This window comes from Microbacterium sp. H6 (assembly GCF_003314775.1).
Lineage (GTDB): Bacteria > Actinomycetota > Actinomycetes > Actinomycetales > Microbacteriaceae > Microbacterium > Microbacterium oxydans.
The window spans coordinates 17,554-62,178 of the sequence record NZ_QOAY01000306.1; the positions used below are offsets into that span (position 1 = coordinate 17,554).

A 44,625-nucleotide genomic window follows, 5' to 3' on the forward strand; every position below is an offset into this window, starting at 1 on the left:
GGCTCGCTGCAGCCTGGGCCGACGCGGGATGGCGCGTGCAGGCGTGCGAGCCGGAGGCGTCCATGCGCGCGGTGTCGCGCCGCGACCGTCCGCAGATCGTCACGATCGATGCGGGGCTGCCGGATCTCCCGTTCGCCGACGGCGCGGTCGATGTGGTCGTCGCGAACTTCGTCTTGAACCATGTCGGCTCCCCACGCAGGTCGGCGGCCGAGCTGCGGCGCGTGAGTCGTGGCCCCGTGGTCGCGACGATCTGGACGCTGTCGCCCTCATGGTTCTGGGCGGAGGTCGCTGAACGCGCGGGAGTGGCGCCGTTCGCCGGTGCGAAGCTCCCTGCCGACGAGGAATTCGAGCGGAGCGCCGCCGGCTTCGCGCAGATGCTGCGGGACGCGGGCCTGGAGCGCGTGACCGCCGCCGAGCACGGCTGGACCTGGCACGCGGACCCGAATGCACTCTGGCGTTCGGTCGAAGGGGGCGTGGCCGGTGCCGGTGCTCTCTACGCCCGGCTCGGACACGATGATCGTCGGCGATTCCGTGCAGCGTTCGAGCTCATCGTGGACGAGCGCAGCGTCCAAGGCCTCCTGCCCCTGGAGCATCGTGCGGCGGTCGCCGTGAGCATGTCGCCCTGAGCATGTCGCCCTGGGTTCCGGCGGATGCGTTGCGCACTGCGCTACGGTCAGAGCCATGTCCTCTCTCGCCGGACGGATCGCCGCAGGTGCCGTGCTCGCCGCCACCGTCGGTGTTCTCGCCGGGTGCGCGCCGAGCATCGGGACCCTGATGAGGGACAGCCTCGCCGACTCCGTGGAAGATGCGCAGGACGTGCTGTGGGAGGACCGCGACCAGATGATCGAGGATCCGGAAGCGACCGTCGCCGGACTCGACTTCATCGTTGATGCGCGAGGCGGGGCGGACACCGGCAGCCACCTCTACACCCTGCTGGCCGTCGAGGAGGCCGGGGACGGCGTGGCCCTGACGCTCGCGGTGGAAGGCGGGGCGGAGACCGGCGGAGGGCTCTGGTACCAGCAGTCGACCGCCGTCACGTGCGTCGACTTCGTCTTCCCTGAGGCTGCCGCCGAGATCCGCACGGAGGGCGCTGCCTGCGGTGACGCCGTTGATGCGGCCAGCTACGACGAGGTCGTCCCGTTCTCAGACCTTCAGGTGCGGGAGACGGTGACGGCGGCGGATCACCCGCCTCCGATCTGCCAGTGTCACAGCGGTGGCGATTGCGACTGCCCAGGAGGCTGAGCCCTCGCGCCCGCCGACGGGCGAACGCGCGGTCCCCGTAGAATCGAAGGGCTATGGCTACCCCTCACCCCCTCACCACGACCGTCAGTGGTGCCGACGTCCGCGTCCGCTTCTGCCCCTCGCCGACCGGTCTGCCGCATGTCGGCATGGTCCGCACGGCTCTCTACAACTGGGCGTACGCCCGTCACAACGGCGGGAAGATGGTGTTCCGCATCGAGGACACCGATGCCGCCCGTGACAGCGAGGAGAGCTTCCGCCAGCTGGTGGACGCGCTCACCTGGCTCAAGATCGATTGGGATGAGGGTGTCGAGGTCGGTGGACCCCACGCTCCGTACCGGCAGTCGGAGCGCCACGACATCTACCGCGAGGTGATCGACAAGCTCATCGCCACGGGAGCCCTCTACGAGAGCTACTCCACTGCCGACGAGATCGACGCGCGCAACGAGGCCGCCGGGCGCGCCAAGCAGCTCGGTTACGACAACTTCGACCGCGACCTCACCGACGAGCAGAAGGCGGCGTTCCGTGCGGAGGGTCGTCAGCCGGCGCTGCGCCTTCGGGTGCCGGACGAAGACGTCACGTATGTGGACCTCATCCGCGGCGAGGTGACCTTCCCCGCAGGATCGTTCCCCGACTTCGTGGTCGTGCGCCCGAACGGTGTGCCGCTGTACACGTTCGTGAATCCGGTCGACGACGCGCTCATGGGCATCACGCACGTGCTGCGTGGTGAAGACCTGATGCCGTCCACCGCCCGGCAGCTCTCGCTGTATGCGGCTCTCATCGATGCGGGTGTGACGACGTTCGTCCCGCGGTTCGCGCATATGCCGTTGGTGCTGGGGGAGACCGGCAACAAGAAGCTCTCCAAGCGCGACCCGCAGGCGGATCTGTTCCTGCACCGCGACCGCGGCTTCATCCCCGAGGGACTGCTGAACTACCTCGCCCTGCTCGGCTGGTCGATCGGACATGACCGCGACGTGTTCTCGCTCGACGAGTTCACCGCCGCGTTCGACATCGTCGACGTGAACCCGAACCCGGCGCGCTTCGACCAGAAGAAGGCCGAGTCGATCAACGGCGACCACATCCGGATGCTCGGCGAGAAGGACTTCGCCGAGCGGACGATCCCGTACCTCGCCGCAGCCGGACTCTTCGACGAGCCGACGCACGAACAGCTGGTGACGGCATTCCGCGTCGCGCCTCTCGTGCAGGAGCGGGTGCAGCTGCTCGGCGAGGTGCCCGGCATGGTGGGCTTCCTGTTCACCGATGAGGTCTCGTACGCGGAGGACGCCCTCAAGGGCCTTCCGGCAAATGCTGCCGAGGTGCTCGACGCGTGCGTCGTGGCTCTCGAGCCCCTCGACGACTTCACCCCGGAGAAGATCCAGGAGGCCCTCGCCGCGGAGCTCGTCGAGAGGCTCGAGCTCAAGCCGCGCATCGCCTACGGTCCGCCCCGTGTCGCCATCACCGGCCGCCGGGTCTCGCCGCCGCTGTTCGAATCGATGGAGCTGCTGGGCAAGGAGGAGTCGCTGCGTCGGCTCCGCTCGCTCTCGGTGTTCCTGGCCGGCTGAGTCGCGACGCGCCCGGGCGGCGGTCCTCGGTCCACCGGTTTTGGTGTTCCGCCGCCGCTCGGGTAGGCTGGACTCTCGGTGCGAGGCCCTGGTTTCGCCCTTGGGGTATGGTGTAATTGGCAACACGACGGTTTCTGGTTCCGTTATTCTTGGTTCGAGTCCAGGTACCCCAGCAAGATGAAAACCCCCGCTCAGGCGGGGGTTTCTTCGTTTCCGAGACCATCGCGTCGCGTCGAGGTACGACGAGGGCGCCGACTATTCTGGAAGGTGTGACAGGCACTCGAGTGGAAGCGGCATTCTCCCGCGCCGTCACCGCCTTCAGTACTCCGACTCTCGACCTGCTGCACGGCCGTTTCGCCCCCTTCGTCGTGGCGTCGCTGTCTCTTCTGTTCACGGCGGACCGGGTCTCCATCCCGATCGCCGACGCCCAGGCCGAGCTCGCGGAGATCCTCGATGAACTCAGGGATGCGGGCGACGATGACGACGATCGCCGGGTCCCTTCGGGGACCGGCCGCGATGTCGCGAGGAACTGGGTCCGCCTGGGCTGGTTGGTGCAGCAGATCGACGAGGACGTCGAGGTGTATCGACTCTCCGCGCACGCTGTCGAGGCTCTGGAAATCGCGGGGCGCACGGGCGGCGGGCGCACGCGCGTATCCAACTCCCGAGTGCGCACGCTCCTCGAGGCCGTGGAGCATCTGGCCGACAGCGCCGAGGCAGACCCCGTTCGTCGACTCGCCCGCCTCCGGGAGGAGCGCGCCGCACTCGATGCCGAGATCGATCGGATCGAGGAGTCGGGCAGAGCCGATCCACTCGATGATGAAGAGCTCTTCGAGGAAGCGGAGAACGTGCTGCATCTGGCGCGCGAGCTTCCCGCCGACTTCACCCGGGTCGCCGAATCCCTCAAACTCATGCAGCGCGACGTCGTCGCCCATCTGCGCCGTGATGAGCGGCCGACGGGTGAGGTGCTGCGCGAGTACCTGCAGCGTGCGCAGGATGTCATGAACTCGACGCCGGAAGGACGCGCCTTCGCCGGCGCTCTCAAGCTGATCGGCGATCCGGAGCGCATCGATGCCCTCACCGACCAACTGCACGGTCTGCTCCGACAGCCGTTCGCCCGGATGCTCGACAGCACGCAGCGGGCCGAGCTCGACGCGATCGGACGCCGCGTGGAGCTCGGGGTCGAGGAGGTGCTGGCTGCGCAACGTCGAGCCTCGCACGTCATCACCGGCCAGGTGAAGACACACGATCCGCTGCGGGACCGTCAGATCGACGACCTGCTGCGTGACGTCATCGCCGCGCTGCACGTGTGGGACGGGACGGGGGCGAGTTACGCACCGGTGCGCAGTCTTCCGCTCGCCGACCTGGGGCACCTCAGGCAGACCGTGAGCAGCATCCGTCCACCCGCGGTCCCCGCCCCTCTGGCCGACGCCGGGGACGTCGAGTTCGCCGACGTCGACTCCCGCGCGTGGGGTGGTCCGAGGTATGCGGAGCTCGAGCAGTACGTCGCGGGGCTCGGACCCGAGTTCGATCTCGCCGCCGCATTCGCCGAGAGCGACGACGACACCCGGCGCCCTGTCGACCTCGTCGGACTGCTCGAGATCGCCCACCGCAACGGCATGACCGAGAGCGAGACGGTGTCGGTGGTCGAAGCTCTGCGCCCCGACGGCTCGACGCGACGCTTCGCGTTCGGTGCCGTCACGGCGCGCAACACGAAGGAAGACGCACATGCCTGAAGAGAGCCCCGCGCCGGAAGCAGCGGTCGATGACCCGTTCATCGCTCCCGTCCCCATGGAAGAAGACATCGAGGAGCATTTCGCCGGCGACCGCGGCACCCTCGATCCGGAGATCCGCCGTCTGCTCGCCCACGTCCTTCAGCGGCGCTTCATCGCCGCGGAGCGCAACCGCAAGGAGTGGACGCTGCTGCTCGATCATCAGCACGTGATCGAGTCGCGTCTGAACGACCTGTACCTCCGACTTGTCGTCGACCACGGTCGCGGTTTCGCCTACAAGCAGCAGCTGCGCTCCGATGAGATCGACATGCCTGTGTTGCTGAAGGACTCCCCGTACACACGTGCGGAGACGCTCGTGCTCGTGCATCTGCGCACCGTCTACCAGCGGGAGTCCGCGGCCGGAGAGTCGTCGGTGCGCATCGACATCGAGGATCTCGAGCAGACCGTGCTGAGCTACTTCACCGATGTCGATGGCGGAACGGCACGGCAGCAGAAGGCGATCAGGAACGCGATGGACAGACTGGATCGCGAGGGGATCGTGCAGGAGGAGACCAGCGGGCGCTATCGGATCACGGCGCTCGTCGAGGTCGTCCTCAGCGCCGAGACCCTGAAGGAACTCCGCGACTGGCTGCGGTCGCAGGAAGCGGTGCAACGATGACGATGGTCGACACGCTCTTCGGGCTCATCCCCGCCGGCTCGCGGGGACAGCAGTGGATCGCGGACGAGCTGCAGCTGATCAACTGGGGTGGATACGACGGGGGCCCGCACCGGGTGCGCTTCTCGCCGAACGCCACGCTGCTGTGCGGCGGCTCCGGCTCCGGCAAGTCGACGCTGATGGACGCGTACATCGCGCTGATGATGCCTCACACGACGCCGTTCAACGGTGCGTCGAACGGCGGAGTGACCGGCCGACCGCGCGGCGAGGAGCAGCGGAACATCCTCTCGTACGGGCGAGGGAAGATCGACGAATCCCGCACGGAGGACGGCACCAAGCTGCGAGTCCTCCGCGGCGACGGCGAAGACACGTGGAGTGCCATCGCGACGACCTGGCTCGACCACGACGGGTCGCGGTTCACCGCTGTGCGGGCCTGGTACATCCCGGCGGATGCCCGCGTGCTGGAGGACACGACCCGGGTTCGGGCGACCGTGAACGGGGCGTTCGACCTGGCACAGCTGGAGAAGGCCGCGACGCAGCGGCTCTCCGATGCGTCGGTGCGGGCAGCGGGACTGGAGACGCTGGCGACGGACCGGGAGTTCTCTGCCCGGCTGCAGGCGGTGCTCGGGATCGGGGCGGCCGGGTCCGGGGCGAAGGCGATCAGCCTGCTGGCCAGGATCCAAGCGGGGCAGCAGATCACCACGGTCGACGATCTGTACAAGAAGCTCGTGCTGGAAGAGCCGGAGACGATGGCCACAGCGGATGCCGTCGTGGCGCACTTCGATGAGTTGGAGAGCACGCGCACCCGGATGCTGACGGCGAAGCAGCAGGTCAGCGCACTCGAACCCATCCGCGGAATCAAGGAGCGCATCGCGGCTTCAGCCGAACGGGTGCGGATCATCGACGAAGTCGGAGTCTTCACCGATCCGTCGTCCCTCGCCGCGCTCTGGAACGCTCAGCGCCGCCTGGATCTGCTGCGCGAGGTCGAGGTCGAGCTGGGGGACCGCTCCCGCGCCCTCAGCCTCGCTGTGCGGGAGAAGCGCGCCCTCGTCGACGCCGCCGATGCCGAGCGGGAGGGTCTGCTCGATGTCCTGCGGCAGTCCGGCGGTGACCGCCTCGAGACAGCGCAACGGGAGCTCCGCGTCGCCGAACGTCGCCTGGACGACGTGCGGCGGGAACGCGCGAAGTTCGACGCCATCGTGCGGGATCTCGGTGCGGAAGTGGAGAACGCCGCCCAGTTCGAGGCCCTCGTGGCCGACAGTCGGGGGTCATCGCCGAGATCGGGGATCCGGGACGCGCGCGCGGCCTTCGCCGACGCCGAGACCGCCCGCAGGACGACCGAGCTCGAGATCTCACGACTGCGTCAGGAGCGCGAGCGCACCGGTCTGGTGCGCGGCAGCATTCCCTCCCACCTCGACGAGTCCCGCGCCATGCTCGCGGAGGCGGCTGGTCTCGACCCTTCGGAGCTTCCCTTCGTGGGAGAGCTCATCGAGGTGCGGACGGAGTTCGAGCCGTGGCGCGAGGCCTTCAACCTCGCCCTCGGCGGCTTCGCCAGGACGCTCCTCGTCGACGCGGAGAAGCTGTCGTCCTTCCGGGCGGCGATCAACTCCACGCGCACCCCGGAGCGCCTGAACTACGAGGGCGTCCCCACCGGACTCCTCGAGGTGCGCAACGCCGATCCGCAGACCCTCCCCGGGAGGCTCGACTACCTGCCGACCCCCTTCACCGGGTGGCTCCAGCAGCGGCTGCAGGACCGGTTCGGATACGTGTGCGTCGACTCATCGTCCCCGTTGGACGCCCATCAGAAGGCGCTCACCATCAACGGCCAGGTGTCGCAGGGCAGCAGGGGAGCCCACGGCGGTCAGGGACGCGCCAACGTGCTCGGCTTCACCAACGACCGTCGGCTTCGCGAGATCGATGACCAGCTGCGGCTGCTGACCGATCGTCACGACGGCTACGCATCGGCGGCGCAGGACGCCGAAGCCGCCCTCGACCGCATCGAGGCACGATCGACCGCATTCGCGAAGATCGAGGACCTCACGTGGGAGCAGATCGATGTCGATGCGGTCGAGGCCGAACGGGAACGTTGGCTCGCCGTCGAAGCGGAGGTCACGACAGCCAGCCCCGAGATCGCGCAGCTCAAGCGTCAGGCGGAGGATCTGCGGTCCCGCGCGAGCACGCTCCGGGACGAGGAGGCGCGCCTCAGCAACGAACTCGCCCAGACCCAGGAGCACTGGGGACAGGTCACCGACGACGTCGACGCCTGTCAGAGAGTGATCGATTCCGCGGCAGCCACGGACCTCTCGCTCGGCGAGACACATGCGTCGTTCCTGGACGGCCGGTTCCTGCACGCCGAGAGCGGGGCGAGCGTAACCGCGTCGGAGCGGCTCACACACCTGGACACCGCGCTCAGGACCGCCGCTCAGCGCCTGCACGAGGACCGTCGTGAGGCCGCGGAGGCCCACGAGCAGCAGCGCGAGAGCATGCGGCGACTGATGACGGGGTTCCTCGAGCGCTGGGACAACCTCACGATCCTGCCGGACCCCGACGAGTCCGTCGGTGAGTTCGAGAGCATTCTGGAGGCGTTGCAGACCAACGGGCTCCACGAGCTGGAGACCGAGTGGCGTGACAGTCTGCTCAAGCTCTCGGGAAACGACCTGACGAGCCTCGACTCGACTCTCAGCCGGTCGCTCCGCGAGATCAAGGATCGCATCGACCCGATCAACCGCATCATGGAGGAGCTGCCGTTCTACGACGACGACCATCGTCTGCAGATCACCCCGCGCGAGAATCAGAGCGAGGCACGCAAGCGGTTCCGCCGCGAGCTCCGCGAGGTGCGGGGACTGATCGACGCTGCCGAGACCGACGCCGAGCGCGAGGCCGTGTACCGCAAGATGAGCCGTCTGATCGGACGGATGCGCCGTACGGCCCCCGACTTCGCCGAGCTCATCGACGTGCGCAACCACGTGCGCGTGAGTGCCGAGCGGGTCACAGCGACGACGCGGGAGCATGTCGCGCTCTACGACCACATCGGCGAGAAGTCCGGAGGGGAGTCGCAGGAGCTCGTCGCGTTCATCGTGGGAGCAGCGCTGCGTTACCAGCTCGGAGATGCGGGCGCTGCCCGGCCGCGCTACGCCCCCGTCTTCATGGACGAAGCGCTCATCAAGGCGGATGCCCACTTCACGAAGCGCGCGATCGGCGCATGGCGTGGACTCGGCTTCCAGCTCGTGATCGGCGCGCCGAACGACAAGTACAGTGCGATCGAGCCGCACGTCGACGTCGAGTACGACATCCTCAAGGACACCCGCGGGCGCTCCTGGGCGAAGGCGAAGGTGGGTCTGCCGGACGCGGCGATCTGAGCGCGGCGGTGCGGGGCAGGAGGGTCCGCCTGCCTACTCGCACTCGCCGAGGAAGCCGAGGTAGCACACGGCTTCGTGGGTGACAGCCGCCTCGTAGTCGTTGTTGGACACCTGCCGCGTCGCGATCTCCGGGGTGCGCGTGAGGTGCCCGAAGTCGCCGAGCGAGGCCACGACCGATCCCTCCGAGTCCTCGGCGCGCATACGGTCGATCTCGGCACGATGCTGTCCGCAGAGGGTAGCCGCGGCGGGGACCAGCTCGACCCCGGCGCAGGCTCCGGCGTACTGGGCCTCCATCGCGTTGATGCAGTCGGTCCAGTCCTGATCGACGGCGCACGGGCTCACACCGTCGTCGGCCACGAGGTAGAGGCCGGTCTCGTACTCCTCGCTGTGGAAGGTCTCGGGCTTCTCCGGCGAATCCACCTTCGTCCAGTGCCGGGCGGTGGTGAGGGCGACGACCACGACGATGAGGGCGATGAGCAGGAGTGCGCCGATCACCGACAGCGTCACCCAGAGCCCGACCCGGCTCTTCTTCTCCGGCCCGACGCCTGGCGTGACATGCGGTCCCGCGGCAGGCGGAGTGCCGCCATAGGCCGGGGGAGCGGCAGCGAAGGCGGCGGCGTGCACCAAGTCGTGGGTGCCGAGCGGCGCGGCCTGCGCTGTCACGGCCAGCCAGTACTCGTACCAGCTCAGGGTCGCCTGCGCGTCGGCGGCCACCTGCTGCGCCTCCGCATCCGTGAGGGGGAGGCCAAGGCCCGGCCGGGCACCGGGGTCCTGCAGCGAGGTGCGGAATTCGTCGAGAGACAGCGCCATGCTGGCGATGATGGCAGAAACCACGCTCGGCGGACAATCCGCTCGTGGATCGCGATGTCCCCGGCATCCGGAAGAATGTCGAGGTGATCGGTATGAGGAGCTTCTGGAATGCCCTGCCAACGGAGGGGCGCTGGCTGCTGTCGACGGTCGCGATCCAGACACTCGGACGCGGCATGACGCTCCCGTTCACGATCATCTACTTCCACGAGGTCCGTGGGTTCGACCTCGGGGTCTCCGGCGCTCTCATGAGCCTCATCGCGATCACCGGACTCGTGGTGACGGGCCCGGGAGGAACACTGATCGATCGGTTCGGTGCACGCCGGGTGCTGATCGTCGGGCTGCTGTCGATGATCGTGGGGTGCGCGCTTCTGGCATTCGCCACGCACCCTGTCGTCGCCGCGATCGCCGTCATGCTGATCGGCGTGAACTTCGGTGTGTCGTGGCCGGGCTTCAACGCGCTGATCGCGTCGGTGGTGGAGGGCGAGGTGCGCCAGCAGTACTTCGGCGTCAACTTCGCTCTCGTCAACCTCGGCATCGGGGTCGGCGGAGTGATCGGAGGCTTCTTCGTCGACGTCAGCGACCCCGCGACGTTCACCACGATCTTCCTCGTCGACGCCGCGAGCAGCCTCGTTCCCCTCGCCCTGCTCCTGGGCCCGCTCCGACGTGTGCGCACTCAGCATGAGGCCGAAGAAGACGCACCGCCTGCCGGTGGATATCGCGAGATCCTGCGTCGCCCCGCCGTGCTCTGGCTGACGCTGCTCACGTTCCTCTCGGTGTTCATCGGCTACGGGCAGATGGAGGCGGGCTTCCCTGCCTTCGCCCGACAGGTGTCGGAGGTCTCGACGCAGGTGGTCGGCATCTCGTTCGCCGTCAACACCGCGGTGATCGTGCTGCTGCAGTTCGCCGTCCTCAGACTCATCTCCGGCAAGCGTCGTACGCGGGTGATGCAGGTGATGGCACTCAGCTGGGCGCTGTCATGGGTGCTCCTTGGGGCGACCGGATTCCTGCCTGGCACCCTCGCCGCGGCGATCGGCGTGATCGCCTACATGGGTGTCTTCGCCTTCGGCGAGACGATGCTCCAGCCGACGGTTCCCGCGATCTACAACGATCTGGCTACCGATCGCACGCGCGGTCGGTACAACGCCATCAACTCGGCCGCGTTCCAGGGAGGGGCGATCCTCGGGCCGCTCGTCGCGGGTGTGATGCTCGGAGGAGGACTCGATGCCGGATTCATCGGCGTCATGATCGCGGGCAGTCTCGCCGTCGGAGTGCTGGCGATCGTCCTCGAGCGGGTCGTCTCCCCGACCGCCAACGGCGTCGCCGGCATCCATCGAACGGACGAGGCGGACCGGCTCCCGACCCAATAGGCTCCGAGCATGGCTCTGGAGTCCCTCTTCCTCCGACTGGATCGGATCGCCGGTGGGCGGCAGGCCGGCATCGCCATCAGCGAGACCGACCGCACGCATCCCAAGACGGTGCGTGCGTTCACCTGGATCATCTGGCTCCTCATCGTCGAGCTCGTCATCGGCGTCGGGGCCGTCGTCGTCGCGCTGGTGCTCGCGGTCGACGGCGAGTCGGTCTCGTTCGCCGTCTGGATGCGCACGCTCGTGGTGCTCGCGATGACGGCGACGCTGTTCTACTTCGCCTGGCGTGCACAGCGTGGCTGGCGGTGGGCGTATCAGCGCCTTCGTCCGTTCGCGCAGATCTTCCCCGTCATCACGCTCGTCATGGCGGCGATCCCCGGGCTCTACCCGCTCTGGATGGTGTCGGAGCAGATCGTCTTCAGCCTGATCATGATCGGCATCGCCGACTTCCTCACCAGCGACCACATGCGCAGCGCCTTCGCGGCGCCGCGCGCGGAAGCCGGGACCGAATAGCACGGGGGCAGGGTACAGCGCCACTCCCTTCCACGGATCCGTGCCACGGGGCATCCTCGAGCGCAGGCAGTCGAGGAAGGGCTCACGATGGCGAAACTCATCCGGGTTGTCCCCGGGCAGGATCCGGGGTTCCGGCGCGTGCGATCGGGATCGGGGTTCCGGTACGTCGATCCGGCAGGGAACACGGCGCCCGAGGCCGATCGCGAGCGGATCAACGACCTCGTCATCCCACCCGCATGGCGGGATGTGTGGATCGCCGCGGACCCGCTCGCTCACATTCAGGCGGTGGGCGTGGACGGCGCCGACCGCAAGCAGTACCTGTACCACCCCCTGTGGCGGGTGAGCCGAGATCGCAAGAAGTTCGTGCGCGCCCTCGATCTGGCCGCCGCGCTGCCGCGCGCGAGAGCGCAGGTGACCCGGGCGTTGGCCCAGCAGGGGCAGACGAAGGAGCGCGCCCTCGCCATCGCCTTCCGCCTTCTCGACGACGCAGCCCTCCGTATCGGGTCGGAGCGTTACCTGGTGCGACACGGCAGCCGCGGTCTCACGACACTGCGACGAAGAGATGTGCGTGTGGCGGGGAGTGATGTCGCATTGTCGTTCCCCGCCAAGAGCGGCCGCACGGCGTCGATCGAGATCACGGATGAATCCCTGGCCGATGCCCTGACCGACTTCGCCGCGGGCAAGTCGGGCGCTTTCCTGCTCGCGTACCGCCGAGGCCGGCGTCGCGTGCGTCTCACGCCCGCAGAGGTCAACGCCTATCTCCGGGAGGTCACGGGGGAGTCCTTCACGGCGAAGGACTTCCGCACGCTGCACGGCACGATCATCGCCGCGGACGCCCTCGCCCGGATCGGCGAGCTCGACAGCCGGAACCACCGGAGTCAGGCAGAGCGCCTTGCCGTGCAGGCGGCGGCGACGGCGCTCGGCAACACGACCGCGGTGGCACGAGCGAGCTACATCGATCCTCGGGTCTTCAGCCAATACGGACGCGGACGGACGCTCGACCTCTCCGTGACGCCTGAGAGCGCCATCAGGAGACTCCTCGGTGGTCCGGAGATCTCGAGGAAGGTCACCCGGCGATCCGGAGCCAGACGACGGCGATGAGCATCGGCACGAGGGGCGTGGCCACGGCTGCGATCACGGGCCACCACCGGGTACGCGTGTCGACGTGGCGTGCGCGACCGGCGAGCGTGTCGCCGTCACGCCGGTAGGTCCCCGGATCGAGAGGCGTCGCGGCCTCGTCGCGGTACAGCAGGGTTCGTCGCCCGACGCGATCGTGAAGCGCCGCGATCACGGTGAGGAAGCGCCGCAGTTCCTCCCCATCGGTCAGATCGACGGCGGGGAAGTAGACATACAACGTGCTGTCCACGATCTCCAGGTCGAGGTCGGCGCTCTCGTCGACGAGGATCGCCATGAGGTCGGGGGTGAGCACATAGAGCGCGTCCGTCTCGTATCCCGGCGGCACTGATACGTCGAACACGTCGCTGAAGTCCCCCTCGAGCCGGATGCGGGTTCGGCCGGTCGGACGCCGAGGGAGCACGCTGAGCGCCCCGCCACCGCGCCGCGACCGGAGCATGATCCTCGGAGCCTCGGACGGCAGCGGGATGCGGACAGCGCGCACGGTGTGCATCGTCGCGCCCTCTCCATCGCCGACCACGAAGGTGCGTTCGACGCTGTCGAAGGGGACGGCGCTGTGTCGGGCGTCCAGGTGGTCCTGCGCGGTGCGGTCGCCGCGATCGACCTGCTCGTCGATGGAGCCGCCCCACGGGTGGTCGCCGATGTCAGCGCGATACCGCCAGCCCAAAGCCGCGGCGATCTCGGCGAGGGCGGTGCGCCGTCGACGATGCCGACTGATGGACATCGTCGACCACGCGACGAGTGCGGCGCCGAGCAGCATCGTCGCGACCTGGGCGTACACGAGCGTCGTCCCGGACAGCGCGAATCCGACCGGCAGGAGATAGAAAGCCAGGGCTCCGGCGATGACGAGCGTTGCGACCGACGACGCGACCAGTGTCAGGCTGCCCCATCCGCGAGCCGTCGCGAGTGGGGCGGCCCGACCGGCCGAGAAGGGTGCCACGTCAGGGCTTGTACACGATGGCGATGTTCAGCTGTCCGCCCTCGCGCGCCCAGGCGAGCCACCGGGGCTCGCCCGGACCGGTGAGCCGCTGGATCGGCACGACGTGGATGCCCTGATCGAGGCGGCTGAGCTCGCGGAACTCGGGCTTCTTGGAGATCCAGATGGTGCCGCCGCCGTCCCACGGCTCCAGGCAGGTGTACACGTATCCGTGTGCACGCAGATTGACGCGGTCGACGAGCGCCTCGGCCTGCTGCTTCAGCTCGTCGAGGACCTCGGTCGGGATGGCCCCTTCGAGCGTGAAGGCGGCGACGTCGTAGACGTTCCCCTCGCCGAAGTCCCTTGTGGCGAGCAGCGCCAGCTCGGTGACGCCCTTGTCGGCGGTGCGGGTCCACAGGGCATGCGAGTTCTTGGCGCGCTTGTTCATCAGGAACCCGCCGAAATTCAGCTTCTGGTACGAGAAGTCGTCGAGCTTGGCCGCGATCTCTGCACGTGTCGTCATGGGGATTCTCTCCTCTTCCGGGAGGTCGGGTGGCCTCTCCGTCGAGAGAGCCTAGGTGTGCGCTGGGCGGGCCCGTCGGAGTCCGAACGAGCCCGAACGCACGGCGCCGACCCCGCCGACCGCGTGTCCTAGGCTCGACTCATGCCCGTGCCCCGCACCCTCGACGAGCTCTGCCTGGGCCTCGGGCGGATGCGTGTGGACGCGGGCTCGCCGTCGTATGCCGAGATCGCCCGTCGGATCGGCGGGGTGCGTCACGGTGCCGAACCGCCGAAGGTGACCGTCTACGACTGCTTCCGTCCGGGACGGCGACGCGTGGACCATCGTCTGGTGGGCGATATCGTCCGCGTGCTCGGGGGCGATGACGAGGAGGCTGCGCGGTGGCGGGAGACCGCGCGGCTTCTCAACGGTGCGCGATCGGGGGTGCACGTCGAGGTGGCACTCGGAATCCGGGATCCCGCGGGCGCGGAGATCGGACGCGAAGAGCTGCTGACCGCTCTTCCCGATGCCGACGTGCTGGTTCTCACCGGTCTGCCGGGGGCGGGGAAGACCACTCTCGCCTCGGCGCTGGCCGGCCGTTCGCCGGTGCTCACCGTGCACTTGCGCGAATCCGACACCGAACGCCCTCCGGCGGATCCGATCGACGTCCTGCGGCGGATGCTGGGGGCTCTCGGAGTCCGCTCCCTTCCCTACGAGCTGCCGCGTCTTCGTGAGCAGCTGCGGATCAGCGCGCGCGAGTTGACGGTCGTCATCGAGGACGCGGGTGACCCGGTGCGGTTGGCTGCGCTGCTGGTTCCCGGTGTGCGGTTCATCGTGACGGCGCGCGTCGACCTCGGGGGCCTCGAGGAGCGTCTGTCCCCGACGGCTCTGCGCGTGGAGAGGGTCGTCGTCCCGCCGATGTCGCACGCAGAAGCCGAGCGCCTGCTCGATCACCTCCTCTCCCTCGACGGGGCTTCCTCGACCGTGATCAGAGGGAGCAATGAGCGTGCGGCGGCGTTGCGGCGCATCGTCACCGTGGCGGGTGGCCTGCCGCTCGATCTGGTGATGCTCGCCGGGATCATCCGTGAACACGAGGGGTGGTCGTTCGCGGACCTGGCATCGCGGTTCGAGCATGAGCCACGCGACGTGCGCATCCGACCTGTTCTGGAGGCGGCGACACGATCCCTGCCGACGGGCGAAGCCGATCTCCTCGCGAACGCCGCGCTGCTCGACCGAGAGGTGGAGGAAGGTGTGCTCATCGCAGCCGGAGGCCCCGCCGCCGCACGCGATCTGCACCGTCTGCATGCCCGGCACCTCGTGGAGCTGCGCCAGGGACGGGTGCGGATGCACGACACGGTGTTCTCCTTCGCCGCAGAGCGGTCGCGCTCCCTCCGCCCGTCATCCGTCCGCAGGGACTTCGTCCGCGACTCCGCGTCCGCCGTGCTGGTCCGGATGGAAGAGGATCCCGACTTCGCCGCGCGTGAGGTGGGGACCGTGCTCGCGGTGGCGTCGGCGGCTCGCGAGCACGGTCTCGATTCCGAAGTGGAACGGCTGGCGATCACATCGCACCCGGTGCTGTCCCGCTGGTCGCTCTGGAGCGAATCGCTGCAGCTGCACGATCTGGCAGCCCGCGGAGACGGCCTCGACCTGGTGCCCGACATCGCTCTCGGCGTGGCGCACTGCGCGGAGAAGCTCGGGCGGCTGGACGAAGCGCTCATCATCCTGCACCGCGTGCGTCGTATCGCTTCGGGCGCGGCTCTCGCCCGCACCTGGAACCAGATCGGCAACGTGCAGCGCTGGATGAGTCACCTCGAGCAGGCGCTGGTCTCCTATGAACGGGCGATCGCACACGCGCGCGACGCGGGGGACAGGGTCGTCGAAGGGCGGGCAACCGGCAACCATGCGGACACCCTTCGCATCCTCGCCCGCTACCGGGAGGCGCTGCAGGGCTACACCGCTGCGCTGAGCATGGCGAAGGCGGAGAGGGACGAGCTGAACGTGGCTGTCGTGCGCGGCAATCGCCCGCTGCTGTTCCTCGCGATCGGACACCTCGATGCTGCGGACGAGGAACTGCAGGAGCTGATAGACGAATCGAACGGTGAACCGCTGCCGTTCGTCCGCCGGACGCGTGCGCTCATCGCGGAAGCACGGGGTGACGACCTGCGGGCCCGTGGACTGTGCGCCGACGCGATGGGCGCCCTGCAGTCCGCAGGAGAGTTCGCGACATCGGCCGATCTCGAACTCCTCGGCGCCCGGATCGACGGGCGGAACGGCCAGTCCGATCGCGCGCGGACGACGGCGCAGCGGATCCTCCGGGAGGCGGAGCGCGCGGGGTCGCCCTTGATCGCCACCGAGGCTGCGAATTCGCTCGCCGAGATCCTGGTCCTCGCTGCGGCGAGCGACTCCGCGTCCCCGCATCTCCTCGCCGAGGCCGAGCGGCACGCAGAAGAGGCGCGGAGCGTCGCGGAGGCGACCGGAGACCGCGCCGAAGTCGCACGCAGCGACGCGATCCTGTCGCGCATCGCGTTCGCACGTCACGACGACGACGCAGCAGCGGCCCGGTCGCACGCGTCCGCACAGGTGTACTCGGCGATCGGACACCGGCTCCGACCGACGTGAGCGTGAGGACGATCCGTCGGGCATCCGGGTGACAGGATGGATGCATGGACACAGCCAACCTCACCCGCGAGGAGACGGCCGCGCGATCCGCCGCCGTCACCGTGCATCGCATCCGCGTCGAGCTCGACCTGACCGGTGCGCCGGAGCGCGCCCGTACCGGGTTCCCGACGGTGACGACCCTCGAGTTCGATGCGACGGGGGAGAGCACTTGGCTCGACTTCATCGGCGAAGAGGTCCGGAGTGTCTCGGTGAACGGCGTCGATCAGGAGGTCGTCTACGACGGCGCGCGCATCTCGCTCTCCGGTCTCGCGGCCGCCAACGTCGTGCGGGTCGAGGCGGTCGCGGCGTACAGCCGATCCGGTGAGGGACTGCACCGTTTCCATGACCCTGTGGACGACGAGACCTATCTCTACACGCAGTACGAGCCGGCGGACGCGCGCAGGGTGATGGCATGCTTCGAGCAGCCGGACATGAAGGCCGAGTACACGTTCGTCGTGGACGCCCCCACCGGGTGGCAGGTGCTCTCGAATCAGTCGCCTGCGCACACCGACCTGGGTGTCGGCGTGCAGCGTGTGGAGTTCGCCCCGACTCTGCCGATCTCGAGCTACATCACAGCGGTCGCTGCCGGTCCGTACTCGCGCGTCGACGGCGAGTGGCGGCGCGATGAGCAGCACATCGCCCTCGGCGTGCTCGTCCGGCGTTCGCTCGCCTCGCACCTCGACGCGGACGAGATCCTCGAGGTCACCAGGCAAGGGCTGGACTTCTTCACGGAGGCGTTCGCCTACCCATACCCGTGGGGTAAGTACGACCAGATCTTCGTGCCGGAGTACAACCTGGGCGCGATGGAGAATCCGGGTCTCGTGACCTTCACGGAGGCGTATCTCTCCCGCGGGGCGGCCACGGATGCACAGCGCGCTGCGCGGGCGAACACGATCCTGCACGAGATGGCGCACATGTGGTTCGGAGACCTGGTCACCATGACCTGGTGGGACGACCTCTGGCTGAAGGAGTCGTTCGCCGACTACATGGGCGCGCACGCGTCGGCGGTGGCGACGCGCTACCAGGACGCCTGGGTGACGTTCGCCGCGCGACGGAAGGCCTGGGCCTATCAGCAGGATCAGCTGCCCACGACCCACCCGATCGTCGCGGACATCACCGATCTCGAGGCGGCGAAGCTGAACTTCGACGGGATCACCTACGCCAAGGGTGCGGCTGTTCTGAAGCAGCTCGTGGCATTCGTCGGCGATGACGCGTTCTTCGAGGGCGCCCGCCGGTACTTCGCCGCCAACGCGTTCGGCAACACGACGCTGAACGACTTCCTGGTGCAGCTGAGCGCGGTCTCGGGCCGCGACATGAGCGACTGGTCGGCGGCATGGCTGCAGACCTCCGGAGTGTCGACGCTGTCGACGGAGACGGACGAGGAGGGACGCTCCGTCCTGGTGCAGACGGACCCGAGGCCCCACCGGCTCCGCATCGGCATGTACGAACGTCTCGACGGTCGTGTGCTCCGTCGCGAGCAGCAGGAGCTCGACGTGATCGGTGAGCGCACCGGGATCGAGCTGCCCGACGCCGATCTGGTGCTGCTCAACGACGACGACCTCACTTATGTGAAGGCGCGTCTGGACGCACGCTCCCTCCGCACGGTCGAGGAGTCCCTGTCCGCGATCGATGATCCGCTGGCACGTGCCCTCGTGTGGTCCTCGCTGTGGAACGCGACCCGCGACGGCGAGCTCGACGCGCTGCGCTACCTCCGAATCGTGCGCAGCCATGCGGCGGAGGAGTCCAACATCGGGCTGTTGACGGGCGTGCTGCCGAACGCGATCTACACGATCCGTCACTTCGTGCCGGACGCGAGTCGCGACGAGGAGCAGCGCCGCTGGACCGACACGGTGTGGAGCGCACTGGAGGCCGCCGATGCCGGCAGCGACGCGCAGCTCTCCTGGGCCCGAGCGTTCGCGACCGCGTCCGCTTTCGACGATCGTCGTCACGAAGAGGTGCGCGCGCTGCTGGAGGGGAATGTCCCGGAGGGGCTCGTGATCGACCCCGACCTGCGCTGGCAGCTCCTCACCGCGCTCGTGACCGTGGGGCAGGCTGATGACGAAGACGTGACGGCGGAGCAGGAGCGGGACGACACCGGCGACGGACGCACGGCTGCACGGCGCGCCCGTGCCTCACGGCCCGACGCGGATGTGCGGCGCGACGCATGGGACTCCGCGTGGAACGACCTCTCGCTCAGCAATGATCATCTCGATGCGGTGATCGGCGGCTTCCGTGCGGGGGGACGCCGTGATCTCATCTCCGAGTTCGACGACGAGTATTTCGTGCGGATCGGCCGAGCCTGGTCAGAGCGCAGCATCGAGATCGCGCGGCGCCTGGTCATCGGGCTCTTCCCCGCGTCGGAGTCGGTGGAGCCGGTGGATGCGTGGCTGGCCGCGAATCCGGCAGCGCCTGCCGCCCTCCGGCGGCTCGTGATGGAGCAGCGGGACCATCTCGCGCGCGATCTCCGTGTGCGTGCAGCTTCGGTCAGCTGATCAGTTCGGCGGCCGTCTGCTGACCGAGCGCGCGCAGATCCGCGCGATCATCGCTCGAGTGGCAGAGGATCGCGGCCATGGCCGCAGCCCAGGCTCGTGCCCTGACCCAGGTCGCGTCGTCGTACCTTCCGCCGGTGGCTCGGCGGAAGACATGTCGACCTTCGGCGTCGAAGGCGAGCCACCCTGCTGCGAGGTCGTAGGCGGGGTCGCCGGAGGTCACGTCGCCGAAGTCGATCACGGCGGACAGCCTGTCGCCGTCGATCAGGATGTTTCCGGGATGCAGGTCGCCGTGGATCCAGACCGGCTCCGTGGCGGGCTCGGCCTCGAGTCCCGCTGACCAGAGTTCTCCGAGAGGCGTGGCGATCGCTGCGGTCAGTTCGGCGAGTCGATCTCTGATGCTCTGGTCGCGTGCCACCAGCGGGACGCCGCGCACAGGGTTCACGGGTGCGTCGGCGGGCGCTTCGCGGTGGAGCAGGAGGAGGGCTGTCGCGAGTTGGGAGGCCCACGAGGTGTTGTCGCGGCGGGGGAGCCCGAGCGCCTGCCTCCCCGGCAGCCAGGGCACGATCGACCAGGGCCAGGGGAACTCCGGCGTCGGGGCGCCTGCGAACACCGGTAGAGGCGTGTGGATGTTCACGGCTGCGAGATGCATCGCGAAGAGGGGGAGTGCGTGCTGCTCGTGACGGATGAGCGGCGCTGCCCTGAGCCGGCGGGGCATGCGCACGGCGAGGTCCGATCCGAGACGCCAGGTGACGTTGTCCCAGCCCTCCGCGAAGCGCGTCAGCGGGAGGTCGCCGAGCTCGGGAGCCACCGTCCGAACGAGCCGTCTCACGCCGTGCTCGTCCAGGGTGAGCTCCGCGGCGGGGGAGCCGACCATGTTTCAGAGGTCGAGGGAGTCGCCGGGTTCCAGCACGAAGAACTCGCCGCCGCCCTGTTCGGTCGCCCACTGGAGCCGCTGACGATGCATGTTCTTGCCGATCACGGAAAGCGTCATGTCGTGGGTTCCGAACGCCCGGCGCGGCGCGACAGCCAGCACATAGTCCATGGCCTCGCCGATCTTCAGCCAGGGTGCGCCGAGGGGAGCGGCGAGGGTGCCGACGGAGACGCCCTCAGGGACCGCGTACGAGTCGCCGGGGTAGTAGAGCTCGTCGTTGATCAGCACGCCGACGTTCTCGACCGTCGGAAGCGAGGAGTGGATGACCTCGTGGGTGCCGCCGAAGAACCGCAGTGTGAAGCTGCCGACCTCCACCGAGTCCCCGGGGTTGACGACCGTGATGTCGTAGCCCTCGGCGGCGCGGGCGACACCGGCCGGCGCGAAGATCGGCGTCCCCGGTGCGTCGCGCAGGAGGCGGTCGAAGTGCTCGGATGTCCAGTGGTCCGGGTGCTCGTGGGTGATCATGATGGCCACCAGATCGGTGAGGTCGTTCAGCGGAGCGGTGAACGACCCGGGATCGACCAGGAGGGTCTCATCGTTCGCATCGATACGGAGGGCGGCATGTTCGAACTTGGTGACGCGCATGGGAAGAGTCAACTCCTTCGGAACGCGCACGGCAAACGGATCCGGTGCGCCACGCCCGGGATTCGTGACGGGGAGGCGTCGATTTGGCGCAGTGAGAATCGCCGTGGCATACTTGAACGGTTGTCGCGGAACGGAAACACTCCGCCAGACGGCCCCATCGTATAGCGGCCTAGTACGCTGCCCTCTCACGGCGGTAACGCGGGTTCGAATCCCGCTGGGGTCACACAACAGAGAAAGCCTCCGGTTCGCCGGAGGCTTTCTCATTTCCCAGGGTGGTCGTCGCTCATACAGCAGGCCTCAACGACAGCGACCGGAATAAACGGTTGCTCAGGGGCAGGATCATCAGCGCCATCATGGCTCCTCCGAAGAGTGCGAACGGCACCCAGAGCGCCGTCGACGACGCGAGAGCACCGAATCCGGCCATCGCCAGCGGCATCAGACAGTCGTCGCCGAGGCGCGTGAGCGAACTCATCCGGCCGAGGTAGGCGGTGTCGACGGTGGCCGAGAACGTCGCGCTCAACAGCACCGATGCGTAACCAGCCGTCGCGCCGATGACGAAGGCCGCCACAGCGACGCTCCACGCCGGCCCTATTCCGAGCGCGATGATCCCGGCGCCCTGAAGCACCAGCGCCCGGAACCCGCCGCGGGCCTCGTGGCTCGGACGCCACTTCGCGACGGAGATCGCGCCGAGCGCTGCACCGAGCCCGAGCAGCGCTTCGAAGAGTCCGACGGCCTGCGCGCCCCACCCCTCCGCATGGGCGCGGAGGGCGAGTCCGATTCCGATCGCTGGGCCGACCGCCAGATTGAGCCCGGAGAGGGCGATCACGAGCGTGCGGGTCGTGGGATTATCGGCGAGGTGCGCGAACCCGCGTGCGATCCCGCGCAGTGCCGACTCCTTCTCCGCTCTGGCGAGGCGGAAGCGCGGGCGGAGCCAGATCGCGATGAAGGCGACGACCAGTGTGAAGGTCAGGGCGTTCACGGACGCGCTTCCCGCAAGGCCGGCATGGGCCACGATGAATCCGCCTATCGCCGCCCCTCCCATGGTCCCCAGCCGCGAGGCCGTCTGAGCTGCTGCGCCGTAGGAGGGAAGGTCGGCGGCTCGCACGAGCTGACGGGCGATCGTCCCGGCGGACGGCTCGTAGAACGCGTCGCACACCCCGAACGCGATCGCCGCGAACAGCAGAACCGAGACGGTGGGCGGGGTGGCGAGCACCCACAGCGCCACGGCGACGAGCACGCCCACGCGCAGCACGTTGAACACGAGCATGATGCGGCGCGGGTCCGCGCGGTCGGCGATCACCCCTCCGAACAGCAGGATCACGGCACGCGGCACGGTACCGGCAGCGACGATCAGACCGGCGACAGCGGGGGAGGCCACCTGGACGGCCGTCCAGGCGAGCGCGATGGTCCACAGCGCATCGCCGGCATCCGACAGCGCCTTCACTCCGATCCAGGCGTGCACGAGACGATCGCGACGGAAAGGGGGAGGGGCGACGATCTCCTCCGGGTCGCTGACGGCGGACATCAGGGCTCCGTCGGGAACGCGTGCGCGAACACGAAGACTGGAGCACGGCGTCGGCCGTCGTCGAGATCGATGCCGTCCTGCCACTCCCTGATCGTCTCGAGGAGCCGCGCGGAGAGATCCCGTAGCTCGTCGGGTGAGGCCCACGCCGTGGTCTCCGTGTTGGATCCGTCGTACTCGGCGTATGCGGGGTCATGACGATGGCGATGCCAGCGCTGGAGCCGGTCGATCTGCATACGGATACCCTGACGCTGCGCCTCACGGGCGAGGAGGGCATCGGCGGGCGAGTCCGCGTAATCGTCTGTCGACCAGGTGAGACCCCGACGTGCCACTCTCCACCAGCTCGTGCGCTTGTCTCCGTCGGGATCAGGGGCGCGTTCGACGACGCCGGAGCGCTCCAGCATGCGAAGGTGATGGCTGATGCTGCCGACCTGACTGTCCAGCGCGCGGGCGATCGCCGTGACCTGTGCCGTTCCGTACAGGAGCAGATAGTCGTAGATGCGGCGGCGCAGCGGATGGTGCACAGCGGTGATAACGGAGATGTCTTCCACGGAAGACGACGCTAGGCTCACGGCGTCAAACGCACAAGGGTTCTTGTATACCGCGGAAAATCAAGGAACAGGCCGGTTCCTCACGTCAGGAGAACCGGCCCATTCCACGTCGGGCGATCAGTTGCCTTCGGCGGCCTCGGGCTGGGACGGGACCTGCTGGTCGCGACGACGCCGGCGCCGCCGGGCGCGGCGGATGAGCCAGACGAGCAGCACGACGGCGCCCGCGATCGCGAGCCAGGGGAGGAGGAAGCCGACCGCGATCACCAGAGCATTCAGCGACACGACGAGTCCGTTCCATCCCGCCATCAGACCGTCCCCGAAACCCGCAGGGTCGGCAGTCGTCGGTGCGGTCGCCTTCGTCAGCTGCACCTGCAGCGACGACATGGCGACCTGGTCGTCGAGCGCGGCGAGTTGCTGTTCGTACGATTCGAGCTGCGCCTGACGGTCGGTGAGCGCCACCTCGGCCTCGATCAGCTCGGAGACGCTGCCCGACTGCGCCATCAGGTGCGTGAGCCGCTCGACGGACGCCTTGGTGGAGTCGACCCTGGCCTGCAGGTCGATCGTGACGGAGGTCACATCCTGCTTCGAGGTGGAAGAGGAGAGTACTTCGCCGGTGTCGTCGAGTGCGGCGATCGCCTTCGGGAGGTCGGCGGATGGCACTCGGATGCTGATCCAGCCGTATGCCGAGTCTGCGGGATCTGGAACGGGCTCGGACGAGCCGTCGACGGCGACCGACTTCCCGATCTCGGTGCTCTCGACGTAGCCGCCGTGCTCCTCGGCAAGAGCGGCGATCTCAGCTGCTGCTTCGGAGATGTCCTTCACCTGAACGGTCGCCTGCGCCGTGGCGATGATCTCGCGACCGCTGTCGTTCGCCGCAACGCCGGGAAGCGCACCCGCGCTCGCGTCCGGGCTCAGAGCGCCGTCCGGTGCCGACTCGGCGGTCAGACCCGTGATCCGCTCGGGACCCGACGGTGCAGCATCCGTGGCGGAGTCTTCGGACATGCTGACGCCGTCGGCGGTGACGGAGCTCGCCCCGCCGACCGCGCTGAGGATGGGCGGGGTCACGAGAACTCCGACAGCGAAGGCTGCAGCGATACCGCCTGCCGTGAGCCAGCCGCGTCGCCGCGACCGCGTCTCTTTCGCGGTGCGCGGTGCCCGCGCCCGCTCTGCGGCGATCTCTGTGAACACGGCGTCTTCGATGCGGGCGATGGTCTCGTCCGAGAGCTCTGGCAGGTCGCCGCTGGTGGTCTGGTCGTTCATGCGTCCCTCGCTTCGGTCACGGCGCCTCGCAGCTGCGTGCGCACTCGTGAGAGACGGTTCCGGACGACGGCGTGCGTCACCCCGAGCTCATCCGCAGCGACCTGGTAGGCGTATCCCTCCGTGGCGCACAGACGGAAGACCTCACGATCCAACTCGCTGAGCGTGCCCACCTCGCGGGTGATCCGCGCCGCGAGCTCCGCGGTGATGACCTGTTCCTCGACGCTCACCGTGTCCGCCAGCAGTGTCTCGTCGACGGCCTCGGCGGTGTGCGCCTGGTCTCGCCGACGCTGCCGGAGCCGATTCGCCGCCTGGAACCGGCAGATCGTGGCGAGCCACGGAAGGATCGACTCGCCCCGGAGTTCGAGGTCGGGCAGCTTCCGCCAGGCGACGACGAACGTCTCCTGTGTCACGTCCTCGGCATCCGCCGACGAGGCGAGGATTCCCTGAGCGATCCAGTACACGGGTCGCACGTGAGCGCGGTACAGCTCGCGGAAGGCGCTCTCGTCGCCGCCCGCGGCCTGCGCCGCCCATCTCTGATCATCTGTGTGCAGGGGCATCCTGGTTCCGTTCGGTGTCTCTCACGAGGAGAGTGTCGATCGCCGCCCCATCGTCTCAGATCGGTGGTCCATGCCGAGCGGGCGGATGAGATTCGAATGCAATCCGTTCCCGCTCGCCCCGTGCCTCGGGTAGCATTGCCCGGGCGAGAGGGAGTATCCCGCAAACACGCGTCCGTCATCACGAGCACCGTCATCGTTGCTCCGGGCGCGCGACGCACATCCGTGCGGGGGAGAGACTTTCGACTCCTTCCCGACCCCTCCGCGAAAGGTCCAGTGCGCCCTTGGAAATCCCCGTCTGGTTCGAGATCACCTCGATGGTCGTCCTCACGATCATCCTGATCGGTGACCTGCTGCTCATCCGGCTGCGGCCGCACATCCCGTCGACGAAGGAATCCACCCTCTGGGTCGTGTTCTACGTCGGCCTCGCGCTGCTGTTCGCGGTGCTCCTCGGCAACGTCGGCGGCTGGCAGAACGCGGGCGATTTCATCACCGGGTGGGCGCTGGAGTACAGCCTCTCGATCGACAACCTGTTCGTGTTCGTGCTGATCATGGCGCAGTTCGCCGTACCGCGGCGCCTGCAGCAGCAGGTGCTCATGATCGGCATCATCATCGCGTTGGTGCTGCGCGGGCTCTTCATCCTGGCCGGTGTCGCGATCGTCGAGAACTTCTCGCCGATCTTCTACATCTTCGGCGCGTTCCTCATCTGGACCGCGATCCGTCAGGCGATGCCGGAGGGTGACCACGAGGGAGAGGTGCAGCGCGAGAACTTCATCGTCCGTCTGCTGCGTCGTCGAGTCGACATCAGCGAGACCTATGACGGCTCGAAGATCCGCACGACGGTCGACGGCAAGCGGATGTGGACGCCCATGGTGATCGTCTTCATCACGATCGGTGTGACCGACCTGATCTTCGCGATCGACTCGATCCCCGCGATCTTCGAGATCACGACGAACGGCTTCCTCGTCTTCGCGGCGAACATCTTCGCGCTCATGGGTCTGCGTCAGCTGTACTTCCTGCTCGGCGATCTGCTCGATCGCCTGCGCTACCTCCACTACGGCATCGCCGTCATCCTCGGCTTCATCGGCGTGAAGCTGATCCTGCACGCCCTGCATGTCAACGAGCTGCCGTTCATCAACGGCGGGGAGCACGTGGAATGGGTCCCCGACATCAGCAACATGGTCTCGCTCGGCGTGATCCTGGCGTCGATGACCATCGCCACGGTCGCGAGCCTCATCGCCTCCGCGCGTGAGAAGCGGGCGGCGCGGACCACGACCCCCGTCGAATGACGCGGCACGGTATCGCGCGACACATCGCGAGCAGACGTAGGGTGAGCAGATGCACACGCCGCGCCCCATCGTCCCCGCCGCTGGGCAGGAATCCGTCTGGGACTACCCGAGGCCACCGCGTGTCGAGGCAGTCGTGGAGCGCATCACGATCCGGCTCAGCGGCCAGCTGATCGCCGACACGGTGGACGCCGTCCGCGTGCTGGAGACGAGTCATCCTCCGGTCTACTATCTTCCGATCGCGGACTTCGTCCCCTGTGCTCTCGTCGCCGCCGCCGGCTCGTCGTTCTGCGAGTTCAAGGGCTCCGCACGATACTTCGATGTGCGCGCCGGCGACACAGTGCGCCCAGGAGCCGCCTGGACCTACCCGCAACCGGCTCGCGGGTTCGAGATCCTGTCCGATCGGGTCGCCGTGTACGCGGGGCAGATGGATGAGTGCACCGTCGGCGACGAGGTCGCTTCTCCGCAGCCGGGCGGGTTCTACGGCGGCTGGGTCACCTCGTGGGTCGTCGGCCCCTTCAAGGGCGTTCCCGGCTCGCGGGGTTGGTGAGGCTCGGTCGGGATCGGTCAGAACTGGTGGAGGTTCGCCTGCAGGCCGCCCTCCGCGTACTCGCGCCGGAGGATGCCGCGTCGACGCAGGACGGGGACGAGCTCGTCGAGCGTGCGGTGGAGGGTCACCGGATGGAAGTCGCCCCAGAGCAGCACGCCGTCGTTGCCCCATTCGCCGAGCTCCTCGATCAGATCGGCGAACTCGTGCGCGGTCCCGACGAACCCCGTACGGTCCGTGATCCTGCCGGTGCGGGCGAGGGCTGTGAGGTGAGCGCGCAACGGGGCATCCTGGTCGCGATCGCCGACCAGACGCTGGATGCTCCCACGGGAGACGTGCGCTCCGAAGATGGAGATGTCGAGTGGCTCGTCGAGGTCGAGGGAGGTCAGATCGGTCTCGAGGTCGCTCGACTGCTTGCGCGCGATCTGGACGAGGGCGGAATCGTCGGGCTGCGCCGACGCCGCGACGATCCGATCGGCCTCCTCGCTCGACGACGTGATCACGGGCTGGATGGCGAAGAGGATCTTGATGTCCTCAGGTCGCCTTCCCTTCGCGAGCGCGGCATCGTGCACCTTGGCGCGATACTCTCGCACGGATTTCTCGTGCAACGGAGCGAGCGCGAGCTGCACATCGGAGTTGGCGCCTGCGAAGCCGAGCCCGCGGCCGGAACCGCCGGGTGAGACGATCGCGGGATCCCCGTCGGTGAAGGGCACGGCGTTCAGCGGCCCGTCGAAGGCGAAGTACTCGCCGCGATGCTCGGTGGCCCGCAGCCGGCTGCCGTCCGCGAAGACACCGGTCTCACGGTCGGCGATCAAGGCGCCGTCATCCCAGCTGCGCCACAGGGCGCGGATACCGGAGAGCCATTCCTCTGCCCGGTCGTATGCCTCGTCGTGACCGAGCTGCGCCGCGTCGGAGAAGTGCCGTGCGCTGCCCGTGTCGGTGACGACGTTGAGGCCCAGCCGGTGTCCGCTCAGGTGCTGCAGCGTCGCGAACTGCCGCGCCGCGGTGTACGGGAGGTAGGCCGCCGGGTTGACGGTGGGCACCACGCCGAGGTGCCTGGTGGCCTGGAAGAGGTAGGGCGCGAGGAGAAGAGGGTCGTGTTTGGGGCCGCCGAACGCATGCCGCACGCGCAGGTCGATCGTCGAGGGCGATCCCAGCGACGGCGCATCCTCGATGATGACGAGATCGAACCCCGCCTGTTCGAGCGTGCGTGCGGCGTGCTGATAGACGTCGGGGCGCGTCCAGTCGTAGTCCCAATCGAGCGCGGGGTAGCCCCACCCCTGCGGCCCGAAGCCGCGCGCGAGGAACCAGCCGAAGTGCTGTGGGCGGCTCATGCCACCGTCTCCCGCACGTGCTGCAGCACGTGGGACAGGTCGGAGATGAGATCGTCCACGTCCTCGATGCCGATCGAGAGTCGCAGAGTTCCCGGACGGACGCCGAGGACCTCGCGCTCCTCTTCGGTCCGCTGGGCATGACTCGTCGTTCCTGGGTGCAGCACCAGAGAGCGCACGTCGCCGATGTGGGTCATGTGCGTGAAGACCTGCACGTGCTCGACGAATCTTCGAGCCGCCGGAAGCCCTCCTCGCAACGTGAACGTGAAGATCGAGCCGGAGCCACCATCGAGATACCGTCGCCCGAGTTCGTGATCCGGGTGGGAGGGGAGCCCGACGTAGTCCACGCTCTCGACTTCGGCGTGCTGCTCCAGCCACTGCGCGATCTGCAGTGCATTCCGTGACTGCCTCTCCACACGCAGCCCCAGGGTCTCCACGCCCTGCCCGATCAGGAAGGCGTTGAGAGGCGAGGGGGAAGCGCCGAATCGCGGGGCCACGGACTCTCGCGCGTACCCGATCCGTGCGCGTCCGCCGTGGCGGGCGAAGACGCTGGGCGTGTCACCACGACCGGGAAGGACCAGGTGGGGTGCATTGTGGCCGGCGAGGTCTGCGTCGAAACGGCCGTCGTCGACGATCACACCGCCGAGGACGGATCCGTGCCCGGCGAGGAACTTCGAAGCGGAGTGCACCACGATGGCCGCACCATGCTCGATCGGACGCAGCAGCGCCGGCGTCGCCAGCGTGTTGTCGACGATCAGCGGGATCGCGTGCTCGTCGCCGATGTCGCTGACGCCGCGCACATCGAGAACGTCGTTGCGGGCGTTCGCGAGCGACTCCGCGAACAGTGCCCGCGTGTTCGGGCGGATCGCGGCACGCCAGGCCTCCGGGTCGGAGATGTCGTCGATGAACGTGGTCTCGATGTCGAGTCGGGCCAGGTTGTCGAGGAAGAGACCCCTCGTCCCTTCGTAGATGTGCGTGGAGGAGACGATGTGATCGCCGGCACCCGCGACGGTGAGCAGAGCCGTCGCCACGGCGGCCTGCCCGCTCGCGACCAGAACCGCGTCCGCCCCCGACTCGAGAGCGGCGAGCTGGCGCTCCACCGCGCGCACCGTGGGGTTCCCCGTTCGGGTGTACCCGAATCCGGTACCGGTGCTGAAATGATCCGCCGCGTGGTCGAAGTCGTCGAACTCGAAGCCCGCAGTGAGGTAGATCGGCGTGGCCCGAGAGGCGGCCGTCTCTCTGCTTCTCGCCGCATGGACCGCGCGGGTGGCGAAGCGGGCGGTGTCGACGGTCATGCGGTGCCTCTCGGTCGGTCGATGCGCAGCTGGTGCGGGTGTCCTCAGAGTGTCATGACGGGTCGGGGCATGTCGGAGCGGTGGTAATCTGACGTCATGCGGACCGTGCTCCTTCTTCTTAGGCGCCGCGACGAGACCTCGTTCTGAGCCCCTCCTCGTCGCGGAGTCCATCGTGGGCCGAACCGCCAGCCACAGGAGACACGCCATGACCACCACCGCCGGTGCGGATTCCGCACGCCCCAGGACACTCGCCGAGAAGGTCTGGGACGACCACCTCGTCGTGAAGGGCGAGGACGGGGAGCCCGACCTCATCTACATCGACCTCCACCTCGTGCACGAGGTCACCAGCCCGCAGGCGTTCGACGGCCTGCGCAGCGAGGGGCGTCCACTGCGGCGCCTCGACCTGACGATCGCGACCGAGGACCACAACACCCCGACGTGGGAGATCGACAAGCCGATCGCCGACCTGACCAGCCGGACGCAGATCGAGACGCTCCGACGCAACGCTGCCGAGTTCGGTGTGCGTCTGCACTCGCTCGGCGATGCGGAGCAGGGGATCGTGCACGTCGTCGGTCCTCAGCTCGGATTGACGATGCCCGGGATCACCGTGGTCTGCGGTGACTCGCACACGTCCACCCACGGCGCGTTCGGTGCGATGGCGTTGGGCATCGGCACCAGCGAGGTCGAGCACGTCATGGCGACCCAGACGCTTCCGCTCAAGCCCTTCAAGACGATGGCCATCAACGTCGAGGGCACTCTGCGTGCCGGCGTCACGGCGAAGGACATCATCCTGGCCGTGATCGCGAAGATCGGGACCGGAGGCGGTCAGGGCTACGTCCTCGAGTACCGCGGCAGTGCGATCCGAGCGCTCTCCATGGAGGGTCGCATGACGATCTGCAACATGTCGATCGAGGCCGGTGCCCGCGCCGGGATGGTGGCGCCGGACGAGACGACCTTCGCCTACCTCGAGGGCCGCCCGCACGCCCCGAAGGGCCAGGACTGGGACGATGCCGTCGCTTACTGGCGCACGCTCCCGACCGACGACGGGGCGACGTTCGACGCGGAGGTCTTCATCGACGCCGACGAGCTGGAGCCCTTCGTGACGTGGGGCACCAACCCCGGACAGGGGAGCTCGCTCTCCGCCGCGGTTCCGAATCCCGCCGAGATCGCCGACCCGAACGAGCGCGCGGCCGCCGAGCGCGCCCTGGAGTACATGGATCTGACTCCGGGTACGCCACTCAAGGAGGTGCCGGTCGACGCGGTCTTCATGGGCTCGTGCACCAACAGTCGCATCGAGGATCTGCGCGCGTTCGCATCGATCATCCAGGGCAAGAAGAAGGCCGATGGCGTGCGCGTCATGGTGGTGCCCGGATCCGCCAGAGTGCGCCTGGAGGCTGAGGCCGAGGGCCTGGACAAGGTGATCAAGGACTTCGGTGCGGAGTGGCGCTTCGCCGGCTGTTCGATGTGCCTGGGCATGAACCCCGATCAGCTGGCCCCGGGGGAGCGCTGCGCATCGACATCGAACCGCAACTTCGAGGGTCGTCAGGGCAAGGGAGGGCGCACTCACCTCGTGTCGCCCCTCGTCGCCGCTGCGACGGCGATCCGCGGCACCCTGTCCAGCCCGAGCGACCTGACGGAAGGGTTCTGACCCATGGAGAAGTTCACCACCCACACCGGCATCGCCGCTCCGCTGAAGCGTTCGAACGTCGACACCGACCAGATCATCCCTGCGGTGTTCCTGAAGCGCGTCACGAAGACCGGCTTCGAAGACGCGCTGTTCCACGGCTGGCGCCAGGACCCCGAGTTCGTGCTCAACCAGCCGTCTTTCCAGGGTGCCTCCGTGCTCGTCGCCGGTCCTGATTTCGGCACCGGTTCCAGCCGTGAGCACGCCGTGTGGGCGTTGCGCGACTTCGGCTTCAAGGTCGTGCTCAGCCCGCGTTTCGCCGACATCTTCCGCGGCAATGCGGGCAAGCAGGGCCTGCTCGCCGCGACGATCTCGGAACAGGATCTCGAGCGGTTCTGGGCCGAGATCGACCGGAATCCCGGTGCGCAGATGACCGTCGACCTCGAGGCGCGCACCGCGTCGATCGGTGACGTCCAGGCCGAGGTCGGGATCGACGATTACACTAGATGGCGGCTCCTCGAAGGGCTCGATGACATCGGGCTCACGCTGCGCAACGAAGACAAGATCGCGCAGTTCGAGGCCCGTCGCGAGTCGTGGCGGCCCCGAACCCTTCCCGTTCAGTAGACGGTGGGGGCGGGGGAGCCAGGGGCAACCCGCCCCCGAAATCCGTAGATGAAGTGAGGCTCCGAATGACGACACCTGTGCGCGACGCTCTTCCGGACGGAGTCCCTGCACTCACCGGAGACGTCCTCGCCATTCGCGGCGGACGCCCGCTCCGGGGACGCGTCGACGTCAAGGGCGCGAAGAACCTGGCCACCAAGGCCATGGTCGCCTCGCTCCTCGGCGAGACCGTGAGCACACTGCGCGATGTGCCGGCGATCAGCGATGTGGCCGTCGTCCGCTCGTTGCTCGAAGTCCACGGCGTCCGCGTCTCAGAGGGCGATGAGCCCGGTTCGCTCGTGTTCGACCCGAGCGATGTGGAGTCCGCGCACTTCGAGGAGATCGACGCGCACGCGGGGGCATCGCGCATCCCGATCCTGTTCTGCGGCCCGCTGCTGCACCGTCTCGGCCAGGCGTTCATCCCCGACCTCGGCGGCTGCCGCATCGGCGACCGTCCGATCGACTTCCACCTGGACGCACTGCGCAAGTTCGGCGCCATCGTCGAGAAGCTCCCCAGCGGCATCCGCCTCTCGACCGGGGGAACCCGCCTGCACGGCGCGAACATCCACCTCCCGTACCCGAGCGTCGGCGCGACCGAGCAGGTGCTGCTGACAGCAGTCCGTGCCGAAGGCGTCACCGAGCTGCGCAACGCGGCCATCGAGCCCGAGATCATGGACCTGATCGCGGTGCTGCAGAAGATGGGCGCGATCATCTCCTACGAGCCGAACCGGGTCATCGTGATCGAAGGCGTGGAGAAGCTCCGCGGCTACGACCACCGCTCGATCTTCGACCGCAACGAAGCCACATCGTGGGCCTCCGCAGCGCTGGCCACCGACGGTGAGATCTTCGTCGGCGGCGCCAAGCAGCAGGAGATGCTGACCTTCCTCAACGTCTTCCGCAAGGCTGGCGGCTGGTTCGACATCCAGGAGGACGGCATCCTGTTCCGTCGCGACGGCGACATCAAGCCGGTCGTGATCGAGACGGATGTGCACCCCGGCTTCATGACCGACTGGCAGCAGCCGCTCGTGGTCGCACTGACCCAGGCGCACGGTCGATCGGTCGTGCACGAGACGGTGTACGAGAACCGCATGGGCTTCACCGACGCGCTCGTGAAGATGGGTGCCGACATCGTCGTGCACCCCCGGGGTCTGCAGGACGGACCGCGCCGCGTGCCGCGTCGCGACCTCGAACAGGCCGCCGTCATCACCGGCCCCACGCCGCTGCACGGTGCTGACATCGTGGTCCCCGACCTTCGCGGGGGATACAGCCACGTGATCGCAGCCCTGACGGCCACGGGCGAATCGAAGGTGTCGGGTGTCGACATCCTGAGCCGGGGGTATGAGAAGTTCCTCGCCAAGCTCGACGCGCTCGGCGCCGACTTCGACGTCATCCGGTGACCGCCGTGACGTCCCGTTCATCGGAGACGAAGCGTCCGAGCATCTTCTGGCCGCTCGCGGCGCTCGTCATCCCCCCGGTGTCGCTGATCGCGAAGATCCGGATCCGCGGGGCCGAGAAGCTGCCGCAGCAGGGTTCCTACATCTTGGCGCCCAACCACTACTCGGAGTTCGATCCGCTGATCGTCGCGGTCGCCGTGTGGCGTGCCGGTCGTGCGCCGCGGTTCATGGCCAAGGAGAGCCTGTTCAAGGTTCCCGTTCTCGGCTGGTTCCTGCACCGCACGGGCATGATCCCCGTCGCGCGGACGTCTTCTGCGGCGTCCGCGCGTCAGACGATGAAGCAGTCGGAAGAGCTCGTGGAGCACGGCCGCGGCGTGATCGTCTATCCGGAAGGCACGCTGACGCGGGATCCCGACCTGTGGCCGATGCGCGGCAAGTCGGGCGCGGTGCGACTGGCACTCGCCGACGGCATCCCGCTGATCCCGATGGCACAGTGGGGCACGCAGGAGATCATGGGGCGCTACCAGAAGGGTCTGAGCCTCTGGCCGCTGCGCAAGCCCGTGACGGTGCTCATCGGCGACCCGGTCGACGTGTCCGATCTGCGAGGGCGCGCCGGGGAGCCGGCAGCCCTCAACGAAGCGACCACTCGGCTCATGAACGCGATCACGGCGCTCCTCGAGGAGATCCGCGACGAGAAGGCACCGGCCGAACGTTGGAATCCCGCAACCCACGGCCAGAAGGAGACGGGACGCCTTGACTCCTAAGAGAACCGCGCCGGTCGGTCCACGAGTCGCCGTGATCGGCGCGGGCAGCTGGGGCACGACCTTCGGGAAGATCCTCGCCGACGGCGGCGCGCAGGTGACGATGTGGGCGCGCCGAGCCGAGCTCGCGCAGGAGATCAACGAGGGCAAGCGGAACTCCCGCTACCTGCCAGGGATCAACCTTCCGCGCACCATGGCTGCGACGCATGAGCTCGCGACCGCGCTCGACGGCGCCGACCAGGTCTACCTTTCCGTGCCGAGCCAGTCGTTGCGGGAGAACCTGAAGGCGCTGCGGCCGCTGATCGCCGACAGCGACACGAAGATCATCAGCCTCATGAAGGGCGTCGAGCGCGGCACCGGGCTGCGGATGAGTCAGGTCATCCAGCAGGAGCTGCGCTGCGACCCCGATCGCGTGGCCGTGGCGTCCGGGCCGAACCTCGCACTCGAGATCGCCCGTGAGCAGCCGACCGCAGCCGTCATCTCGTCGCGGAGCCAGGAGACGGCGGAGATCGTCGCACGCGCAGCACGGAACAGCTACTTCCGCACCTTCGTGAACACCGACGTGATCGGGACCGAGTTCGGCGGCGTCCTGAAGAACCTGATCGCGGTCGCGATCGGGATCGTCGACGGCGTGGGCTACGGCGAGAACACCAAGGCGTCGATCATCACCCGCGGACTGGTGGAGATGACCGACTTCGCCGTGGCGAACGGCGCGCATCCGGAGACTCTCCAGGGTCTCGCGGGTCTCGGCGATCTCATCGCCACATGCCAGTCCCCGTTGAGTCGCAACAACACCGCCGGGCGTCTGCTCGGACAGGGGTACAGCTTCCAGGACGTGGTGAAGCAGATGCAGCAGACCGCAGAGGGGCTCGCGTCCGTCGCGCCGATCCTCCAGCTGGCGCGCGAGGCGGAGATCGACATGCCCATCGTCGAGCAGGTGAAGATGGTGCTCGACGGCAAGATGGATCCGCGGGACATCGCACCCCACCTGACGACGGACGACGACACCCCGCAGGGTGAGAGGACCAACCATGGACAAGCAGACGGTGGTGGTGCTCTTCGGCGGGCGCTCCAGCGAGCATTCGATCAGTTCCGCAACGGCGGGGGGCGTTCTGGGGGCGATTGATCGCGACCGATACGACGTGATCCCCGTCGGGATCACTCGCGAGGGCGCTTTCGTGCTCGAGGACGACGACCCGGCGAAGTTCCCCCTGGACGCGGAGCACCTCCCGGAGGTCGTCGACAACGGCACGCGTGTCCTGTGGCCCGAGCCGGGAGGCGATCGCTCACTCCGTGTGGTGCAGACCGACGGCTCCGTCGCGGGCCTCGGTGAGATCGATGTCGTGCTCCCGATCCTGCACGGACCGCACGGCGAGGACGGGACGATCCAGGGATACTTCGACACGCTCGAGGTTCCCTACGCCGGTGGTGGCGTGCTCGATTCCGCACTGTGCATGGACAAGCACTTCATGAAGATCGCCCTGGAGGCGGCCGGGATCCCGGTCGCGCCCTGGGTGACGGTGCGGCGAAAGGACTGGGACCGTGACGCCTCCGACGTGCGCACGCGGGCCGCGGGCCTCGGTCTTCCTGTGTTCGTGAAGCCCGCGCGGGCGGGCTCGAGTGTCGGCGTCTCCAAGGTCGAGAATGCCGACGAACTCGATGCGGCGCTGGCCGTGGCGTTCGCCGAGGACGACAAGGTGCTGATCGAGACCGGCGTGAGCGGCCGCGAGATCGAGGTCGCCGTGCTCGAGGGCGTCGACGGCGTCCGTGCATCGCTCCCCGGGGAGATCGTGCTGACGTCGCGGGGTTTCTACGACTTCGAGGGCAAGTACCTCGGTGGGGACGGTGTGGACGTCGTGTGTCCTGCGGACCTCACTGAGGCAGAGCGCACCGCCATCCAGGAGATCGGTGTCCAGGCCTTCGAGGCGGTGGACGGGCGCGGGCTCGCGCGTGTCGACATGTTCCTGACACCGTCCGGCGAACTCGTGGTGAACGAGCTCAACACGATGCCGGGGTTCACGCCCATCTCGATGTTCCCCAAGTGCTGGGTCGCGTCGGGTCTGAGCTACGGCGATCTCATCACCGAGCTCGTCGAAGCCGGCCTTCGCCGCTGAGCGTCCGGTTCCTCGGGGGGTCAGCCTGCGGGGAACTCGACGCGATCAGTGCACTGCCCGGTGGCAGGCTGAAGCCCCGACTGGATGCTGGCCGAGATCTTGTCGACGATGGTCTGGAAGTCGATCTGCTCGCCGCGCTTGATCGTGACCTCCACCGCAGGGTCGCGACCGAATGTGACGAGGCGCTGACGCTCCTCCTCCTGCTCGAGGACCAGCCAGTCGACTCCGCCGATGGTCGTGCACACCAGCGCGGACGGAGCAGGGGGTTCTACGCCGCAGCGCAGAACGACCGTGGGGTCTCCCCACGCACCTGTCGCCTGCGCATCGGTGAAGACGCGATCGAGACCGCCGACGCTCTCCGGGAGCAGTACAGACACGTTCGCGCATGCGGGGTTGTTCGCATCCGCTGCGGGCTCGAGATGTACGGTGGTCGCACAGCCGGCGAGCACAGCGCTGAGTGCCGCTGCTCCGGCGAGGGCAGCGAGGCGACGGGAACGGGGCATGCTTCCAGGCTACCTTTGACAGCATGCCCTCCCGACCCGACGCCGACGATCCACGCCTGGGAGATGTGCCCGAAGGGCGCATTCTCCGCGCGATACTGTCACGCACACCGGCCGCCTCGCACGCGCTCATCGGGCCGGGCGATGACGCCGCAGTGATAGCGACCCCGTCGGGCTCCGTGGTGGCGACGACCGACACGCTGGTGCACGGCCCCGACTTCCGCCTCGCCTGGTCCAGCGGATACGACCTCGGCTGGAAGTCCGCGGCGGTGAATCTCGCGGACGTCGCTGCCATGGGCGCGCGCCCGACGGCGCTCCTGGTCGCACTCGCGGTGCCGCGTGAAATGCGGCTCTCCTTCGTCGAGCGACTCGCCGACGGCTTCCGGGATGCCTGTGCCGCGCTCGCGCCGGGCTGTGCGGTCGTCGGTGGTGATCTCACCGTCTCCGACACGTTGACCGTCGCGGTCACGGCCCTGGGCGACCTGGAGGGACGCGCAGCGGTGACGCGGAGCGGCGCACGTCCTGGTGACGTGGTCGCCGTCGCCGGGGAGCTCGGTCACGCGGCACGCGGTCTCGCCGTTCTGTTCGGGAGGTTCCGGGATGGGGATGTGCCGGTGCCCGTCGACCCTGGCGCTCTCGCAGCAGGCGAGAGCGAAGCGGTGAAGGCGCAGTTGCGCCCGTCGCCCCCGATCGGTCTCGGTGCGGTGGCGGCGACGGCCGGCGCGACCGCCATGATGGACATCTCCGACGGGCTGGCACTCGATGCGCGACGGATGGCTGCCGCGTCCGGCGTGACGATCGCCCTCGACAGTGCGCTCCTCGGCGCCGATCCGGCGCGAGCTCTCGCCGGGGGAGAGGATCACGCGCTGCTCGCCACCTTTCCCGAGGCGCTCCTGCCGCCGGCGTTCCGAGCCATCGGTAGGGTGCGCGCCGCCGGCGATGAGGACCTGCTGTGCGATGAGCAGCCGGTCGACCTCAGCGGTTGGGATCCCTATCGGGACTGGGACTCGGCCGCGGGCTGACCCACGGGGCCAGGGTCCTCGTCCTCCGTCGCTGGCTCGGCCCACCACAGGGTGGTGTCGCCGTACGACTTCTCGCGGAACTGCTCCAGGTTCGCGGCGCCGAAGTCCGGAGGCGTGGACCGACGAGCTCGTTCCACCACCACCACCGCGTCCGAGGACAGCAGCGGTGCGAGCGCGACGAGGTCGGCCGTCATGGCCGCGTCGTCGAGGTCGTAGGGCGGATCGCTGAACACGAGGTCGTAGGGTCCGACGGCGCGATGCAGGAAGGCATGCGCCGTGCTCTCGTGAACGCGTCCGAGCGGGAGGCTCCCCGCCTTCGCGACGACTTCCGCGTTGCGTCGGACGATGGCTGCGGCCTGGCGACCGCGTTCCACGAATTCGACGCTCGCTGCTCCACGGCTGAGCGACTCGAGTCCGAGGGCACCCGAGCCGGCGTACAGGTCGAGGACCCGTGCACCGGCGATGGCGCTCAGGGACTCCAGTGCGCCGAACAGCGATTCGCGTACACGGTCGCTCGTGGGTCGGGTTCCCGAGCCCGGAACCTCGAGCCGGGCCCCTCTCGCGCTGCCTGCGATGATCCTCGTCACCCGTTCACGATACGACAGCTCGCGTGCCCGCCGTGTCCGTCGTGTTCCCTAGACTCGGAGCATGTCGCTCACGCTCGATTCCTCGTTGGAGGACGCCATCGGTGCGGCGTCGTCCAAGACGCTCGGTCGGGCCTTCGGCATGAAGAGCGTCGGCGACCTCCTGTCCCACTACCCTCGCCGCTACGCCGATCCGGGAGAGCTGACGCCCATCCGTGACCTCCCGCTCGGCGAGACAGTCACCATCGTGGCCGAGGTGCTCTCCTCGAGCTTCCGACGGATGCGGAACCGTCCCGGTGCGATGGTCGACGTCGTGATCGGCGACGGCATCGGACGCATGTCCCTCACGTTCTTCGCGAAGAACGTCGGCGCGGCGGAGTGGCGCTCGAAGGACCTCGCAGTCGGTCGTCGCGGCGTGTTCTCCGGCAAGGTGGGGGAGTTCAACGGCGTGACGCAGTTCGCCCACCCCGAGTACGAGCTGTTCGATGACGAGGACGCCGCCCGTCGCAGCGCCGACGCGCGCGCCACCGTGCCGATCCCCATCTACCCCGCCACGTCCACGATCCAGACATGGCAGATCGCCCGACTCGTCGGTCGGGTTCTCGACGACCTGGCAGAGGCGCCCGATCCCCTGACCGCGGAGATCAGGGAGCGGGAAGAACTGCTCACCGCGCGCGAGGCTCTGGAGCTCGTGCATCGCCCGCGGACGCGGAACGACATCGATCCGGCCGTGCGGACGCTGCGGATGCATGAGGCCCTCACCTTGCAGACGGCACTCCTCCAGCAGCGCGATGCGATCCGGGCGCTGGCCGCCACGTCTCGCCCCTCGATGCCCGGCGGGTTGCTCGAACGTTTCGATGCGAGCCTCCCGTACACGCTCACCGCCGACCAGGAGACGGTGGGACGACAGATCGCCGCGGACCTCGTGGGCGCCTGGCCCATGAACCGTCTGGTCCAGGGAGAAGTCGGCTCCGGCAAGACCCTGGTCGCTCTGCGGGCGATGCTGCAGGTGGCGGAGAGCGGCGGCCAGGCCGCCTTGATCGCGCCGACGGAGGTGCTCGCAGGGCAGCACCTTCGCTCGATCACCAAGATGCTCGGTCCCGATCTCGCGCCGCTGTTGATGCCGACACTCCTGACCGGTCAGATGGCGGCGGCCGATCGCCGCAAGGCTGCCCTGCGGGTCGCCTCGGGTCAGGCACTGATCGTCGTGGGTACTCATGCGCTGCTGGGCGAGAAGACCACCTTCGCCGATCTCGGTCTGGTCGTCGTCGACGAACAGCATCGGTTCGGCGTCGAGCAGCGCGAGGCGCTGCGCGCGAAGGGATCGAGTCCGCACGCGCTGGTGCTGACCGCGACTCCGATCCCGAGGACGGTCGCGATGACCGTCTTCGGCGATCTAGACACCTCCGTGATCCGCACCATGCCGGCCGGGCGTGCCGGCATCGAGTCCTTCGTCGCCCCGCTCGCAGAGCACCCGGGGTGGTTCAACCGTGTGTGGGAGCGCGCCGCCGAGGAGATCGCCCAGGGACGGCAGGTCTTCGCGGTGTGCGCCGCGATCGACACGGCCAAGAAGACGACAGAGGCGGGGGAGCAGCAGGCACTCGCTCCGGAGGCAGCGTCAGGGCCGCGCTGGGGCGTGGTGCAGCTCGATGAGGCGTTGGCGACCCATCCGACGCTGGGCGGACTGCGGCGTGCCGTGCTCCACGGTCGTATGCCAGCGGATGAGAAGGATGCCGTGATGCAGTCGTTCGCACGCGGTGACATCGATCTGCTCCTGGCCACGACCGTGATCGAGGTGGGCGTCGACGTGCCGAACGCGTCGACGATGATCGTCCTCGACGCGGACCGGTTCGGGATCTCTCAACTGCATCAGCTCCGCGGCCGGGTCGGTCGAGGCGGCGTGCCAGGGCTCTGCCTGCTCGTGACCGAGGCCGAGGCGGGCACGCTGGCCCGTGAGCGCGTCGATGCGGTGGCGGCGACTCTCGACGGGTTCGCCCTGGCGGAGGTCGATCTCGAGCTGCGCGGCGAAGGCGACGTGCTGGGCGCCGCCCAGGCGGGCGTTCGCTCCTCTCTGAAGCTGCTCAGGGTGGTGAAGGACGCAGGGCTGATCACCCGCGCACGCGAGGTCGCGGAAGGTATCCTCGCCGCCGACCCGCAGCTGGCTGATCACCCGGGTCTCCGCGAAGCCATCGGGCGCCGGGTGAGCGACGAGGATCGGGCGGCGCTGGCGAAGAACTGACGGGGAACCGGCGTGCCCTAGGCTGGAACCATGAGCAGCCGGATCGCCGTCGTCCCGGGTTCCTTCGATCCGCCTACCCTGGGTCACCTCGATGTGATCCGGCGCGCCGCGGCCCTCTACGACGAGCTGCACGTGCTGGTCGTGCACAATCCGGGCAAAGAGGCGATGCTCCCCATCGCGCAGCGGCTCTCGTTGCTGGAGAGGTCGATCGCCGACGACGGCATGCAGGGCGAGATCGTGATCGGTTCGTGGAGCATGGGGCTCTTGGTCGACTACGCCCGTGACGTCAACGCGGGAGTGCTCGTGAAGGGCATCCGCTCGCAGATCGATGTCGCGTATGAGTCACCGATGGCGATCGTCAACAGACACCTCGCCGGCATCGAGACGGTTTTCCTCCTTCCCGACCCCTCGCACGCCATGGTCTCGAGTTCCCTCGTCCGCCAGGTCGCGTCTCTCGGTGGCGATGTGAGTCCCTTCGTTCCGCCCGCGGTCGCTGCATTCCTGGACACGGGATCCCGAGGGATCTGAACCTCTCGCCTGGACGCGGATTCAGGACGACAGCGTGCAGCGGCCGGTAGCATGGGAGTGTGCGCTCTCGAATGAACGGCCCTTTCGTGCTCCCCGTCCGTGACATCGTCCGGCGTCCGGGGGAGATGCGGGAACACGAGTTCACCGTCGCCCTCGCCGAGTCATGGGGTGAGGGGATCGTGTCGTACGAGGCCGGCTCCGAGCTCGATCTCGATGTCCGCCTCGAGTCGGTGCACGAGGGCATCCTCGTGTCGGGAATCGCCGAGGCCGAGTACGCCGGCGTGTGCGGAAGATGCCTGATGGACATCACTCGGCCCGTCGAAGTCGAGTTCCAGGAGCTTTTCGCGTATCCTGGTGAGGAAGAAACTGACTTCGAGGTTCAAGACGACCACGTGGATCTTGAAACTCTCGTCAGGGATGCGGCCGTACTGGCACTTCCTTTTCAGCCGGTGTGTCAGCCGGATTGCCCGGGTCTCGACCCGAAAACGGGTGAACGACTGACCGTGAGCACCGGAACGGAGCAGGCCGCTCCCATCGATCCTCGGTGGAGTGCGCTCCAGAACATCACAGACCAAGACGGCACGGAAGAATCTCGTGCCGCCGAGAAAGAAGAGAGCTAGTCATGGCTGGTAACCCCCCGAAGCGCAAGGTATCCCGTTCGAACACCCGCTCGCGTCGCGCGCAGTGGAAGGCGGCGCCCGTCGCGCTCGTCAAGACCATCGAGAACGGCCAGGTCGTCTACAGTCGTCCTCACCAGGCCAAGGTCGTCACCGACTCGCAGGGCACCGAGCTCTTCCTTGAGTACAAGGGCCGCAAGGTCGCCGACGTCTGAGTCGCGTACCGTGACGGAGGTCCCCGGGGGGACGAGACCTCTCCCAGAAAAGCTCCGCGTCGATATCGACGCGGAGCTTCTGGAGTTGGCCCTCACCCACCGCTCCTACGCGTACGAGCACGGCGGCATCCCGCACAACGAGCGGCTCGAGTTCCTCGGTGACTCGGTGCTCGGGCAGGCGGTGACCGTCATGCTCTTCACCACGCATCCTGATCTCGACGAGGGCGAGCTGGCGAAGCGACGAGCCAGCGTCGTGTCGACCGTCGCCCTCGCCGAGGTGGCTCGGGGCATCGACCTCGGCAGCCATCTGCTGCTCGGCCGTGGCGAGGAGCAGACCGGCGGTCGGGACAAGGACTCCATCCTGGCCGACACCATGGAAGCCGTCATCGGCGCGACCTACCTCTCGGCAGGTCCTGACGCTGCCACGGAACTGGTGCTCCGACTGACGAAGCCCCTGCTGGCTGACCCGGAGCGCTACGGTGCGGCCATGGATCCGAAGACCAGCCTGCAGGAGCTCGCCGCCCGGCTCGGCGCCACCCCGCCTCGCTACTCGGTCGAGGCGAGCGGACCAGACCACGACCGTCGTTTCCTGGCCACGGTCAGCGTGGGCGACGTGAGCATGACGGGTGTCGGCAGCAGCAAGAAGACCGCCGAGATGGCAGCAGCCCTCAGCGTGTGGCGTACCCTCAGCGAGCGTGCCTGAACTTCCCGAAGTCGAGGTCGTCCGCGCAGGCCTCGCACCGGCCGTGATCGGATCGACCATCACCGCGGTGAGCGTGTTCGATGAGCGCGCCCTCACTCGTCACGTGGCCGGTGCCGCTGACTTCGTCGCTCGCCTCGAGGGACGCATGTTCACCGACGCATCGCGCCGCGGGAAGTTCCTGTGGCTGCCGCTCGATGACGAGGATTCTGCGCTGATCGGGCATCTCGGAATGAGCGGTCAGATGCTGTTGCGCGCGCCCGACGCGGGGGCCGAACGACATGAGCGGGTGCGGATCGGAATCGAGCATCCCCGGCACGGCGAGCTCGCGATCGTCTTCGCCGATCAGCGGACCTTCGGATCCCTCGCCGTCGACGCGCTGATCGACGACGGCGGATCGCGGATCCCGACTCAGGTGGCGCACATCGCTCGTGACCCCCTGGATCCGGCATTCGACGACCGTGGCTTTCGAGCAGCTCTGGGGCGACGGGGGAGTGCGATCAAGCGTGTTCTCCTCGATCAGGGTGTCGTGAGCGGGATCGGCAACATCTACGCAGACGAGTCGCTGTGGGCAGCGCGGATACACCCCGAAACGCCGGCCGATCGTCTGTCGACGCAGGCCGTCCGCAGGCTGCTCGCCGAGGTCCGGCTCGTGCTCGCGAAAGCCCTCGCCGAGGGCGGAACCAGCTTCGATGCGCAGTACGTCAACGTCAACGGCCAAGCCGGCTATTTCGCGCACTCGCTCAACGCCTACGGGCAGCAGGGCAAGCCCTGCCCGCGGTGCGGAACGCCCATCGTGCGCGAGAGCTTCATGAACCGCGGCTCTCACTTCTGCCCGCGCTGCCAGCGGCTGCCGAGATAGCGCGGATCGAGAGGCTCATCAGGAATAGCAGCTGAGTGGCGTGATCACAGAATCGTTATCAGCGCCCATGAGCGGGGCGCCTGCCCAAAGCGGCTCGCCCGCATGGGCGACCTGGACGTCGCGGAACTCCCAGAAGGTGTCCGGGACCCACACGAGAGTCGTCGGATCGTCCACGTTCACCGGTATGGGTGACTCGCGTTCTCCGTAGTTCGCCGAGGCCTGATCCACCATGCCCACCACTCCGTGATCCACGACGCCGCCCCGTGACGATGTCGAGTACAGCCCGCCTGAAGGGGCGATGATGTACGTGTAGGCGTCGACGAACTCGGGCCAGTCCCAGCTCTTCCGTGGTTCGACCCAGGTGAGCTCCCGGATCGGCTCGGGCCATCGCGTGACTTCGGCGACCGGTACGGAGACGCTGCTGCAGGCCGGAATCCCCTCCAGGTCGAAGCGAATCGCATCGAACCGATCCCAACCCTCGGTGCTTCCCACGAGCCAGGTCGTCGTGGACATGATCGCGCTGCGGGACCGGTTCTCCAGGACGAACATGCCTTCCTCGACCGACACCGTCACAGCACCGACCGTCGCCCAATCGGATGTGCGCTGAAGCGCTTGAGTCTGTGCTTGGGCTGACTCTGCCTGAGCGTAGAGGGGGGCGAGCTGAGCCATTGAGAAGAACAGCGTTCCTAGAGCAGCGAGGGCGCTGCCGATCGCGGTCACGCCGCCGACCCACACCCATGTACGCGACCTCTTGATGCTCGAGACTTCCGCGACCAGGCCAGCTACTTGTTGCTGCAGCGCGTGGTTCTTGCCTGCTTCGTGCTTCATGGCCGACGCAAGAGTCGCTACTTTCTGTTCGAATCTCGCTTGTGCTCGGCGTCGACCTCTGAACGTCATCCCCCACGGATATCACAGCCCGCGGCGACAGTTCTCGCCACACCCCGGCATGCTCACCGAAACCCCATAGAGGCGGCACGGTGTTCACGTAGCCACGAAGGAGCGCTGCAGGAGTGGACGGGTCGCCCACGTCGTCGCCCAGACGACACCGATCCCGACCGACACCACGAGCGCGATGGTCAGCAGCGACTCGGGCGCCGTGATCAGCGCGATTCCGACCAACGGGAACACGAGGATCGCGGCCACGAGCGCGGAGCCGATCGCGGTCACCAGCAGCGGTGACATGATCGCCCGCCGTCGCGCCCTGTCCACGGTCTCGAGAGGCATACCGAGGTGATGCAGACTGCGGTGCAGCTCGCGTTGGTCGAGGACGTCTGAGGCCTGGTTGACCCCGACCGATGCCGCGACCATCAGGAAGGAGCCGATGAGCGTGATGATGAGACCGGTCCGGATGTCATCGGCGAGCGCGATGTCGGCGGCAGCGGCATCGGAGGTGCTCATCATGCTCAAGAGCGCGACTCCGGTACCGGCGAAGACGGCCATGAAGCTCGCCATGGCGATACCACCGACCTGCCGCCAGGCCGCTTTCGGCGAGTCCAGCACGATGCGGGCTGCGAGCAGTCGCTCCGGTCGCTCGGCTCGACGGAGCTGCCCTGAGGCGACCACCTTGAGCACCCACGGCCCGACGAGGTTCAGCACTGCCAGCACGGCGCCGAAGAGGCCGGCGAGTACGACGATCGTGAGGACGAGTCCGCCCACGGAAGGGAAGACCTTGATCAGCACGAACGCGACGGCGATCGCACAGACGGCGAACACCGCCCGGATCCAGTGCACCTTGGGAACATCGGTGCGTGTGCGCACGCCGAGCGGTGAGATGACGACACGACGCAGACCGATGATCGCACTCGTCGACGCGAGGGCGAGCACGGCCGCCACCACGAGGGCCGTCTGCGCCGGCGGGAGGACGACGGCACCGAATCCGAGGGCTTCGCCGCGGAACGGGATGAGTCCGATGAGGGGGCTGAGGGCGACGTGCGCGACGACACCGACCAGGGCACCGGCCGCGGCGACGAGCACGGATTCCGCCACGGTGGCGACGGTCACGCCCGCCGGCG

At 68.2% G+C, this 44,625-nt stretch carries 41 protein-coding genes and 2 tRNA genes; 28 read left to right on the forward strand and 15 right to left on the reverse strand.

Annotated elements, in window-relative coordinates; genetic code table 11:
* The 7 genes from DSP71_RS20105 to DSP71_RS20135 all read left to right on the forward strand — a co-directional run.
* Positions 1 to 626 (forward strand): class I SAM-dependent methyltransferase (locus DSP71_RS20105; RefSeq protein WP_147251420.1); only part of this gene is annotated, 626 nt, incomplete at its 5' end.
* A 55-nt stretch (positions 627 to 681) separates the two neighbouring features.
* Positions 682 to 1,242 carry a hypothetical protein gene (locus DSP71_RS20110; RefSeq protein ID WP_113681888.1) on the forward strand — a complete coding sequence of 187 codons (561 nt, stop codon included), beginning with the start codon at positions 682 to 684 and terminating at the stop codon, positions 1,240 to 1,242.
* A gap of 53 nt (positions 1,243 to 1,295) precedes the next feature.
* Entirely contained in the window at positions 1,296 to 2,801 is a 1,506-nt protein-coding gene (gene gltX, locus DSP71_RS20115; RefSeq protein ID WP_113681889.1) for a glutamate--tRNA ligase, read from the forward strand.
* Positions 2,802 to 2,902: 101 nt separating this feature from the next.
* Positions 2,903 to 2,974: transfer RNA gene (locus DSP71_RS20120), tRNA-Gln, on the forward strand.
* A 96-nt stretch (positions 2,975 to 3,070) separates the two neighbouring features.
* Positions 3,071 to 4,534: a DUF3375 domain-containing protein gene (locus DSP71_RS20125; RefSeq protein WP_113681890.1), complete on the forward strand. Its 1,464-nt coding sequence runs from the start codon at positions 3,071 to 3,073 to the stop codon at positions 4,532 to 4,534.
* Positions 4,527 to 5,189 carry a DUF4194 domain-containing protein gene (locus DSP71_RS20130; RefSeq protein WP_061017608.1) on the forward strand — a complete coding sequence of 221 codons (663 nt, stop codon included), beginning with the start codon at positions 4,527 to 4,529 and terminating at the stop codon, positions 5,187 to 5,189. The genes DSP71_RS20125 and DSP71_RS20130 overlap by 8 nt, the downstream gene beginning before the upstream one ends.
* Complete coding sequence (locus DSP71_RS20135; RefSeq protein ID WP_113681891.1) at positions 5,186 to 8,545, forward strand: ATP-binding protein; 3,360 nt, start codon at positions 5,186 to 5,188, stop codon at positions 8,543 to 8,545. Before DSP71_RS20130 ends, DSP71_RS20135 begins: the two co-directional genes overlap by 4 nt.
* 33 nt (positions 8,546 to 8,578) lie before the next feature.
* Here DSP71_RS20135 and DSP71_RS20140 read toward each other — a convergent pair whose 3' ends face one another.
* A complete protein-coding gene (locus DSP71_RS20140; protein ID WP_141369864.1) occupies positions 8,579 to 9,355 on the reverse strand; it encodes a hypothetical protein in 777 nt (258 codons plus the stop codon).
* 44 nt (positions 9,356 to 9,399) lie between these two features.
* Here DSP71_RS20140 and DSP71_RS20145 point away from each other — a divergent pair, with 44 nt between their 5' ends.
* From DSP71_RS20145 to DSP71_RS20155, 3 genes are all read left to right on the forward strand, one after another.
* Entirely contained in the window at positions 9,400 to 10,722 is a 1,323-nt protein-coding gene (locus tag DSP71_RS20145) for an MFS transporter (RefSeq protein ID WP_258546577.1), read from the forward strand.
* A gap of 9 nt (positions 10,723 to 10,731) precedes the next feature.
* Positions 10,732 to 11,232, forward strand: coding sequence for a hypothetical protein (locus DSP71_RS20150; RefSeq protein ID WP_113681893.1), 501 nt, complete (start codon positions 10,732 to 10,734; stop codon positions 11,230 to 11,232).
* Between the two features lie 87 nt (positions 11,233 to 11,319).
* Positions 11,320 to 12,333, forward strand: a complete 1,014-nt coding sequence (locus tag DSP71_RS20155) for a DNA topoisomerase IB (protein WP_113681894.1) — start codon at positions 11,320 to 11,322, stop codon at positions 12,331 to 12,333.
* On the opposite strand, the gene DSP71_RS20160 is transcribed toward DSP71_RS20155, so the two are convergent.
* Both DSP71_RS20160 and DSP71_RS20165 read right to left on the reverse strand, forming a co-directional pair.
* Positions 12,299 to 13,306 carry a DUF3137 domain-containing protein gene (locus tag DSP71_RS20160; RefSeq protein ID WP_258546578.1) on the reverse strand — a complete coding sequence of 336 codons (1,008 nt, stop codon included), beginning with the start codon at positions 13,304 to 13,306 and terminating at the stop codon, positions 12,299 to 12,301. The genes DSP71_RS20155 and DSP71_RS20160 overlap by 35 nt on opposite strands.
* A gap of 1 nt (position 13,307) precedes the next feature.
* The gene (locus DSP71_RS20165; RefSeq protein ID WP_058630576.1) at positions 13,308 to 13,805 is read right to left on the reverse strand and encodes a hypothetical protein; all 498 of its coding nucleotides are present in this window, start codon (positions 13,803 to 13,805) and stop codon (positions 13,308 to 13,310) included.
* Between the two features lie 141 nt (positions 13,806 to 13,946).
* Between DSP71_RS20165 and DSP71_RS20170 the strand changes: the two genes are divergently transcribed.
* Together DSP71_RS20170 and pepN are read left to right on the forward strand one after the other, a co-directional pair.
* Positions 13,947 to 16,400 carry a hypothetical protein gene (locus DSP71_RS20170; protein ID WP_113681895.1) on the forward strand — a complete coding sequence of 818 codons (2,454 nt, stop codon included), beginning with the start codon at positions 13,947 to 13,949 and terminating at the stop codon, positions 16,398 to 16,400.
* 44 nt (positions 16,401 to 16,444) lie between these two features.
* On the forward strand, positions 16,445 to 18,931 hold the full coding sequence (gene pepN / locus DSP71_RS20175; RefSeq protein WP_113681896.1) for an aminopeptidase N: 2,487 nt from the start codon (positions 16,445 to 16,447) through the stop codon (positions 18,929 to 18,931).
* Here the strand turns inward: pepN and DSP71_RS20180 are convergent.
* Together DSP71_RS20180 and DSP71_RS20185 are read right to left on the reverse strand one after the other, a co-directional pair.
* On the reverse strand, positions 18,924 to 19,760 hold the full coding sequence (locus tag DSP71_RS20180; RefSeq protein WP_258546579.1) for an aminoglycoside phosphotransferase family protein: 837 nt from the start codon (positions 19,758 to 19,760) through the stop codon (positions 18,924 to 18,926). The two genes, pepN and DSP71_RS20180, sit on opposite strands and share 8 nt — an antisense overlap.
* Before the next feature lie 48 nt (positions 19,761 to 19,808).
* Positions 19,809 to 20,447, reverse strand: coding sequence for an MBL fold metallo-hydrolase (locus tag DSP71_RS20185; protein ID WP_113681898.1), 639 nt, complete (start codon positions 20,445 to 20,447; stop codon positions 19,809 to 19,811).
* Positions 20,448 to 20,597: 150 nt separating this feature from the next.
* Between DSP71_RS20185 and DSP71_RS20190 the strand changes: the two genes are divergently transcribed.
* Positions 20,598 to 20,670, forward strand: a tRNA-Glu gene (locus DSP71_RS20190).
* Between the two features lie 60 nt (positions 20,671 to 20,730).
* Here the strand turns inward: DSP71_RS20190 and DSP71_RS20195 are convergent.
* The 4 genes from DSP71_RS20195 to DSP71_RS20210 form a co-directional block, all read right to left on the reverse strand.
* Positions 20,731 to 21,972, reverse strand: coding sequence for an MFS transporter (locus DSP71_RS20195; protein WP_113681899.1), 1,242 nt, complete (start codon positions 21,970 to 21,972; stop codon positions 20,731 to 20,733).
* Positions 21,972 to 22,520 (reverse strand): helix-turn-helix domain-containing protein, encoded by a 549-nt coding sequence (locus DSP71_RS20200; RefSeq protein WP_058630582.1) that lies wholly within the window; start codon positions 22,518 to 22,520, stop codon positions 21,972 to 21,974. The genes DSP71_RS20195 and DSP71_RS20200 overlap by 1 nt, the downstream gene beginning before the upstream one ends.
* A 117-nt stretch (positions 22,521 to 22,637) precedes the next feature.
* The gene (locus DSP71_RS20205) at positions 22,638 to 23,780 is read right to left on the reverse strand and encodes a DUF4349 domain-containing protein (protein ID WP_113681900.1); all 1,143 of its coding nucleotides are present in this window, start codon (positions 23,778 to 23,780) and stop codon (positions 22,638 to 22,640) included.
* A complete protein-coding gene (locus DSP71_RS20210) occupies positions 23,777 to 24,337 on the reverse strand; it encodes an RNA polymerase sigma factor (RefSeq protein WP_058630584.1) in 561 nt (186 codons plus the stop codon). The genes DSP71_RS20205 and DSP71_RS20210 overlap by 4 nt, the downstream gene beginning before the upstream one ends.
* A gap of 281 nt (positions 24,338 to 24,618) precedes the next feature.
* Between DSP71_RS20210 and DSP71_RS20215 the strand changes: the two genes are divergently transcribed.
* Both DSP71_RS20215 and DSP71_RS20220 read left to right on the forward strand, forming a co-directional pair.
* Positions 24,619 to 25,623 carry a TerC/Alx family metal homeostasis membrane protein gene (locus DSP71_RS20215; RefSeq protein WP_113681901.1) on the forward strand — a complete coding sequence of 335 codons (1,005 nt, stop codon included), beginning with the start codon at positions 24,619 to 24,621 and terminating at the stop codon, positions 25,621 to 25,623.
* A 49-nt stretch (positions 25,624 to 25,672) separates the two neighbouring features.
* A complete protein-coding gene (locus DSP71_RS20220) occupies positions 25,673 to 26,170 on the forward strand; it encodes a DUF427 domain-containing protein (RefSeq protein ID WP_113681902.1) in 498 nt (165 codons plus the stop codon).
* Positions 26,171 to 26,187: 17 nt separating this feature from the next.
* Here the strand turns inward: DSP71_RS20220 and DSP71_RS20225 are convergent, their stop codons facing one another.
* Both DSP71_RS20225 and DSP71_RS20230 read right to left on the reverse strand, forming a co-directional pair.
* On the reverse strand, positions 26,188 to 27,501 hold the full coding sequence (locus tag DSP71_RS20225) for an LLM class flavin-dependent oxidoreductase (protein ID WP_061017627.1): 1,314 nt from the start codon (positions 27,499 to 27,501) through the stop codon (positions 26,188 to 26,190).
* The gene (locus DSP71_RS20230) at positions 27,498 to 28,793 is read right to left on the reverse strand and encodes an O-acetylhomoserine aminocarboxypropyltransferase/cysteine synthase family protein (RefSeq protein WP_058630586.1); all 1,296 of its coding nucleotides are present in this window, start codon (positions 28,791 to 28,793) and stop codon (positions 27,498 to 27,500) included. The genes DSP71_RS20225 and DSP71_RS20230 overlap by 4 nt, the downstream gene beginning before the upstream one ends.
* 205 nt (positions 28,794 to 28,998) lie before the next feature.
* Here DSP71_RS20230 and leuC point away from each other — a divergent pair, with 205 nt between their 5' ends.
* From leuC to DSP71_RS20260, 6 genes are all read left to right on the forward strand, one after another.
* Complete coding sequence (gene leuC, locus DSP71_RS20235) at positions 28,999 to 30,441, forward strand: 3-isopropylmalate dehydratase large subunit (protein ID WP_113681903.1); 1,443 nt, start codon at positions 28,999 to 29,001, stop codon at positions 30,439 to 30,441.
* Positions 30,442 to 30,444: 3 nt separating this feature from the next.
* Positions 30,445 to 31,041: a 3-isopropylmalate dehydratase small subunit gene (gene leuD / locus DSP71_RS20240; RefSeq protein WP_113681904.1), complete on the forward strand. Its 597-nt coding sequence runs from the start codon at positions 30,445 to 30,447 to the stop codon at positions 31,039 to 31,041.
* Positions 31,042 to 31,106: 65 nt separating this feature from the next.
* Complete coding sequence (gene murA / locus DSP71_RS20245; RefSeq protein WP_113681905.1) at positions 31,107 to 32,474, forward strand: UDP-N-acetylglucosamine 1-carboxyvinyltransferase; 1,368 nt, start codon at positions 31,107 to 31,109, stop codon at positions 32,472 to 32,474.
* The gene (locus DSP71_RS20250; RefSeq protein WP_046748443.1) at positions 32,471 to 33,235 is read left to right on the forward strand and encodes a 1-acyl-sn-glycerol-3-phosphate acyltransferase; all 765 of its coding nucleotides are present in this window, start codon (positions 32,471 to 32,473) and stop codon (positions 33,233 to 33,235) included. Before murA ends, DSP71_RS20250 begins: the two co-directional genes overlap by 4 nt.
* Positions 33,225 to 34,358, forward strand: coding sequence for an NAD(P)H-dependent glycerol-3-phosphate dehydrogenase (locus DSP71_RS20255; RefSeq protein ID WP_113681906.1), 1,134 nt, complete (start codon positions 33,225 to 33,227; stop codon positions 34,356 to 34,358). The genes DSP71_RS20250 and DSP71_RS20255 overlap by 11 nt, the downstream gene beginning before the upstream one ends.
* Complete coding sequence (locus DSP71_RS20260) at positions 34,264 to 35,346, forward strand: D-alanine--D-alanine ligase family protein (protein ID WP_113681907.1); 1,083 nt, start codon at positions 34,264 to 34,266, stop codon at positions 35,344 to 35,346. Before DSP71_RS20255 ends, DSP71_RS20260 begins: the two co-directional genes overlap by 95 nt.
* Before the next feature lie 20 nt (positions 35,347 to 35,366).
* Here DSP71_RS20260 and DSP71_RS20265 read toward each other — a convergent pair whose 3' ends face one another.
* Complete coding sequence (locus tag DSP71_RS20265) at positions 35,367 to 35,849, reverse strand: DUF3515 domain-containing protein (protein ID WP_113681908.1); 483 nt, start codon at positions 35,847 to 35,849, stop codon at positions 35,367 to 35,369.
* 23 nt (positions 35,850 to 35,872) lie between these two features.
* Here DSP71_RS20265 and thiL point away from each other — a divergent pair, with 23 nt between their 5' ends.
* Positions 35,873 to 36,868 (forward strand): thiamine-phosphate kinase, encoded by a 996-nt coding sequence (gene thiL / locus DSP71_RS20270; RefSeq protein WP_113681909.1) that lies wholly within the window; start codon positions 35,873 to 35,875, stop codon positions 36,866 to 36,868.
* Here thiL and rsmD read toward each other — a convergent pair.
* Complete coding sequence (gene rsmD, locus DSP71_RS20275; protein ID WP_058630593.1) at positions 36,838 to 37,455, reverse strand: 16S rRNA (guanine(966)-N(2))-methyltransferase RsmD; 618 nt, start codon at positions 37,453 to 37,455, stop codon at positions 36,838 to 36,840. The two genes, thiL and rsmD, sit on opposite strands and share 31 nt — an antisense overlap.
* A 61-nt stretch (positions 37,456 to 37,516) precedes the next feature.
* Between rsmD and DSP71_RS20280 the strand changes: the two genes are divergently transcribed.
* The 6 genes from DSP71_RS20280 (at position 37,517) to mutM (ending at position 42,613) form a co-directional block, all read left to right on the forward strand.
* Positions 37,517 to 39,691 carry an ATP-dependent DNA helicase RecG gene (locus tag DSP71_RS20280; protein WP_113681910.1) on the forward strand — a complete coding sequence of 725 codons (2,175 nt, stop codon included), beginning with the start codon at positions 37,517 to 37,519 and terminating at the stop codon, positions 39,689 to 39,691.
* A 30-nt stretch (positions 39,692 to 39,721) separates the two neighbouring features.
* Positions 39,722 to 40,219 carry a pantetheine-phosphate adenylyltransferase gene (gene coaD, locus DSP71_RS20285; protein WP_046748450.1) on the forward strand — a complete coding sequence of 166 codons (498 nt, stop codon included), beginning with the start codon at positions 39,722 to 39,724 and terminating at the stop codon, positions 40,217 to 40,219.
* A 71-nt stretch (positions 40,220 to 40,290) separates the two neighbouring features.
* Positions 40,291 to 40,839: a DUF177 domain-containing protein gene (locus DSP71_RS20290; RefSeq protein WP_046748451.1), complete on the forward strand. Its 549-nt coding sequence runs from the start codon at positions 40,291 to 40,293 to the stop codon at positions 40,837 to 40,839.
* 2 nt (positions 40,840 to 40,841) lie between these two features.
* Positions 40,842 to 41,051, forward strand: coding sequence for a 50S ribosomal protein L32 (rpmF, locus tag DSP71_RS20295; protein WP_017830754.1), 210 nt, complete (start codon positions 40,842 to 40,844; stop codon positions 41,049 to 41,051).
* 10 nt (positions 41,052 to 41,061) lie between these two features.
* Positions 41,062 to 41,754, forward strand: coding sequence for a ribonuclease III (gene rnc / locus DSP71_RS20300; RefSeq protein ID WP_113681911.1), 693 nt, complete (start codon positions 41,062 to 41,064; stop codon positions 41,752 to 41,754).
* Complete coding sequence (gene mutM, locus DSP71_RS20305; protein WP_061017640.1) at positions 41,747 to 42,613, forward strand: bifunctional DNA-formamidopyrimidine glycosylase/DNA-(apurinic or apyrimidinic site) lyase; 867 nt, start codon at positions 41,747 to 41,749, stop codon at positions 42,611 to 42,613. The genes rnc and mutM overlap by 8 nt, the downstream gene beginning before the upstream one ends.
* 18 nt (positions 42,614 to 42,631) lie before the next feature.
* Here mutM and DSP71_RS20310 read toward each other — a convergent pair whose 3' ends face one another.
* Together DSP71_RS20310 and DSP71_RS20315 are read right to left on the reverse strand one after the other, a co-directional pair.
* Positions 42,632 to 43,441, reverse strand: a complete 810-nt coding sequence (locus tag DSP71_RS20310) for a hypothetical protein (protein WP_113681912.1) — start codon at positions 43,439 to 43,441, stop codon at positions 42,632 to 42,634.
* A 153-nt stretch (positions 43,442 to 43,594) separates the two neighbouring features.
* On the reverse strand, positions 43,595 to 44,625 hold a 1,031-nt coding region (locus DSP71_RS20315), incomplete at its 5' end, for a permease (RefSeq protein ID WP_258546580.1).

Bases quoted from the DNA above. Each gene is read 5' to 3' on its own strand.
- DSP71_RS20110 (WP_113681888.1), top strand. From the start codon at position 682: ATGTCCTCTCTCGCCGGACGGATCGCCGCAGGTGCCGTGCTCGCCGCC.
- gltX (WP_113681889.1), top strand. From the start codon at position 1,296: ATGGCTACCCCTCACCCCCTCACCACGACCGTCAGTGGTGCCGACGTC.
- DSP71_RS20130 (WP_061017608.1), top strand. From the start codon at position 4,527: ATGCCTGAAGAGAGCCCCGCGCCGGAAGCAGCGGTCGATGACCCGTTC.
- DSP71_RS20135 (WP_113681891.1), top strand. From the start codon at position 5,186: ATGACGATGGTCGACACGCTCTTCGGGCTCATCCCCGCCGGCTCGCGG.
- DSP71_RS20140 (WP_141369864.1), bottom strand. From the start codon at position 9,355: ATGGCGCTGTCTCTCGACGAATTCCGCACCTCGCTGCAGGACCCCGGT.
- DSP71_RS20150 (WP_113681893.1), top strand. From the start codon at position 10,732: ATGGCTCTGGAGTCCCTCTTCCTCCGACTGGATCGGATCGCCGGTGGG.
- DSP71_RS20155 (WP_113681894.1), top strand. From the start codon at position 11,320: ATGGCGAAACTCATCCGGGTTGTCCCCGGGCAGGATCCGGGGTTCCGG.
- DSP71_RS20165 (WP_058630576.1), bottom strand. From the start codon at position 13,805: ATGACGACACGTGCAGAGATCGCGGCCAAGCTCGACGACTTCTCGTAC.
- DSP71_RS20170 (WP_113681895.1), top strand. From the start codon at position 13,947: ATGCCCGTGCCCCGCACCCTCGACGAGCTCTGCCTGGGCCTCGGGCGG.
- pepN (WP_113681896.1), top strand. From the start codon at position 16,445: ATGGACACAGCCAACCTCACCCGCGAGGAGACGGCCGCGCGATCCGCC.
- DSP71_RS20185 (WP_113681898.1), bottom strand. From the start codon at position 20,447: ATGCGCGTCACCAAGTTCGAACATGCCGCCCTCCGTATCGATGCGAAC.
- DSP71_RS20195 (WP_113681899.1), bottom strand. From the start codon at position 21,972: ATGTCCGCCGTCAGCGACCCGGAGGAGATCGTCGCCCCTCCCCCTTTC.
- DSP71_RS20205 (WP_113681900.1), bottom strand. From the start codon at position 23,780: ATGAACGACCAGACCACCAGCGGCGACCTGCCAGAGCTCTCGGACGAG.
- DSP71_RS20210 (WP_058630584.1), bottom strand. From the start codon at position 24,337: ATGCCCCTGCACACAGATGATCAGAGATGGGCGGCGCAGGCCGCGGGC.
- DSP71_RS20220 (WP_113681902.1), top strand. From the start codon at position 25,673: ATGCACACGCCGCGCCCCATCGTCCCCGCCGCTGGGCAGGAATCCGTC.
- DSP71_RS20225 (WP_061017627.1), bottom strand. From the start codon at position 27,501: ATGAGCCGCCCACAGCACTTCGGCTGGTTCCTCGCGCGCGGCTTCGGG.
- DSP71_RS20230 (WP_058630586.1), bottom strand. From the start codon at position 28,793: ATGACCGTCGACACCGCCCGCTTCGCCACCCGCGCGGTCCATGCGGCG.
- leuC (WP_113681903.1), top strand. From the start codon at position 28,999: ATGACCACCACCGCCGGTGCGGATTCCGCACGCCCCAGGACACTCGCC.
- leuD (WP_113681904.1), top strand. From the start codon at position 30,445: ATGGAGAAGTTCACCACCCACACCGGCATCGCCGCTCCGCTGAAGCGT.
- murA (WP_113681905.1), top strand. From the start codon at position 31,107: ATGACGACACCTGTGCGCGACGCTCTTCCGGACGGAGTCCCTGCACTC.
- DSP71_RS20260 (WP_113681907.1), top strand. From the start codon at position 34,264: ATGGACAAGCAGACGGTGGTGGTGCTCTTCGGCGGGCGCTCCAGCGAG.
- DSP71_RS20265 (WP_113681908.1), bottom strand. From the start codon at position 35,849: ATGCCCCGTTCCCGTCGCCTCGCTGCCCTCGCCGGAGCAGCGGCACTC.
- thiL (WP_113681909.1), top strand. From the start codon at position 35,873: ATGCCCTCCCGACCCGACGCCGACGATCCACGCCTGGGAGATGTGCCC.
- DSP71_RS20280 (WP_113681910.1), top strand. From the start codon at position 37,517: ATGTCGCTCACGCTCGATTCCTCGTTGGAGGACGCCATCGGTGCGGCG.
- coaD (WP_046748450.1), top strand. From the start codon at position 39,722: ATGAGCAGCCGGATCGCCGTCGTCCCGGGTTCCTTCGATCCGCCTACC.
- DSP71_RS20290 (WP_046748451.1), top strand. From the start codon at position 40,291: ATGAACGGCCCTTTCGTGCTCCCCGTCCGTGACATCGTCCGGCGTCCG.
- rpmF (WP_017830754.1), top strand. From the start codon at position 40,842: ATGGCTGGTAACCCCCCGAAGCGCAAGGTATCCCGTTCGAACACCCGC.
- DSP71_RS20310 (WP_113681912.1), bottom strand. From the start codon at position 43,441: ATGAAGCACGAAGCAGGCAAGAACCACGCGCTGCAGCAACAAGTAGCT.